This is a genomic window from Pseudomonas sp. GW822-FHT02G04 (genome assembly GCF_058802085.1).
Genome location: NZ_JBXANU010000015.1, coordinates 1 through 56508 on the forward strand (window position 1 = coordinate 1; position 56508 = coordinate 56508).

General features: G+C 59.8%; 51 protein-coding genes (1 of these 51 only partly in view). 24 read left to right on the forward strand and 27 right to left on the reverse strand.

The features are described 5' to 3' along the window. Positions 1-77 precede the first annotated feature (77 nt). The 3 genes from AC1RO5_RS18645 to AC1RO5_RS18655 all read right to left on the reverse strand — a co-directional run bounded on the left by AC1RO5_RS18645 (position 78) and on the right by AC1RO5_RS18655 (position 3145). Positions 78-1691 (reverse strand): NAD(P)/FAD-dependent oxidoreductase, encoded by a 1614-nt coding sequence (locus AC1RO5_RS18645; RefSeq protein ID WP_493176835.1) that lies wholly within the window; start codon positions 1689-1691, stop codon positions 78-80. A gap of 95 nt (positions 1692-1786) precedes the next feature. Continuing rightward, positions 1787-2452, reverse strand: coding sequence for a COG3650 family protein (locus tag AC1RO5_RS18650; protein WP_493176836.1), 666 nt, complete (start codon positions 2450-2452; stop codon positions 1787-1789). 93 nt (positions 2453-2545) lie between these two features. Continuing rightward, a complete protein-coding gene (locus AC1RO5_RS18655) occupies positions 2546-3145 on the reverse strand; it encodes a short chain dehydrogenase (RefSeq protein ID WP_493176838.1) in 600 nt (199 codons plus the stop codon). Between the two features lie 105 nt (positions 3146-3250). Here AC1RO5_RS18655 and AC1RO5_RS18660 point away from each other — a divergent pair, with 105 nt between their 5' ends. Then, positions 3251-4165 (forward strand): LysR family transcriptional regulator, encoded by a 915-nt coding sequence (locus tag AC1RO5_RS18660; RefSeq protein ID WP_019580939.1) that lies wholly within the window; start codon positions 3251-3253, stop codon positions 4163-4165. 41 nt (positions 4166-4206) lie between these two features. Here the strand turns inward: AC1RO5_RS18660 and AC1RO5_RS18665 are convergent, their stop codons facing one another. The 9 genes from AC1RO5_RS18665 to AC1RO5_RS18705 form a co-directional block, all read right to left on the reverse strand. Further along, positions 4207-4689 (reverse strand): DoxX family protein, encoded by a 483-nt coding sequence (locus tag AC1RO5_RS18665; RefSeq protein WP_493176840.1) that lies wholly within the window; start codon positions 4687-4689, stop codon positions 4207-4209. Further along, positions 4686-5447 (reverse strand): HvfC/BufC N-terminal domain-containing protein, encoded by a 762-nt coding sequence (locus tag AC1RO5_RS18670; protein ID WP_493176842.1) that lies wholly within the window; start codon positions 5445-5447, stop codon positions 4686-4688. The genes AC1RO5_RS18665 and AC1RO5_RS18670 overlap by 4 nt, the downstream gene beginning before the upstream one ends. After that, a complete protein-coding gene (gene bufB / locus AC1RO5_RS18675) occupies positions 5444-6298 on the reverse strand; it encodes an MNIO family bufferin maturase (RefSeq protein ID WP_493176843.1) in 855 nt (284 codons plus the stop codon). Before bufB ends, AC1RO5_RS18670 begins: the two co-directional genes overlap by 4 nt. 26 nt (positions 6299-6324) lie before the next feature. After that, complete coding sequence (locus AC1RO5_RS18680; RefSeq protein ID WP_493176845.1) at positions 6325-6630, reverse strand: BufA1 family periplasmic bufferin-type metallophore; 306 nt, start codon at positions 6628-6630, stop codon at positions 6325-6327. A 201-nt stretch (positions 6631-6831) separates the two neighbouring features. Further along, entirely contained in the window at positions 6832-7533 is a 702-nt protein-coding gene (locus tag AC1RO5_RS18685; RefSeq protein WP_018926896.1) for an ABC transporter ATP-binding protein, read from the reverse strand. Continuing rightward, positions 7534-8301, reverse strand: a complete 768-nt coding sequence (gene livG / locus AC1RO5_RS18690; protein WP_018926895.1) for a high-affinity branched-chain amino acid ABC transporter ATP-binding protein LivG — start codon at positions 8299-8301, stop codon at positions 7534-7536. It lies immediately after the preceding gene. After that, a complete protein-coding gene (locus tag AC1RO5_RS18695; protein WP_493176847.1) occupies positions 8298-9554 on the reverse strand; it encodes a high-affinity branched-chain amino acid ABC transporter permease LivM in 1257 nt (418 codons plus the stop codon). Before AC1RO5_RS18695 ends, livG begins: the two co-directional genes overlap by 4 nt. Beyond that, a complete protein-coding gene (gene livH, locus AC1RO5_RS18700; RefSeq protein WP_007935857.1) occupies positions 9551-10474 on the reverse strand; it encodes a high-affinity branched-chain amino acid ABC transporter permease LivH in 924 nt (307 codons plus the stop codon). The genes AC1RO5_RS18695 and livH overlap by 4 nt, the downstream gene beginning before the upstream one ends. Before the next feature lie 227 nt (positions 10475-10701). Continuing rightward, on the reverse strand, positions 10702-11829 hold the full coding sequence (locus AC1RO5_RS18705; protein ID WP_019580926.1) for a branched-chain amino acid ABC transporter substrate-binding protein: 1128 nt from the start codon (positions 11827-11829) through the stop codon (positions 10702-10704). Positions 11830-12179: 350 nt separating this feature from the next. On the opposite strand from AC1RO5_RS18705, the gene AC1RO5_RS18710 reads away from it, so the two are divergent. Further along, a complete protein-coding gene (locus AC1RO5_RS18710) occupies positions 12180-12485 on the forward strand; it encodes a DUF2288 domain-containing protein (RefSeq protein ID WP_026345679.1) in 306 nt (101 codons plus the stop codon). Positions 12486-12796: 311 nt separating this feature from the next. On the opposite strand, the gene AC1RO5_RS18715 is transcribed toward AC1RO5_RS18710, so the two are convergent. Beyond that, positions 12797-14992 carry a hypothetical protein gene (locus tag AC1RO5_RS18715; RefSeq protein ID WP_493176849.1) on the reverse strand — a complete coding sequence of 732 codons (2196 nt, stop codon included), beginning with the start codon at positions 14990-14992 and terminating at the stop codon, positions 12797-12799. A gap of 197 nt (positions 14993-15189) precedes the next feature. Here AC1RO5_RS18715 and AC1RO5_RS18720 point away from each other — a divergent pair, with 197 nt between their 5' ends. Then, positions 15190-16086 carry an NAD(P)-dependent oxidoreductase gene (locus AC1RO5_RS18720; protein ID WP_493176851.1) on the forward strand — a complete coding sequence of 299 codons (897 nt, stop codon included), beginning with the start codon at positions 15190-15192 and terminating at the stop codon, positions 16084-16086. Here AC1RO5_RS18720 and AC1RO5_RS18725 read toward each other — a convergent pair. Together AC1RO5_RS18725 and AC1RO5_RS18730 are read right to left on the reverse strand one after the other, a co-directional pair. Next, positions 15977-18259 (reverse strand): putative bifunctional diguanylate cyclase/phosphodiesterase, encoded by a 2283-nt coding sequence (locus AC1RO5_RS18725; protein WP_493176853.1) that lies wholly within the window; start codon positions 18257-18259, stop codon positions 15977-15979. The two genes, AC1RO5_RS18720 and AC1RO5_RS18725, sit on opposite strands and share 110 nt — an antisense overlap. Before the next feature lie 106 nt (positions 18260-18365). Continuing rightward, a complete protein-coding gene (locus tag AC1RO5_RS18730) occupies positions 18366-18773 on the reverse strand; it encodes a YkgJ family cysteine cluster protein (RefSeq protein ID WP_493176855.1) in 408 nt (135 codons plus the stop codon). Positions 18774-19035: 262 nt separating this feature from the next. Between AC1RO5_RS18730 and AC1RO5_RS18735 the strand changes: the two genes are divergently transcribed. After that, positions 19036-20403 carry a spinster family MFS transporter gene (locus tag AC1RO5_RS18735; protein WP_256580779.1) on the forward strand — a complete coding sequence of 456 codons (1368 nt, stop codon included), beginning with the start codon at positions 19036-19038 and terminating at the stop codon, positions 20401-20403. A gap of 194 nt (positions 20404-20597) precedes the next feature. Here the strand turns inward: AC1RO5_RS18735 and rapA are convergent, their stop codons facing one another. Beyond that, positions 20598-23444, reverse strand: coding sequence for an RNA polymerase-associated protein RapA (gene rapA, locus AC1RO5_RS18740; protein WP_493176857.1), 2847 nt, complete (start codon positions 23442-23444; stop codon positions 20598-20600). Positions 23445-23673: 229 nt separating this feature from the next. Between rapA and AC1RO5_RS18745 the strand changes: the two genes are divergently transcribed. The 3 genes from AC1RO5_RS18745 to ccoM all read left to right on the forward strand — a co-directional run bounded on the left by AC1RO5_RS18745 (position 23674) and on the right by ccoM (position 24542). Then, positions 23674-24015 (forward strand): aspartate-semialdehyde dehydrogenase, encoded by a 342-nt coding sequence (locus AC1RO5_RS18745; RefSeq protein ID WP_305411402.1) that lies wholly within the window; start codon positions 23674-23676, stop codon positions 24013-24015. A gap of 104 nt (positions 24016-24119) precedes the next feature. Beyond that, entirely contained in the window at positions 24120-24281 is a 162-nt protein-coding gene (locus AC1RO5_RS18750) for a hypothetical protein (RefSeq protein WP_007935839.1), read from the forward strand. A gap of 144 nt (positions 24282-24425) precedes the next feature. Beyond that, positions 24426-24542 carry a cytochrome c oxidase subunit CcoM gene (gene ccoM / locus AC1RO5_RS18755; protein WP_018926882.1) on the forward strand — a complete coding sequence of 39 codons (117 nt, stop codon included), beginning with the start codon at positions 24426-24428 and terminating at the stop codon, positions 24540-24542. Between the two features lie 246 nt (positions 24543-24788). Here ccoM and AC1RO5_RS18760 read toward each other — a convergent pair whose 3' ends face one another. Beyond that, complete coding sequence (locus AC1RO5_RS18760) at positions 24789-26264, reverse strand: inorganic phosphate transporter (protein WP_493176859.1); 1476 nt, start codon at positions 26262-26264, stop codon at positions 24789-24791. A 377-nt stretch (positions 26265-26641) separates the two neighbouring features. Continuing rightward, positions 26642-26842 carry a hypothetical protein gene (locus tag AC1RO5_RS18765; protein ID WP_007935837.1) on the reverse strand — a complete coding sequence of 67 codons (201 nt, stop codon included), beginning with the start codon at positions 26840-26842 and terminating at the stop codon, positions 26642-26644. Positions 26843-27503: 661 nt separating this feature from the next. Between AC1RO5_RS18765 and pcaR the strand changes: the two genes are divergently transcribed. The 11 genes from pcaR to pcaC all read left to right on the forward strand — a co-directional run bounded on the left by pcaR (position 27504) and on the right by pcaC (position 38596). Then, entirely contained in the window at positions 27504-28346 is an 843-nt protein-coding gene (pcaR, locus tag AC1RO5_RS18770) for a pca regulon transcriptional regulator PcaR (protein ID WP_007935836.1), read from the forward strand. A gap of 287 nt (positions 28347-28633) precedes the next feature. Next, positions 28634-29980, forward strand: coding sequence for a 4-hydroxybenzoate transporter PcaK (gene pcaK / locus AC1RO5_RS18775; protein ID WP_493176861.1), 1347 nt, complete (start codon positions 28634-28636; stop codon positions 29978-29980). A gap of 285 nt (positions 29981-30265) precedes the next feature. Then, positions 30266-31123, forward strand: a complete 858-nt coding sequence (locus tag AC1RO5_RS18780) for a CoA transferase subunit A (protein ID WP_018926877.1) — start codon at positions 30266-30268, stop codon at positions 31121-31123. Continuing rightward, positions 31123-31902 carry a CoA-transferase subunit beta gene (locus AC1RO5_RS18785; protein WP_111455065.1) on the forward strand — a complete coding sequence of 260 codons (780 nt, stop codon included), beginning with the start codon at positions 31123-31125 and terminating at the stop codon, positions 31900-31902. The genes AC1RO5_RS18780 and AC1RO5_RS18785 overlap by 1 nt, the downstream gene beginning before the upstream one ends. Beyond that, the gene (gene pcaF, locus AC1RO5_RS18790) at positions 31899-33104 is read left to right on the forward strand and encodes a 3-oxoadipyl-CoA thiolase (protein ID WP_493177013.1); all 1206 of its coding nucleotides are present in this window, start codon (positions 31899-31901) and stop codon (positions 33102-33104) included. The genes AC1RO5_RS18785 and pcaF overlap by 4 nt, the downstream gene beginning before the upstream one ends. A gap of 53 nt (positions 33105-33157) precedes the next feature. Further along, positions 33158-33862, forward strand: a complete 705-nt coding sequence (gene pcaH / locus AC1RO5_RS18795) for a protocatechuate 3,4-dioxygenase subunit beta (RefSeq protein ID WP_493176863.1) — start codon at positions 33158-33160, stop codon at positions 33860-33862. Between the two features lies 1 nt (position 33863). Then, on the forward strand, positions 33864-34430 hold the full coding sequence (gene pcaG, locus AC1RO5_RS18800; RefSeq protein ID WP_493176865.1) for a protocatechuate 3,4-dioxygenase subunit alpha: 567 nt from the start codon (positions 33864-33866) through the stop codon (positions 34428-34430). A gap of 239 nt (positions 34431-34669) precedes the next feature. Next, positions 34670-35965: an MFS family transporter gene (locus AC1RO5_RS18805; RefSeq protein ID WP_493176866.1), complete on the forward strand. Its 1296-nt coding sequence runs from the start codon at positions 34670-34672 to the stop codon at positions 35963-35965. A 45-nt stretch (positions 35966-36010) separates the two neighbouring features. Then, complete coding sequence (locus tag AC1RO5_RS18810) at positions 36011-37375, forward strand: 3-carboxy-cis,cis-muconate cycloisomerase (protein WP_493176868.1); 1365 nt, start codon at positions 36011-36013, stop codon at positions 37373-37375. An 11-nt stretch (positions 37376-37386) separates the two neighbouring features. After that, complete coding sequence (gene pcaD, locus AC1RO5_RS18815) at positions 37387-38193, forward strand: 3-oxoadipate enol-lactonase (RefSeq protein WP_493176869.1); 807 nt, start codon at positions 37387-37389, stop codon at positions 38191-38193. A gap of 10 nt (positions 38194-38203) precedes the next feature. Beyond that, positions 38204-38596, forward strand: a complete 393-nt coding sequence (pcaC, locus tag AC1RO5_RS18820) for a 4-carboxymuconolactone decarboxylase (RefSeq protein ID WP_007935810.1) — start codon at positions 38204-38206, stop codon at positions 38594-38596. Between the two features lie 113 nt (positions 38597-38709). Here pcaC and AC1RO5_RS18825 read toward each other — a convergent pair whose 3' ends face one another. Then, entirely contained in the window at positions 38710-39969 is a 1260-nt protein-coding gene (locus AC1RO5_RS18825; protein ID WP_493176871.1) for an OprD family porin, read from the reverse strand. A gap of 619 nt (positions 39970-40588) precedes the next feature. Here AC1RO5_RS18825 and AC1RO5_RS18830 point away from each other — a divergent pair. The 4 genes from AC1RO5_RS18830 to AC1RO5_RS18845 all read left to right on the forward strand — a co-directional run bounded on the left by AC1RO5_RS18830 (position 40589) and on the right by AC1RO5_RS18845 (position 44602). Continuing rightward, the gene (locus AC1RO5_RS18830; RefSeq protein ID WP_019647907.1) at positions 40589-40852 is read left to right on the forward strand and encodes an Os1348 family RiPP precursor; all 264 of its coding nucleotides are present in this window, start codon (positions 40589-40591) and stop codon (positions 40850-40852) included. Between the two features lie 111 nt (positions 40853-40963). Continuing rightward, entirely contained in the window at positions 40964-41440 is a 477-nt protein-coding gene (locus AC1RO5_RS18835; RefSeq protein WP_493176873.1) for a GNAT family N-acetyltransferase, read from the forward strand. A gap of 14 nt (positions 41441-41454) precedes the next feature. Next, entirely contained in the window at positions 41455-42615 is a 1161-nt protein-coding gene (locus AC1RO5_RS18840; RefSeq protein WP_493176874.1) for an aKG-HExxH-type peptide beta-hydroxylase, read from the forward strand. A gap of 16 nt (positions 42616-42631) precedes the next feature. Beyond that, complete coding sequence (locus AC1RO5_RS18845; protein ID WP_493176878.1) at positions 42632-44602, forward strand: multinuclear nonheme iron-dependent oxidase; 1971 nt, start codon at positions 42632-42634, stop codon at positions 44600-44602. 71 nt (positions 44603-44673) lie between these two features. Here AC1RO5_RS18845 and emhC read toward each other — a convergent pair whose 3' ends face one another. The 3 genes from emhC to AC1RO5_RS18860 are packed head-to-tail and all read right to left on the reverse strand — an operon-like array spanning position 44674 to position 50459. Further along, a complete protein-coding gene (gene emhC, locus AC1RO5_RS18850; RefSeq protein ID WP_493176881.1) occupies positions 44674-46134 on the reverse strand; it encodes an efflux RND transporter outer membrane subunit EmhC in 1461 nt (486 codons plus the stop codon). Next, positions 46134-49295: an efflux RND transporter permease subunit EmhB gene (emhB, locus tag AC1RO5_RS18855; RefSeq protein WP_493176885.1), complete on the reverse strand. Its 3162-nt coding sequence runs from the start codon at positions 49293-49295 to the stop codon at positions 46134-46136. Before emhB ends, emhC begins: the two co-directional genes overlap by 1 nt. Before the next feature lie 3 nt (positions 49296-49298). Next, positions 49299-50459, reverse strand: a complete 1161-nt coding sequence (locus AC1RO5_RS18860) for an efflux RND transporter periplasmic adaptor subunit (RefSeq protein ID WP_493176887.1) — start codon at positions 50457-50459, stop codon at positions 49299-49301. A 264-nt stretch (positions 50460-50723) separates the two neighbouring features. Between AC1RO5_RS18860 and emhR the strand changes: the two genes are divergently transcribed. After that, positions 50724-51356: an efflux system transcriptional repressor EmhR gene (gene emhR, locus AC1RO5_RS18865; protein WP_493176890.1), complete on the forward strand. Its 633-nt coding sequence runs from the start codon at positions 50724-50726 to the stop codon at positions 51354-51356. A gap of 274 nt (positions 51357-51630) precedes the next feature. Here the strand turns inward: emhR and AC1RO5_RS18870 are convergent, their stop codons facing one another. Genes AC1RO5_RS18870 through AC1RO5_RS18880 form a run of 3 tightly spaced genes read right to left on the reverse strand, consistent with a single transcriptional unit; the run spans position 51631 to position 54199 of the window. After that, the gene (locus AC1RO5_RS18870; protein WP_493176893.1) at positions 51631-52680 is read right to left on the reverse strand and encodes an alkene reductase; all 1050 of its coding nucleotides are present in this window, start codon (positions 52678-52680) and stop codon (positions 51631-51633) included. 29 nt (positions 52681-52709) lie between these two features. Continuing rightward, entirely contained in the window at positions 52710-53876 is a 1167-nt protein-coding gene (locus tag AC1RO5_RS18875) for an MFS transporter (RefSeq protein ID WP_493176895.1), read from the reverse strand. 2 nt (positions 53877-53878) lie between these two features. Then, positions 53879-54199 carry an ArsR/SmtB family transcription factor gene (locus AC1RO5_RS18880; RefSeq protein ID WP_007935792.1) on the reverse strand — a complete coding sequence of 107 codons (321 nt, stop codon included), beginning with the start codon at positions 54197-54199 and terminating at the stop codon, positions 53879-53881. Positions 54200-54370: 171 nt separating this feature from the next. Between AC1RO5_RS18880 and AC1RO5_RS18885 the strand changes: the two genes are divergently transcribed. Next, complete coding sequence (locus AC1RO5_RS18885; RefSeq protein WP_493176896.1) at positions 54371-54940, forward strand: acyl carrier protein phosphodiesterase; 570 nt, start codon at positions 54371-54373, stop codon at positions 54938-54940. Positions 54941-55052: 112 nt separating this feature from the next. Here AC1RO5_RS18885 and AC1RO5_RS18890 read toward each other — a convergent pair whose 3' ends face one another. Both AC1RO5_RS18890 and olsB read right to left on the reverse strand, forming a co-directional pair. Beyond that, positions 55053-55847, reverse strand: coding sequence for a lysophospholipid acyltransferase family protein (locus tag AC1RO5_RS18890; protein ID WP_413697532.1), 795 nt, complete (start codon positions 55845-55847; stop codon positions 55053-55055). After that, a protein-coding gene (gene olsB / locus AC1RO5_RS18895) for an L-ornithine N(alpha)-acyltransferase (RefSeq protein WP_007935781.1) crosses the window boundary here: on the reverse strand, positions 55847-56508 show its 3' portion. The gene runs 94 nt beyond the window's last position; the window shows 662 of its 756 coding nt (coding positions 95-756); the start codon falls outside the window, past its right edge; its stop codon occupies positions 55847-55849. The genes AC1RO5_RS18890 and olsB overlap by 1 nt, the downstream gene beginning before the upstream one ends.

The following is a 56508-nucleotide window of genomic DNA, read 5'->3' on the forward strand; positions in this document are numbered from 1 at the left end:
AAGGCTGCCCAAGGCAGCCTTCAGCTCTGAAAAGGTTTTACCGGACACTAGTGACGCGGAGCGTGGGAACGATCATGTCAGGCCTCCAGGCCTAGAATGTCTCGGGCCACTGCTTCGGCAATCCGAATACCATCGACGCCCGCCGACAGAATCCCGCCCGCATAACCCGCGCCTTCACCCGCCGGGAACAAACCCTTCACGTTCAGGCTCTGCATCGACTCGTTACGGGTAATCCGCAGCGGCGAGGAGGTGCGCGTCTCGATTCCGGTCAACACGGCGTCGTGCAACGAGTAGCCACGAATCTGCTTCTCGAACGCCGGCAAGGCTTCGCGAATCGCTTCGATGGCGAACGCCGGCAGGGCCAGGGCCAAATCACCCAAGGCAACGCCCGGTTTGTAAGACGGCTCGACGCTGCCCAATTCGGTAGAGGGCTTGCCGGCAATGAAGTCGCCGACCAGTTGCGCCGGTGCTTCGTAGTTGCTGCCGCCCAGCACAAAGGCGTGGGATTCCAAGCGTTCCTGCAATTCGATGCCGGCCAGCGGGCCGCCCGGATAATCGACTTCCGGGGTGATGCCGACGACGATCCCGGAGTTGGCGTTACGTTCGTTACGCGAGTATTGGCTCATGCCGTTGGTGACCACGCGGTTCGGCTCGGAGGTCGCCGCCACTACGGTGCCGCCCGGGCACATGCAGAAGCTGTAGACCGAACGACCGTTTTTGGCGTGGTGCACCAGTTTGTAGTCGGCAGCGCCGAGTTTCGGGTGGCCAGCGTATTTGCCCAGGCGTGCGCGGTCGATCAGCGACTGTGGGTGCTCGATGCGGAAACCCACCGAGAACGGCTTGGCTTCCATGTACACGCCACGGCCGTGAAGCATGCGGAAGGTGTCCCGGGCGCTGTGGCCGAGGGCCAGAATCACGTGCTTCGAATGGATCTGTTCGCCGCCATGGAGTTCGACGCCCACCAGTTGGCCGTCGTCGATCAGCACATCGGTAACCCGCTGCTGGAAGCGCACTTCGCCGCCCAGGGCGCGAATCTGCTCACGCATGTTTTCCACCACACCGGTCAGGCGGAACGTCCCGATGTGCGGCTTGCTGACATAGAGGATTTCTTCCGGAGCGCCGGCCTTGACGAACTCGTGCAGCACCTTGCGACCGAGGAATTTCGGGTCCTTGATCTGGCTGTAGAGCTTGCCGTCGGAGAACGTCCCCGCGCCGCCTTCACCGAATTGCACGTTGGATTCGGGGTTGAGCACACTTTTACGCCACAGGCCCCAAGTGTCCTTGGTGCGCTGGCGCACTTCGGTGCCGCGTTCGAGGATGATCGGCTTGAAGCCCATCTGCGCCAGCACCAGGCCGGCGAAGATCCCGCACGGGCCGAAGCCGACCACGATCGGACGCTGACTCAGGTCGGCCGGCGCCTGGCCGACCACTTTGTAGCCGACATCCGGCGCCACGTTGACGTTACGGTCATCGGCGAACGTGCGCAGCACCGCCGCCTCATCGCGAACGTTGAGGTCGATGGTGTAGATGAAGCACAGTTCGGAGGACTTTTTGCGCGCATCGTAGCTGCGCTTGAACAAGGTGAAATCGAGCAGGTCATCACTGGCGATGCCCAGGCGCTGCACGATGGCAGGGCGCAGGTCTTCTTCGGGATGGTCGATCGGCAACTTGAGTTCGGTGATTCGTAACATGACGGGATCCGGTTCGCGGGGCGCACAACTGCGCCAGGGCGTTTGAAACCCGCGATTATAAGCCTCAAAGGATGATTCCAGTGAGGCTAAAACGATCAGTCGTCACGCGATCCGCCGAAATACCCACAGCCGCGTTGCACCTGGCCGTCGATACGCAACTCGGCGCTCATGTGCTGCACGCTGCCGGTGCTGCTGTCGACGCAACGTTGCGGCGCGACCCAGAGCTCGATGCGCTGATTATTGGCTTCGGTGCTGAGGTTGAAGCGGCCATCGCCCAGTTGTTCTTCAACGTACGGCAGGGCCAGGGGCGGCTGACCGGCGCGGTCGATGATCATGCCCTTGCCGCTGACCTTGACGTTCCACTCCGGGCCATGGCCGGCGGCTCGCAGGATCAGCTGTTTGAAGTTGGGATCGTCGCACGCCGTGCCTGAGCGCTCGACGCGGTACAGCTGAGTAAGGTCGAGTTGGCTATCAGCACCACTGGCAACGATCCGGCCGCGCACATCGGCGAACAGCTTGCCCTGATCATCGGCCAGGGTCGCGGCCTCTTGCAGGATGCTGGTGCCACCGATGTCATTGACCACGAAACTGCGCTGCTCATTACACGGCTGGAACAGCAGCTTGCCGTCGGCCGCCGTCAATTGGCCCTGCATACGGGTCTGGCCCACATGGGAAGCGCTTTGCCGTGGGCCATCGAGCAATTGGCAAGCGGCGAACAACGGAAGCAGGGCAACAAGTACCAGGGAACGGGCAACACGCATCTTTGAGTCTCCAGACAAGTGTCGCCACGTTACTCAGCCTGACCGTTCATCACAACCCTGCAATGTTCTCGCTTTTCTGTGGGCGAGTCTGGTTTAGCCGACGCGATAGGTCTGGCCGGTCTGCAGGCCTTCCACGCTTTTGGCGTAGGCCAGCGCTACTTCGGCGGCGGGAACCGGTTTGAAACCACGGAAGTACGGCGCATAGCTGCCCATGGCTTCGACCAGCACGTTCGGGCTGACCGAGTTGATGCGCAGACCGCGTGGCAGTTCGATCGCCGCCGCACGAACAAAGGCGTCGAGGGCACCGTTGACCAGCGACGCGGAGCTGCCGGTACGAATCGGATCGTGACTGAGGATGCCGGTGGTGAAGGTGAATGACGCACCGTCATTGGCGAATTCCCGGCCGATCAGCAGCAGGTTGACCTGGCCCATCAGCTTGTCGCGCAAGCCGAGTTCGAAGTCTTGTTCGGTCATGGTGGCCAGCGGCACGAAGTTGACACTGCCGGCAGCGCAGATCAGCGCATCGAAGTTGCCGGTCTGTTCGAACAGTTTGCGGATCGAGGCGCTGTCACTGATGTCGACCTGGAAATCACCGCTTTTACGGCCGATACGAATGATTTTGTGGCGCTGAGACAGTTCATGGTCAATGGCTGAACCGACGGTGCCAGAGGCGCCAATCAAAAGAATTTTCATCGTGCTGTTCCTTAAATGGGTTGGATTTAAATTTAAGTCTAGTGTGGTTTTTTTATTAATAAGCGTGCTAATGGGCAACCTTTGGTTTTCAAAAGGAAACAATCCATGAGCGAAATGGATGACCTGGCGGCGTTCGCGGTATTGATTGAGGCGGGCAGTTTCACCCTGGCCGCCCAGCAACTGGGTTGCAGCAAAGGGCAACTTTCCAAGCGCATCAGCCTGCTGGAAACACGCTTTGGCGTGGTGTTGCTGCAACGCACCACTCGCCGCTTGAGCCTGACGGCGGCGGGGGCGGCGCTATTGCCGCAAGCCCAGGCGCTGGTGGTGCAAGTGGAGCGTGCGCGTCAGGCGTTGGCGCGGCTGAAAGACGACATGGCCGGCCCTGTGCGGATGACGGTGCCGGTTTCATTGGGGGAAACGTTCTTTGACGGCGCACTACTGGAATTTTCCCGGCAGTACCCCGAGGTGCAGATCGAGCTGGAGCTCAACAACCACTACCGCGACTTGTCCCGGGACGGGTTTGACTTGGCGATCCGCTCGGAAGTGGCCAACGACGAACGCCTGGTCGCCCGACCGCTGCTGGCCTGGCACGAAATGACCTGCGCCAGCCCCGCGTATCTTGAGCGATTCGGTGAGCCGCTGACGCCTCAGGCACTGGCCGAACACCGCTGCCTGCTCAATAGCCATTACAGCGGTCGCGAAGAATGGCTCTATCACCAACAGCACGAATTAACGCGGGTGCGAGTGTCGGGTCCGTTCGCCAGCAACCATTACAACCTCTTGAAGAAAGCTGCACTGACCGGTGCGGGCATTGCGCGTTTGCCGTCCTATCTGTTGCAAGAGGAATTGGCTGATGGACGTTTACGCTGGCTCCTGCGTGATTATCAAACCCGCAGCATGCCGATGTATCTGGTGCATCCGTATCAGGGCGGGCTGCCGAAGCGTACCCAAGTGCTGGCGGACTATTTGATCGGTTGGTTCAAACGCAGTGGTGAGGCGTTGGATCGGCTTCAACGATAACGTCTCACCACACAACCTTTATGGGAGTTCTGAGGTTGGTATCAGCGGGCGTGACGCCGGGCAATCAGGTGATCGATCGACAACTTGCCGGGCCCGGTCGCCATCAAGTACAGCAACACCGCCGCCCAGGTGCCGTGGGTCGGATACGCATCGGGGTACACGAACAGTTGAATGGTCAGGGTCATACCCAGCAGCGCCAGGGCCGAAAAGCGCGTGGCGAAGCCGATCAGGATCAGCACCGGAAAGAAATGCTCGGCGAAGGCCGCCAGGTGCGCCGCCAGTTCCGGGGAGAGCAACGGCAGGTGATATTCGCTCTGGAATAACGGAATGGTCGAGTCCGCCAGCCTTGGTACGCCGAGTTCAAAGGTGCCGTCGATCAAGTCGATGGCCAGGCCCTCCACCTTGGTTTGTCCGGACTTCCAGAACACCGCGGCAATGGAAAAACGCGCGATAAAGGCGATCAGGCTGTGGGGGATCTTTTCCAGCAGCGCGATGGCGCGGGCGATGGGGTTGTGGGTGTTCATGGCGATACCTGATTGTGGTGTAAATGGGTGATGGCGTTGTGGCTGATCAGCAGGGCCAGGGTTTGGCTGAGATCGAAGGCTGGCGCGCTTTCCAACGCTTGGCTCAAGGGCTGGCCGAGTCGCAGGTTCTGAATGAAGGTGCTGGCGCCATCGTCGATAGCGAAGACCTCAACCTCCAGTCCATTGCGCAACACCAGCGCGTTTTGCCCGTGGTCGAGGTCGATTCCGGTCAGCGTCGCGTCCTGTTGATGCGCCGCCCAGATTGCGACCACGGCGAAGGCTGAAGTCAGCAGATTGAGGGAGGGGTGAAGCCCAATCGTCAGCTCGCTCAGTGCCTGTGGGTCCGACAGCACGGCGGCGATCTGCTCATGGCTCACGGGCTGCGCGTCAGCGGCGTGATAGGCCTGAACGCGCAAGCGCTCCAGCCGCGCCACGTCGGCCAGATAAGGCACGCTGGCTGTCGGTTCAAAACTGCCGATGAACTCGGCGAAGTCCTTGCCATAGTCGTTGATGAGAGGGCTTTGCGGCGGGCAACTCTGCACATACAGCAGCGCCATCGCCCGGAAAAACTCGTCACCGACCAACTGCACAACCACCGGATAACTGTCGGCCAAGGCGTCGATCAACGAGCTCTGCACATTGTTGCGATACACCGCGAAACGGCTGGCCGGATCGGCGCCGTTGGCACTGAACACACCCTCGGGGCAGGGCCGTTGCGGATCGAGCAGGGCGGCGGCAAAAGCGGCTTGAATGCTCATTGCCGGCTCCCGGCGCGGTGCAACAACTCATCGGCATGCCGGGCTTCGGCGTGCAGCACGTTGAAGGCCGGTAACCGGTTGTCGCGTTCGATCAACGTGGCGATCGGGCCGACCCGCTCCAGCACCCGCGAGTACAGCGCCCACACCGCGTTATCGACGGGCGCACCGTGATCGTCGATCAACAGACGGTCACCGAGGCTGTCGGTGTCTTCGGCAAACCCAGCCAGATGAATCTCTCCCACCGCGTGCAGCGGCAGGGCGTCGATGTAGGCCAGCGGATCTTTTTGGTGATTGATGCAGGAAACGTAAACGTTGTTGACGTCCAGCAGCAGGCCGCAGCCGGTGCGGTGAATGACTTCAGTGATGAAGTCGGCCTCATCGATTGTCGAGTGCTGGAACGCCAGGTATGTCGCCGGGTTTTCCAGCAGCATCGGGCGTTTGAGTGTGTTCTGCACCTGATCGACGTGCTCGCAGACGCGGTTCAGCGTCGGCGCATCGTAGGCCAGGGGCAGCAGGTCGTTGAGAAACACCGGGCCATGGCTGGACCAGGCCAGATGTTCGGAAAAGGAGTGGGGTTGATAGCGCTCGATCAGCGTGGCCAGCCTTTGCAGGTGCAGAGCATCCAGCGGACCTTCGGCACCGATGGACAAACCAACGCCGTGCAGCGACAGCGGATACTGCTCGCGGATCAACCCCAGAAAATGATGAAACGGGCCGCCGGCCACCATGTAGTTTTCGGCGTGGACTTCGAAGAAACCGATGTCCGGTTGTGCACCGAGCACTTCACGAAAGTGCTCGGTCTTGAGCCCCAGCCCGGAGCGGGGCGGGAGCCCGGAGAATAAATGGTTCATGGTCGACACTCAGGCTGGGGGGCTGATTACGACTTGGCTTTGTAGGCTTCCATCTGGCCGAAACCGGTGGGTGATGTTTTGCTCATCGTGGTGGCGCAGGTGCCCTGAGGGACGAGTTTCCAGGCGTTGGCCTGGTAGTCGGTTTTGGCGGTGCCAGCGCAAGTGGTGCCAGCACCAGCGGCGCAATCGTTATGACCTTTCATGGCCACGCCGAAGCATTTTTCCATGTTGGCGTCAGCGGCATGGGCAGTGGAGACCGCGGCGATGCTCAGGGCAGAACCGAGGGCCAGAACCAGGGCGGTGGCGGACAGGGTGCGGGTGGTAGCAGTCATGATGTTTCTCCGAAATTGAGCTTGGTATGGCAAGCGTTTGTGCTTGCTTACCGCTCTAGAGAAACGACAGGGCGAGGCGTTACAGCCCCAACAAAAAAAACTCAAAAAAATACGTGAACCCCTGTAGGAGCTTCATTGTTGTGGGGATGGTGGCAGGCACAAAAAACGGCCCGAAGGCCGTTTTTTGATTACCGCAAAGGATTATCCGCCGAGGTACGCTTCGCGCACTTTCGGGTCGGTCAGCAGCGCTTCGCCTGTTCCGCTCATCACCACCCGGCCGTTTTCCAGCACGTAGGCACGGTCAGCAATTTTCAGGGCCTGGTTGGCGTTCTGCTCCACCAGGAACACCGTCACACCGTCCTTGCGCAGTTGTTCGATGATGTCGAAGATCTGCTGGATGATGATCGGTGCCAGGCCCAGCGATGGCTCGTCGAGCAGCAACAGCTTGGGCTTGCTCATCAGCGCGCGACCGATGGCGAGCATTTGCTGTTCGCCGCCGGACATGGTGCCGCCGCGTTGGGCAAAGCGTTCTTTCAGGCGTGGGAAAAGTCCCAGAACCTTGTCCATCTGTTCCTGATAGTCGCCCTTGTCGGTGAAGAACCCGCCCATGGCGAGGTTTTCTTCAACGGTCAGACGGGCAAACACCCGACGGCCTTCCGGAACCACGGCGATGCTTTTACGCATGATCTGCGACGAGTCCTGGCCGACGAGCTCTTCGCCCATGTAGCGGATGCTGCCGCTGTGGGCTTGCGGCGAACCGCAGAGGGTCATCAGCAGGGTCGACTTGCCGGCACCGTTGGCACCGATCAGGGTCACGATCTCGCCCTGGCGGACTTCGACGTTGACGCTGTGCAGCGCCTGGATCTTGCCGTAGAAGGTGGAAACGTTTTCGAACTGCAGCATTTACGCTTCCCCCAGGTAGGCTTTGATCACTTCAGGATTGTCGCGGATCTGCTCCGGCGTGCCGTTGGCCAGCGGTGTGCCCTGGTTGATCACGAAGATATGGTCGGAAATGCTCATGACCAGTTTCATGTCGTGTTCGATCAACAGCACAGTCACATTATGCTCTTCACGCAGAGTGCCGATCAGCGCCTTGAGGTCGTCGGTTTCCCGCGGATTGAGGCCGGCGGCCGGTTCGTCGAGCATGAGGATGCTTGGACGGGTCATCATGCAGCGGGCGATTTCCAGGCGGCGCTGCTGACCATAAGCCAAGGTGCCGGCCGGACGGTTGGCGAACTCCTTGAGGTTGACCTTTTCCAGCCAGAACTCGGCGTATTCCATGGCCTCGCGTTCGCTGCGGCGAAACGCCGGGGTCTTGAACAGGCCGGCCAGGAAGTTGGTGTTCAGGTGCCGGTGCTGGGCGATCAGCAGGTTTTCCACGGCGGTCATGTCTTTGAACAGCCGCACGTTCTGGAAAGTCCGCACCACGCCTTTGCCGGCGATCTTGTGGCCGGGCAGGCCTTCGATCGCTTCACCGTTGAGCTGGATAGTGCCAGCGGTGGGTTTGTAGAACCCGGTCAGGCAGTTGAACACGGTGGTTTTGCCGGCGCCGTTGGGGCCGATCATCGATACCACTTGTTTCTCTTTGACGCTCAAGGCTACGCCATTAACCGCCAACAGGCCGCCGAAGCGCATGCTCAGGCCATCTACTTTCAGGATCTCTCTGCTCATTTACGCAGCTCCATGTGAGGGCGTTGCATGGGCAGCAGACCTTGAGGACGCCAGATCATCATCAGCACCATCAAGGCGCCGAACATCAACATGCGGTATTCGCTGAAGTCACGCATCAACTCGGGCAACAGGATCATCACGACAGCCGCGAGAACCACGCCCAACTGCGAGCCCATGCCGCCCAACACCACGATGGCGAGAATGGTGGCCGACTCGATGAAGGTGAACGACTCCGGCGTGACCAGCCCTTGGCGCGCGGCGAAGAAGCTACCGGCGAAACCGGCGAAGCAGGCACCCAGGGTGAAGGCCGACAGCTTGATCACGGTCGGATTCAGGCCCAGGGCACGGCAGGCGATTTCGTCTTCGCGCAAGGCTTCCCAGGCACGGCCGATCGGCATGCGCAGCAGACGGTTGATCACGAACAACGCGAACAGCGCCAGCAACAGCGCCACCAGGTAGAGGAAAACTACCTTGCTGACCGGGTTGTACGTCAGGCCGAAGAACTCGTGGAAGGTCTGCATGCCTTCGGCGGCCGTTCTTTCGAAGGTCAGGCCGAACAGCGACGGTTTGGGAATGTTGCTGATGCCGTTCGGTCCACCGGTGAGGCCCGTCAGGTTGCGCAGGAACAGACGGATGATCTCACCGAAGCCCAGGGTCACGATCGCCAGATAGTCACCGCGCAAGCGCAGCACCGGGAAACCGAGCAGGAAGCCGAAAGTGGCCGCCATCAGCCCGGCAATCGGCAGGCAGATCCAGAAGCTCAGGCCGTAGTAGTGCGACAACAGCGCATAGCTGTAGGCGCCCACGGCGTAGAAGCCGACGTAACCGAGGTCGAGCAGACCGGCCAGACCGACCACGATGTTCAGGCCCAGGCCGAGCAGCACGTAGATCAGGATCAGCGTGGCGATGTCCACCGCACCGCGTGAACCGAAGAACGGCCACACCAGTGCCGCGACGATCAACGCCATGATGATCCAGCGCTGGGTGGTCGGCAGGGTCAGGAAGTGGCTCGCGCTGGCCGGGATCAGTTTGCCCTTGGGCACGGAGCTCATGGCCGCCGAGTATTCGCGGTCGAACAGCACACGCAGGAACATCAGCACCGAGCAGGTGGCGATGATGATCAGCGTGGAGGTGCTGGCGCCTTCCACTGCGAGGTTGATCCCGGCGATGGACAGTTTCAGGCCGAGTACCGGATAGGCCACGGCCCATACCAGCAGGGCGCTGAACAGCGCCTGTTTAAGATTCCTAGTCATACTTTCTCAACCTCCGGACGGCCCAGCAGGCCGGTTGGCCGGAATAACAGCACCAGAACCAGAAGGCCGAAAGCCACCACGTCCTTGTACTGGTCACCGAATATATCGGCGCCGAATGCTTCGGCTACCCCCAGCACCAGACCACCGAGCATGGCGCCCGGAATGCTGCCGATGCCGCCCAGAACCGCCGCGGTAAAGGCTTTGAGGCCTACCAGGAATCCGGCGTTAGGGTTGATCACGCCGTACTGCATGCTCAGCAGTACGGCCGCCACGGCCGCCAGGGCGGCACCGATGACGAAGGTCAGGGCGATGATGTTGTTGGTGTTGATGCCCAGCAGGTTGGCCATCTTGATGTCTTCGGCACAGGCCCGACAGGCGCGTCCCAGACGTGAACGCGAGATGAACTGGGTGAGACAGAGCATCACCACCAGGGTCACCACGAACACCAGGATCTGCATGTAGGAGATCAGCACTTCCTCTGCGCCGCCTGGACCGAAGCTGAAGCTGCCCGGAATCAGGTTGGGGATCGATTTGTCCTTGGAGTCCTGCGAGAGCAGTACGCTGTTTTGCAGGAATATCGACATGCCGATGGCGGAGATCAGCGGGATCAGACGGTTACTGCCGCGCAGAGGGCGGTAGGCGATCCGTTCGATACTGTAGCCGTAGGCACTGGTAACAACGATGGTCGCCAGGAATGCGGCGGTCATCAACAGCGGCAGAGAATGGATACCCAGCATGGCCAGTCCGGCAAGGACGATGAAGGCCACGTAGGAACCGATCATGTAGACCTCGCCATGGGCGAAGTTAATCATTCCAATAATGCCGTAAACCATTGTGTAGCCAATGGCTATAAGGGCATAGGTGCTGCCAATGGTCATCCCATTAACCAGCTGTTGGAAGAAGTGATAGATCTCAGGCATTACAGCGCTCCTAAAAACCTGATACGCATTTCACTGGTGGAGTCATGTTCCGGCCCGGGCTGTGTGGTCTGTGGCCACCTTCGCACGAGCGTTTGCCAGCGAACCGCTGGTGACGGTTTTAAGATTTTCAGGTAAGCCAACTCCCGGATCGCGGGACTCTGACTCATTAATCTCGTAAAACAAAGCCCACTGCTTGCGCAGTGGGCTCTATTAATCATGGAGCTAGCTTACTGAGGGGAAACTTCGGTTTTTGGTTTACCGAAATGCCACTCATAGACCACGAATTTGAAGTCTTTCAGGTCGCCCTTGCTGTCGAACGACAGATCACCGGTCGGGGTCTTGAAGGTGCCTTTGTGAATGGCTTCAGCCACCTTGGCGGTGTCTTCGCTCTTGGCAGCCTTGATACCTTCGGCAATCACTTCGACAGCCGAGTAGGCCGGGAACACGAACGGACCGCTTGGGTCCTGCTTCTTGTCGGCAAAGGCTTGTACCAGCGCTTTGTTGGCTGGGTCCTGGTCGAAGGATTTCGGCAGGGTGACCAACAGGCCTTCGGAAGCATTCTGGGCAATTTGCGAGATGGAGTCGTTGCCGACGCCTTCAGGCCCCATGAACTTGGCTTTCAGACCTTTTTCCTGGGACTGGCGCAGGATCAGGCCCAGCTCCGGGTGGTAGCCGCCGTAGTAGACGAAGTCGACGTTGGCTTGCTTGAGCTTCTGGATGATCGAGGAGAAGTCCTTGTCACCGGCGTTCAGGCCTTCGAACACGGCAACCTTGACGCCTTTCTTCTCAAGGGTCTGTTTCACGGCGGTGGCGATGCCTTCACCGTATTGCTGTTTGTCGTGCAGCACAGCAACGATCTTCGGTTTCACGTGATCGGCGATGTAGTTGCCGGCGGCAGGGCCTTGGGCGCTGTCCAGGCCGATGGTGCGGAACACCAGCTTGTAACCACGGGTGGTGATGTCCGGGTTGGTGGCGGCCGGGGTGATCATGATCACGCCTTCGTCTTCGTAGATGTCCGAAGCTGGCTGGGTGGAGCTGGAGCACAGGTGGCCGACAACGAATTTCACACCATCGTTGACCACTTTGTTGGCGACGGCCACGGCTTGTTTAGGGTCGCACGCGTCGTCGTATTCCTTGGCTTCGAGCATCTTGCCGTCGACGCCGCCTTTGGCGTTGATCTGCTCGATGGCCATCTTGGCGCCGATGAACTGCATGTCGCCGTACTGAGTGACCGGGCCGGTTTTAGGGCCGGCGATGCCGATCTTGATGGTGTCGGCGGCGAACGAATGGCTGGCAACCCCGGCCAGAACCATAGCGGCAAACAGTTTGGAAATCTGCTTAGTAGCCTTAGTCATAGTGCTCCACTCTTGCTGTTGTAGTTTTTATAGTCCTGGCGCCGTAGCAGCAGAACCGGGTCAGATATCGTCGATATCCTCCGGAAAATGCCCCCGGCAACTGTACCGGTACAGTGTAGAGCGCCGATTGTTAGCCTGGGAAGCTGGCGCCAGGGGGCAAAACCTGAGGGTGTCGCTTTGTTGAAAGAAAAAGACAGAATCGCGGCAGGATGTTAGCTGGCTAATACTTGAAGCGACAGCATTCCCTGGCTTTCCCGGGTTTTTCAATCGGTGACGCAATTGCATCCGGGTTTTTCTGGCGCAATACCGACGTTATCATTCACATCGATTTCTTTTGCGGACAGCAACCCATGACTCAAGAACCTAGCACCCTCTATGCCAAGCTGCTTGGTGAAACCGCATCTATTACCTGGAAAGAGTTGGAGCCGTTCTTTGCCAAGGGTGCCCTATTGTGGGTCGATCCTGGTCTGGATTTGATCGCGGCGGCGGAGGCCGTAGCGACCGATGAAGGCGAGAAAGTCGCTGCCTGGCTGGCCGCCGACAAGGTCGCCAAGCTGTCTGAAACGCGGGCGCTGGATATTTTCGAGCGTGATCCGGAGCTGTGGGCCGTGGTTGTTTCGCCGTGGATTATGATCCAGGAAAGGGCGAAGGCTTGAAGGCTTGCACCGATTTGGTGCTTGGTTTTGTCGGGCAAAAGTGTGTAGCCGAGTAGCGTGATGGCACGTTGCCGTGGAGAAAGGCCACAGAAAGGCCGGTATAACGGTGACGTAAACGTAACGGGAACAGTTTATTGAGCAGCCGATGGGCTGCTTAATTGTGATCGTTCCCACGCTCTGCGTGGGAATGCAGCCCGGGACGCTCTGCGTCCCAAAAGCGGACGCGGAGCGTCCATTGAGGCATTCCCACGCGGAGCGTGGGAACGATCATCAGCCTGCTCGCGATTGGCCGCGACACGGTCTCGCCGGGCTTAGAAGGTCTTGCCCGTATGGTTATTCAGCGAAATAACCTTGGTCTTGCCAATCCGGTGACGGTAGATCTCGCGTAGGTACTTGATCGCCTTCTTCACGCAATCGCGCGACAAACGAATGTCATTGATCGAGACGAACTTGTCCTTGTCGTTGATCAGCTCGCGGTACTTCTTCTCGTACATCGGTTTGATCGCGTACCAGTTGGTGTCGAGGATCTTCGCCGGGTTTTCGAATTCGTTGAGCAGGTCGTCGATCCGGTCTTCGTCGAAGTCTTCATGGATGATGAAGTCCAGGATCGAGTTATCCAGCGTTTCGTCGAAGCGATACGGATTTTTTGCGAAGCAACGCTTGATGAACGCCACGATCAGCGTCAGGAAGTCGTCCGACAGGCACGGGCTCTTGGCGATCAGGGTGGTCAGCGACAGGTTGGCCGAGGCGCCGATCACCAGTGCATAACGCTTGAGCGTGGTGTTGGGGAACAGGCTGTTGAGATGAGTCTTCAACCGGTTCAGGTCCATGTAGGACAGTTTGTAGTCTTTGGGCAAGGACACGATCGACACCACCGACGAGCAATTCTTGAAGAAGTGCAGGTCGTGCAGCGCGGCCGCGTCATAGCCCGAATTCTTGTACTGCTCGAGCGAGGCGCGGTAGCGCTTGGACTCGATTGGCAACAGGCTGATGCCTTCAATCGCCTGGGTGACTTTGTTGAAGTGCGGCAGGTCGATGGAGCGGAAGAACAGATCGTCGATGTTCAGGCGCTGCGGTTCTTTGTCGAACACCTTGAATTTGTCGCTGCTCGGCGGCGGGGTTTCCGGCACCACGGATTCGGCGTAGGCAATGGCCACCGGGCCGGCCAGGCTCATGAACAGGTCGTTGGCGTCCAGGCGAATGGTTTCGCCGATGTCGATGCCAGCGCGACGGAAATAGTTCTGGTCGTAGTCGGTGGTCACCGCCTGCGCCGTCAGAATGTTGAAGATCTGCTGTGAGATGTACTGGTTGGCGTGCTTTTCCATCGCGTTGACGTCGATGTTCTGGATGTTGCCGTCATCGCTTTCTTCGGCATAACGCATGATGTCGTTGGAGATCAGCATCATCGCGTTCCATGGGCGGATACGGCCCATGACGCTGGCTTCGCTGCTGTCTTCGTTGGCGAAGTTGTAGGAGAAGTCCCACTCTTCCGACAGGTATTTGCACAGCAGGCGACCGGCGTTGATGTGCAGCGCTTCGGACATTTCACTGCGGTGATCGGAAATGTTCGGCAGTACGCAGATGCCGCTGGTGAAGATCGGCTCGAAGACGAAGGAATGGCCGCTCTTGCCGTCGTGCTCATCCATTGGCTTGGTGTCGAACGTCTTGTTCATGTACGAGTGCTGCTGGGCCAGGCCGAATTCCGAGGCCATGCCCGAACCGGTACCGCCGCCGGCACTGAAGATCGAGAAATACAGGCGCGACTGGTTGGCCTTGATCCCGCAGCTGTCGATCAGGTACGAGTGAATCATCTTCCAGTCGGGGCTGGAGAAGCGCTGGGTGTCCTTGTTCAGGATGATCTTGGCCAGATACTGGCCGAGGATCGGCGCGTTACCGGCGCCACCGGCGTGGACTTCCGACAAGTCCATGATTTTCATTTTGCTGTAGTCGCGCAAAAAGCCGCTTTTTTCGCCCTTGCGCGAGAAACGGATGCGACCGGCGATGTCCTTGTCCAGGTCGCCGAGCATCACCAGCGGTTCCACCAGGAACACCGGTTTGGTGGCCTTGTTCGGCCCCAGGCGCAGATTGTTGCGAATCCACTGCGCCGGACTGTAGCCCTTTTCGGCGTAGCGCTTGTCCGGCGACAGACGGTCTTCGTTGTTGAATTCGTTGAGGTAGAACTTGCGGGCGTTGTACACCAGTTCCGCCACGTCCAGCGCGATGTTCGAACCGCAGCGGCCCAGGCCGATCAGGCACACCGAGGGGAATTCCTGGTCGTTGTGCTGTTCGTTATCGCCTTCCAGATGGGGCGGGCGCGGGAACACCAGGTCGCGCAGGCCGTCGAGGTTGTCGAGGATGCGGTCGGTATTGGTTTCGGTGAAGTACAAGTATTGCTGAGTCGACAGCGGACGCGACGGGGGCAATGGCTTCGACGATGAGGGGCTGTTCGCCGCGGGGCTCAGGGTCAGGTCGGATACCGCGGTGGCCGGATTGTTTTTAGAAGTCATTGTGCGCCATATACCTGGACTGGTCGGCTCGTCGACAAGTGTCATCGAGTCATCACGGAATGGGATCTCGCGTCTTTTTTTAGCGCGAATGTGGCCCAAGCGTCAGGGCCTTGGCCTGAACATCGCTCGGGGGAATCCTTTCCTTAACCATGATGAATCGGCCAATATTCGATGATCTTTAATCAAAGAGAGGCTAAATGATGGCAACGTTGCCTGCGCTGGGGTTCGCCGGAATCGGCCTGATGGGTCTGCCGATGTGCCGACGCTTGTTGGCGGCCGGTTATCCGCTGACGGTATGGAACCGTAACCCGGCCAAGTGTGCAGCGCTGGTCGAGGCCGGCGCACGGCAAGTGGCGACACCGGCCGAGCTGTGTCAGCACGCCGACGTGGTGATGTTGTGCCTGGCCGATACCGCGGTGGTACGTGAGGTGGTGTTTGGCGCGGCTGGCGTTGCCGAGGGAGCGAAAAGCGGCCAGTTGCTGGTGGATTTTTCCAGCCTGGAGCCCACCGCAACACGGGAAATGGCCACAGCACTGGCCAATAAAACCAGGATGGGTTGGCTCGATGCGCCGGTGTCCGGCGGGGTGGTCGGCGCCGAGGCCGGCAGCCTGGCGATCATGGTCGGTGGCGAGGCGGCAGACCTGGCGCGCGTGCGGCCGGTGTTGCTGACCCTTGGCCAGCGCGTGACCCACATGGGCGCGGTCGGCGCGGGGCAGGTGACCAAGGCCTGCAATCAGATGATCGTCGCCTGCAATGCCTTGGTCATTGCTGAAGTGGTGGCCCTGGCCGAACGTTCCGGGGTCGATGCCAGCCTGATTGCCGAGGCGCTGGCCGGTGGTTTCGCTGATTCAAAACCGTTGCAGATTCTCGCGCCGCAAATGGCCGAAAGCCGTTTCGAGCCCGTGAAATGGCACGTACGCACGCTGCTCAAGGATCTCGACACCGCCGTGAAGTTTTCCCGCGAACAGGGTTCGGCCACGCCGATCAGCGGATTGGCCGCACAACTGATGCGACTCCATGGGGGGCAGGGGTTCCTGGAAAAGGATCCGTCGACGTTAGTGCAGTTGTACCGTGAGCCAGACTCACCGGATTGACGGCATGCGTGTGCTTGCGCTGGTTGATTTCGGCCAGCACCGGCCGTAACTCAGTCAGCGGCACCGGACGGCTGAGCAGGTAGCCCTGGACGAAATCGCAGCCGTGGCGTTGGAGAAAGTCGTATTGCTCGATGGTCTCGACGCCTTCGGTGACGACCTGCAAATGCAGGGTGTGGGCCATGACGATAATGGCCTGGACGATTTCCATGTCCTGGGTGGCCTTGGGGATGTCCTGAATGAAGGAGCGGTCGATCTTCAGCGTGTTTAACGGCAGGCGCCTGAGGTAGGCCAGGGATGAATAGCCGGTGCCGAAGTCGTCGATCGACAACGAAACGCCAAGGGCGCGAATCTGCCGCAGCAACACCAGGGTATTGGAAATATTGCCCATCAATGCATTCTCGGTCACCTCCAGCTCCAGTCGCTGGGGCGTCACCCCGTAGACGCGCAGGGCGTGTTCGATTTCATCGGCCAGTTCTTCTCGCGCCAGGTTCAGGGGCGAGCAATTCACTGCGATCTTGAGGTCTTCGCAATCGTGGCGGGACAGTTCGCCCAGGTCTGCGCAGGCTTTGCGCAATACCCAATTGTCCAGTTCGGCGATCAGACCGTTGGCCTCGGCGATGGCGATGAACCGGTCCGGCGTCAGCAATCCGTGAACCGGGTGTTGCCAGCGGACCAGCGCTTCAAGTTTGGTGACTCTGCCGATTCTCAGGTCATAGATCGGTTGGTAATACAGCATCAACCCGGAGTCTTCGCGCAGGGCGTGACGCAGTTCTTCTTCGAGTTGCAGCTCCAGGGTGGCGCGGGCTTTCAGGTTTGAACTGAAAAAGTGCAAGCCGTTACGACCGCTGCCCTTGGATTGATACAGCGCCAGGTCGGCGTGCTTCAGCAGTTCTTCGCAGGTCTTGCCGTCTTCCGGAAACAGGCTGATGCCGATGCTGGTGGTCATGACCATGCGCCGTCCGGACAACTCGATGGGGTCCTTCATTTTCAGCATGATGCGCTGGGCCATATGCCGGGCTTCTTCGCGGTCGTACAGGTTGATGAGGAGGCAGAATTCGTCGCCTCCGAAGCGCGCCACCACATCTTCGTGGCTGCGTACCGAGGCCTTGATGTGGTTGGCGAGGACTTTGAGTAGTTCGTCGCCGGCGTCATGGCCAAGGCTGTCGTTAATCCGCTTGAAGTGGTCGATGTCGAGGAATATCACCGCGAGCATGCCGCCTTCGTTGGTTTTTTCGATGAGTTTTTCGGCGAAGAGCTGGTTGAAGCCCCGGCGGTTGAGCAGGTTGGTCAAGGGGTCGTAATGCGCCACCTGTTGCAGTGACATGCGTGCCTGATCCAGTTGACCGAGCAGGGCATTGACCCGCTGCAGGTCGGAATCCTTGTGTTGCAGCTTCTTGTCCGCCAGTGCGGCGCTGATGCTGCTGCCGATGATCAACAGCGCCATCACCGCCACCGTCAGCCCCAGTTGCAGGTGATTGTTGTCGCCGGGCAGCGGTTGAAGGCTGTCATCGGGCAGCACCAGGTTGAGCGATGCCATGCCGGTGAAATGCATGCTGACAATGCCAGCCCCGAGCACCAGGCTGGCGGTGTATTTGAGCAGTAGATGATACGCACCGGTGTCATCGCGCAAGTGACTGGAAATCAACAGGGCAGCCAGGCTGGCACCGATGGCGATCACGACGGAGAGCACGAACAGGGCGGGTTGGTAATAGACCAGTGCATTCGATCGCAGAGCGGCCATGCCCACGTAGTGCATGGTCGCGATGCCCAGGCCGATCCACACCGCGGCCCGCAGGTATTGCCAGAAATTCAGTTGGGGATGGCTTAGGGTGTACATGGCCAGCCACGAGGCGGTCAGGGCGAACAACAGCGAGATCAGGGTGGTGGGCAGGTGGTAATGGATTTCGATCGGCACCTGGAACGCCAGCATGCTGATGAAGTGCATGGACCAGATACCGCCCGCCAGACACCCGGCACCGACCCAGCGCCAGAGTCGTTGAGAGGCGGATTTTTCCACATGACCCACCCGCTCGGTCATGTCCAGCGTGGCGAAACCGGCCGTGCAGGCGACCAGATAGGCCAGCAACACCAGAAACGGGTTATGGGTGCAATTGAGTATGACCTGCCCGCTTTCCGGCAGCCCGGTCATGAAATGCAAACCAAGCCACTCCATAGCATGTCCCGTCTGTGAGTCATCTTGGCCTGCGTCATGCGCGCTGGCGAATGCTGGCAGTATAGAGGGCTTATACAGAGCGCAAGGGGTGATGGCACATTGATGTCTAAATTTTTTTTAATTGGCTCAATGGCGGTCGATGCGGCGCCTTAGGCGATCTGCTCAAAGGCGTTTCGAATTCAGGTTGCAGGGCGGGCAGCCCGAACGCGGCCCGTGCCGCATCGCAATCCACGTTCGCTTCGCCATTGGCCCAAGAGGCGTCGAACTCCCGACAAGTGCTGGAACGCTGATCGTAAATCGAGCACTGCACGGTGCTGCCCACTTCGCCCACCAGACCGACACAGCGAACGGGTTTGCAGTCTGTGCCCAGCATGGCCACCCGGCTGGGGCTGATGGATGCGACCAGTTCGTCAGGCACCGTGCCCCCGGCCGAGGTGCATTCACCCCAGAAAAAAGACACGCGAAAATGAGAACAGCAGGCACCGCAATTCAGACACGGACTGACTTCGGACATGGGCAATGATCAAAGGAGGAATGGGAACGGGGTGGGCAGACAAGGCCGCTATTCTAGGCTTCGCCATGACGTTGGGAAGGGGGGCGCAGAGGTATTTTTCTATCCTCCGATTGATGGTGAAAAACCTGGCTTCCTGACAGCACTGATCCCACAGGTTATGCGTGGCGCCATGAGCTGATATCAACCTTGCGAATAATGACAGACAGCCCTGACGGGCCTGACTAGATTGGAGGTTCCGGGGACAGTGACGGCCCCAACAACAATAAAAAGAGACGGACCCATGCAGAACTCGACCCAAGCGGCGAATGCCTGGCGCATTCTGTTCCTGTTGTTCCTGGCCAACCTGTTCAATTTCTTCGACCGCACCATCCCGGCCATCATCATCGAGCCGATCCGCATGGAATGGCACCTCAGCGACTTTCAGCTGGGGATCATCGGGACCGCATTCACCATCGTTTACGCCATTGCCGGCCTGCCTCTGGGGCGATTGGCCGATACCGGCTCGCGCAGCAAACTGATGGGTTGGGGCCTGGCGGCATGGAGCGGGCTGACCGCGGTCAACGGGTTGGTGGGCAGTTTCTGGAGTTTCCTGATCGTGCGCATGGGCATCGGCATCGGTGAAGCCAGTTACGCGCCGGCCGCCAACTCGCTGATCGGCGATTTGTTCCCGGCGCATCGTCGGGCGCGGGCCATGGGCATTTTCATGCTCGGCTTGCCGCTGGGCCTGCTGCTGGCGTTTTTCACCATTGGTGCGATGGTCAAGGCGTTCGACAGCTGGCGTGCGCCGTTCTTTATCGCGGCGGTGCCGGGGCTGATCCTGGCGGTCTTCATGTTCTTCATCAAAGAGCCGAAACGTGGCGCGGCGGAAAGCGTGCAAGTGTCTCAGGAACGCGTGGACCGGCCGATCCGCCGAGTGCTGGCGGTGCCGACTTTCCTGTGGCTGGTGATGGCGGGGCTGTGCTTCAACTTCGCCACGTATGCCTGCAACTCGTTTCTGGTGCCGATGCTGCAGCGTTATTTCCTGATGCCGTTGCAGGACGCGGCGGTGGCGACCGGGGTGATCGTCGGGGTGACCGGGTTGTTCGGCCTGACACTCGGCGGCTGGATTGCCGACAAGATTCACCAGCGGGTGGCCAATGGGCGACTGCTGTTCGCCGCATTCAGCCTGATCATTTCGACCTTGTGCACGGCTTGGGCGCTGCACGCCGGACGAATCGAAATCGGGGTGTTTGTCGCGGTGTTCAGCCTGGGGTGGTTGTTCGCCTACAACTTCTACACCTGCGTCTACACGGCGATTCAGGACGTGGTCGAACCACGCCTGCGGGCGACGGCGATGGCGTTGTTCTTTGCCGGGTTGTATCTGTTGGGCGGTGGTTTGGGGCCGGTAGTGGTGGGCGGTCTGTCCGATCACTTCGCCCATACCGCGATGCTCTCGGCGGGTGCCGAGCAGATGACCGAGGCGTTCAAGGCAGTCGGCCTGCATGACGCGATGTACCTGATCCCGGTGGCGCTGTTTTTCACCATGGTGTTTCTGTTTTTGGCGTCGCGGTGTTTTGTACGGGATGCCAAGCGGATGAAGGAAGGGTTGGTGGCGGTGGTTGAGCCAAAGGGCGCTGCGGTCACGGCCTGAGGATTGATCGTTCCCACGCTCTGCGTGGGAATGCCTCAAGGGACGCTCCGCGTTCCTGCTCCGGAAAGGGACGCGGAGCGTCCCGGGCTGCATTCCCACGCGGAGCGTGGGAACGATCGGCGGGCGGGACAAGGCAAACAAAAAGGCCCGCATCGCTGCGGGCCTTTTCATTTTTGGCGATGGAGCAGGGCGGTTTAGCCCGCTACCAGCACCCGGATCGCTTCCAGCCGCAGCGCGGCTTTGTCGAGCATGGCCAGGCCTTGCTCACGTTGCTTGCGCAGGGCAACCAGTTCGCTGTCGCGCACGGTCGGGTTGACCGCTTGCAAGGCGGTCAGGCGCGCCAGTTCTTCGTCGGTATCGGCCGCCAGGCGACGTTGCGCCTCGGCCACGCGCTCGGCGTGACGCGGGGTGATCTTCTCTTCACCGGCGTTGATCCGTGGCGTCAGCTGGTCGCGCTGGGCCTGGATGAACTTGTTGGCGCTGGCGCGGGGCACGCTTTCCAGTTGATCGTTCAGGGTTTCGAACGACACCCGGGCCGACAGGTCATTGCCATTGGCGTCGAGCAGGCAGCGCAGGGCGGCCGGCGGCAGGTAGCGGCCCAGTTGCAGCGAACGCGGGGCAACCACTTCGCTGACGTAGAGCAGTTCCAGCAACACGGTGCCCGGTTTCAGCGCCTTGTTCTTGATCAGCGCCACGGCGGTGTTGCCCATCGAGCCGGACAGGACCAGGTCCATGCCACCCTGAACCATCGGGTGTTCCCAGGTGATGAACTGCATGTCTTCACGAGACAGCGCCTGGTTGCGGTCGTAGGTGATGGTCACGCCTTCGTCGTCGCCCAGGGGGAAGCTGGCGTCGAGCATTTTTTCGCTGGGCTTGAGGATCAGCGCGTTTTCCGAATGGTCTTCGCTGTCGATGCCGAAGGCGTCGAACAGGGTTTCCATGTAGATCGGCAGGGCGAACTGATCGTCCTGTTCAAGGATGTCTTCGACCAGCGCATCGCCTTCACCCGCGCCGCCGGAGTTGAGTTCCAGCAAGCGGTCGCGACCGGTGTTCAGTTCGTCTTCCAGGCGCTCACGCTCGGCGCGGGCCTCGTCGATCAGCGCTTTCCACTCGCCATCGTCGGTCTCTTCCAGCAGCGGCAGCAGGCGCGGGCCGAACTGATGCTGCAAGGCGTTGCCGGTCGGGCAGGTGTTGAGGAATGCGTTCAGCGCTTCGTGGTACCACTGGAACAGCCGCTCTTGCGGGCTGGTTTCCAGGTACGGCACGTGCAGTTCGATGATGTGCTTCTGGCCGATCCGGTCGAGACGACCGATACGCTGCTCCAGCAGGTCCGGGTGCGACGGCAGGTCGAACAGCACCAGATGGTGCGAGAACTGGAAGTTGCGACCTTCACTGCCGATTTCCGAGCAGATCAGCACCTGGGCGCCGAATTCTTCGTCGGCGAAGTAGGCGGCGGCGCGGTCACGCTCAAGGATGTTCATGCCTTCGTGGAACACCGTGGCCGGAATGCCGGAACGCACGCGCAGGGCGTCTTCCAGGTCCATGGCGGTTTCGGCGTGGGCGCAGATCACCAGCACTTTGGTGCGCTTGAGCATTTTCAGGGTGTCGATCAGCCACTCGACGCGCGGGTCGAATTTCCACCAGCGTTCTTCTTCGTTGGCGTCCGGCTGGGACTGGAAGCTGACTTCCGGGTACAGCTCGATGTGATCGCCCAACGGCAGTTCGAGGTATTCGGTCGGGCACGGCAGCGGGTACGGGTGCAGTTTGCGCTCCGGGAAACCTTGCACGGCGGCACGGGTATTACGGAACAGCACGCGGCCAGTGCCGTGACGGTCGAGCAGTTCGCGGACCAGACGGGCGCTGGCTTCGGTATCGCCATCGTTGACTGCGCTCAGCAGGGCTTCGCCTTCGTTGCCGAGGAAGCCATGAATGGTCTTGTGCGCTTCAGGCGACAGGCGCCCTTTGTCCAGCAACTCCTGAACGGCTTCGGCCACCGGGCGATAGTTTTCGCTCTCGGCGCGGAAGGCATGCAGGTCATGGAAACGGTTCGGGTCGAGCAGGCGCAGACGGGCGAAGTGGCTGTCCTGGCCCAGTTGTTCCGGGGTTGCGGTCAGCAGCAATACGCCGGGAATGACTTCAGCGAGTTGCTCCACCAGGGAGTACTCAGGGCTGACCTGGTCTTCGTGCCACACCAGGTGGTGCGCTTCGTCGACCACCAGCAAATCCCAGCCGGCGGCGAACAACGCGTCCTGGGCCTTCTCGTCTTCCACCAGCCATTCGAGCGCCACCAGAGCGAGCTGGGTGTCTTCGAACGGGTTGGCGGCATCGCTTTCGATGAAGCGTTCTTCGTCGAACAGCGCAACTTGCAGGTTGAAGCGGCGACGCATCTCCACCAGCCACTGGTGCTGGAGGTTTTCCGGCACCAGGATCAGCACGCGGTTGGCGCGGCCCGAGAGCAGTTGGCGATGGATCACCAGACCGGCTTCAATGGTCTTGCCCAGGCCCACTTCGTCGGCCAGCAGAACCCGCGGCGCGATACGGTCGGCGACTTCACGGGCGATGTGCAACTGGTGCGCAATCGGTTGCGCGCGCACGCCGCCCAGGCCCCAAAGAGAGGACTGCAACTGGCGGCTGGTGTGTTCCAGGGTGTGATAACGCAGGGAGAACCAGGCCAGCGGGTCGATCTGGCCGGCGAACAGACGGTCGCTCGCCAGTCGGAACTGAATGAAGTTCGACAGCTGGGTTTCCGGCAGGGTGACCACTTCGTTCTGCCCATTGAGGCCGTGGTAGACCAGCAGGCCGTCGATGTCGTCGACTTCCTGTACGGTCAGTTTCCAGCCTTCGAAGTGAGTAATCGAGTCACCCGGCGAAAACCGCACGCGGGTGAGGGGCGCATTCCGTAGCGCGTACTGGCGAGTGTCGCCAGTGGCCGGGTAGAGCACGGTCAACAAGCGGCCGTCCTGTGCCAGAACGGTGCCTAAACCCAGCTCGGCTTCGCTGTCACTGATCCAGCGTTGCCCCGGTTGATACTGCTGCGCCATGCTGCCTGACTCCCACCTTGAAAAAGCGGGCTATCTTAACGGAATGAGCCTTCAGGGCCAAAGGATTACTCAGTAGGAGCTGCCGAAGGCTGCGATCTTTTGATCTTCAAGTCCTGAAAAGATCGCAGCCTTCGGCAGCTCCTGTCTGTGCGTTGGGTCACAAGTTTTCGACCGATGGCTCAAGTCGCCATCCCCGCAGCCGACAGCCTGCTGACAGGAGACTATTAATATGCTGCCACCGATGCTCCCCTTGAGCGCCGTGCCGATCACTTCACAGCAGGATCCGATCCGCCAGCGTCCGGATATTCCCCCCGTGGTGCCGGTGCAGGAAAGCTCCAATGAAAGCACCATCGACCTGCAAAAGCGCGACCCGGAAGAGGCGGGCCTGCAGCTGCGCGAGGAGCAGCGTCGGCAACAGGAACGGGAGCGGCGCCGTCGCGAGGCTGATGAAGATCCGGAAGAACACCTGGCGATCCCCGGCAATGAGCTCAATGCCGACAATACCGTGCCGGTGGTGCCGTTGATGGAGAGTCAGCCACGTCAGGGGTTGTGGGTCGATATCGAGATCTGAAGTGTCGGAGGCTGGTCAGCGCCCGCGCCAGACCGCATTATTGGCGCAATCCTGTCGCCTTTAGCCGGCAGCTGAATTCATTTCCAAGCGATGCACTGAACGCCATGAGCCAAGATGACAAGCTGATCGACCTCAATTCTGAACGTGCCAAACGGGTTCATGACCTTAATGAAAAGCGCCTGAACGAAGTGCGCCAGGCATTTGAGCAGGCCATGCCATTGGGTAAAGCGAAGAAAAAGCCGAAGAACAAACCGAAAAAGCGTTGAAACACCCTGCATCTGTTGATGCAGGTCAGTTATTTCCCTTCCTTTACGCCCAGTCTCGGGCGGCATTGATCCCGGTCAATTTTCTCTCCTGCCCGATTGGTTAACTTAGCCCCATCGCAACAGGGCATGTGCAGGAGGCCAGTCATGTTTTTCGATAACGTGGTGATCGCCGGAGTGCTGACAGTCGGCCTCATGGTTCTGTTTTTTGCAGGGTTTGGTTTTTTTATCTGGAAGGATTCGCATAAGCGGAGAAAACCGTAGTTCTTTCTGGAGCAATGAGCACGCAAGGCATTTTGGGCGACTTCGGTCGCCCTTTTTTTTGTGCGATCGTTCCCACGCTCTGCGTGGGAACTCCTCAAGGGACGCTCCGCGTCCCAGCTCTCGAAAGGGACGCGGAGCGTCCCGGGCTGCATTCCTTTGCTGCGCGTGGGAACAATCCGATACCGAAATGCGGGCAATAAAAAAGGCGCGAACCTCACGGAACGCGCCTTTTTCAGTAGCGGTGTATCAGCTACCCAATGCCTTGGAGGCCAGCCAGAACAGGCCGGCCGACAGGGCCACGGTGGCTGGCAGGGTCAGGACCCAGGCCAGCAGGATGGTTCTGACAGTACCGCCTTGCAGGCCGCTTTTGTTCGCGACCATGGTGCCGGCCACGCCTGAGGACAGGACGTGGGTGGTGGAGACGGGCAGGCTGAAGATGTTGGCCATGCCGATCATGCTCGCGGTGGTGATCTGCGCCGACATGCCTTGGGCATAGGTCATGCCTTGCTTGCCGATTTTCTCGCCGATGGTCAATACCACGCGTTTCCAGCCGACCATGGTACCCAGGCCGAGGGCCAGTGCGACTGCCAGAATCACCCAGAACGGGGCGTATTCAGTGGTGGTGGTCAGGTCCTTGCGCAGTTTGTCCAGGTCAGCCTTTTCACGGGCAGCGAGGCCAGGCAGCTTGCTGACTTTCTTCGCCGTGTCGTCCAGGCAGAGCAGGTAACGACGCACTTCGATGCGGCTTTCCGCCGGCAGCGAGTGGTAGTCGGCTACACCCTTGAGGGTGTCGAGCAGGGCGGCGATGGTCGGTTCGGTCTGTTGCGGGTTGCAACGGAATTTCTCCGGCAGATCACCTTCCACGCTTTTGCCCAGAGCCAGGAAATCACCCAGCGTATCGGCATTGCGTTTGTAGAACTGGCTCAGGTGCAGAGTTGCATCGCGCGTCCGTTCGATCTGGTAGGTAGTGCTGCCCAGGTCGAGTACGAACTGCGCCGGCACAATACCGATCAGCACCAGCATGATCAGGCCGATACCTTTCTGGCCATCGTTCGAGCCGTGCACGAAGCTGACCGCCATCGCCGAAATCACCAGGACCAGACGGTTCCAGAACGGCGGGTGTTTCTTGTCGTCGATCTTGCGGCGCTGTTCCGGTGTCTTGTGCATCTTGGACAGCGGACGCCACCATTTAAGGCCGATCAGCACCAGGGCCGCGATCAGGAAACCGGCCATTGGCGAGAACACCAGGGACGCGCCGATGTCGATCGCTTTCTGCCAGTTCACGCCGTCGGCCAACGGAATGTCGTTGATCAGGGCGTTGGCCAGGCCGACACCGAGGATCGAACCGATCAGCGTATGGGAGCTGGAAGCCGGGATACCGAAGTACCAGGTGCCCAGGTTCCAGGTGATGGCGGCGGCGAGCAACGAGAACACCATGGCCAGTCCGTGACCGGTATTCACATTGATCAGCAGTTCTACCGGCAGCAGATGGACGATGGCATACGCCACGCCCACACCGCCCAGCAGCACGCCGAGGAAGTTGAACACACCGGAAAAGAACACCGCCAGATGAGGCGGCATGGCTTTGGTATAGATAACAGTGGCCACCGCGTTTGCGGTGTCATGAAAGCCGTTGATGAACTCGAAGGCGAGGACAAAGGCCAGGGCGAGCAAGAGGCTCACAAGCACCCAAGCATCCAGTCCGCTGAATAAATCGATCATGAAGGTTTTCTGACCCGTTCGTAAGGGGGCGCGATTATGCCAGAAAAGACTGCTAATCGATGCACTTGCTGCTCATCGGTTACATTCTTCAATGAATTAGTGGGTGGCAACCCGCTGAACCCCAGGGTTTTTCAGGGGTTTACAAGTCATTGAATTCGCTTGGAAAGGCTGCAGTCACAAGGGTTTCTCTCGTTGGGACGAGAGGCTTGAACGCTTGTGTGAAATATCTGAGAAGAAGGTCAGGCAAGAGCCGTTTGCCTCATCGAATGAATGAGGGAGCCGCTGCCCGCTTGTAGCGGGCGCGAAAAGCATCATCGATACAACCCGCTTTTAACGGGTGCAGACGCAGGCTCTTGAAAGGATTCAAACCGAGGCGGTCATGGCTCTTCGGCTTTGAGTTCCTTTTCCATCTTCTGCAATTCCTGGGTGAAGGCCTGATCCTGAACGGTGGCGCGTTTACGCCAGGGTTTGCGTTCGGGTTCGGGCTGAGCGGCGTAGGTGGTGACTTCCCCGCCGTAAACTTCCTTGTAACGTTGTTCCTGGCGCTCAAGTTCCGCGCGCAGTTCGTCTTTCGTCACAGTGCTACCTGATTGAGTTGAGATTAATTCTGGTGAAACGCGCTGCATCGATCTATTGACCATGCTCATCGAAAGGACAATGCCTGATACGACATCGTTCCCACGGCGCAATCAATACTTCAATGTTGCAGGCGGCCACGGCACCAGAGAAAAACAGCTGACGCAGCATCAGTCTCCTGTTTCAGCGAGCGCGTTGGCGGAACATATTAAATGAGCGTCAAGCGCTTGCTGCGGACAGCGGCGATGGATATCGCGCTGCCGGCGGGCGGAATCGGTACAAAAAAACCGGTCGCCTCTGAGATGCATTATAGCGGTCGATCCGAAGAACACTATCTCTTGGCAGTTAAAAGTAGTTCCTCATGTGTGATTGTTTTGTTACTCGCAACTTGCCGGTAACTACGGTGGGCTGATGCCAGTTGCAGTGGTGACTTTCTGGCGCCATTAGGCCGGACAAATTATTACATCGTTCTCCTTTAAGCCAGTGACCGAAAATAACAACCGTATTGTGGGGTGAGTGAAAGCAGGATGGCTGAATGTACTCACCACGATTGCGATTATCGGCCTGCGGTTCGATAATCGCCCAATCCTGGCAGCCGCTGGCTTGTGTGTCAGACCGGGGCCGCTTGTAATAGTCGCTGATCCGTGTGGGGAACAACCTGATATGAACGATCAAATGCGCAATTCCTTCGCTTCAGTGGCGCCGCCGATCGTCGCCTCGCCCGCCAAGCGAATCCAGGCCCTGACCGGTGACCCGGATTTCATGACCTCCCTGGCCCGTGGCCTGGCCGTGGTGCAAGCGTTCCAGGAGCGCAAGCGGCACCTGACCATTGCACAGATCAGCCACCGTACGGAAATTCCCCGCGCCGCTGTGCGACGTTGCCTGCATACCCTGATCAAGCTCGGCTACGCCACCACCGACGGGCGCACCTATTCGCTGCTGCCCAAAGTCTTGACCCTGGGCCATGCCTATCTGTCGTCAACCCCGCTGGCGGTGTCTGCCCAGCCGTACCTGGACCGCATGAGCGAGCAATTGCACGAGGCCTGCAACATGGCCACGCTGGAGGGCGATGACATTTTGTACATCGCGCGCTCCGCGACTACCCAGCGGCTGATTTCTGTCGACCTCTCGGTGGGTGGGCGCTTGCCGGCCTATTGCACCTCCATGGGCCGGATTCTGCTCGCCGCGCTGGACGACACGTCGCTGCGCGAATACCTCGACCATGCAGACCTGCAAGCCAAGACCAGTCGCACCCTGCATACCCCCGAGGCATTGCTCGAATGCCTGCAAGAGGTACGGCGACAAGGCTGGTGCATCGTCGATCAGGAACTGGAGCAGGGCCTGCGCTCGATTGCCGTTCCGGTGTACGACGCTTCCGGTCAAGTGGTAGCGGCGCTGAACGTCAGCACCCACGCCGGCCGGGTCAGCCGCAGCGAGCTGGAGCAACGTTTCTTGCCTGGCCTGCTAAGCGCCAGTCGAGATCTTAGCGCGCAGCTGTTTGCCTAAGCTGTTCGATAAACGCACAGAGTCGCGTTTATCGAATTGACGCTCTTTCCCTCGGATCATTAATGTCGCGGCAGCGTCATCCGGCGCTGCTGGCCCTCAGCCGGTTGCTGGACGACGACCCAATAATAATGAGAAGAGGCATCGTCATGTGCACGTTTCCCCACTGTCGCTGTTCCCGCCGGCTTAGCTGCCGAAACCGGATCGCCTGATCCCGACCTCCTTTTTTGTGACAGCGTCAGCCCCGGCTGGCACCTGTTCGACTGCGTTCTTTGCGTGGAATAAAAATAATGAACCAGCCTCAGTCTGCTGTAGGAAACTGCCTCGACGTGCAGTCCTTCATCAACGCTCAACCCATTTCGCGCTACCAATGGCGGGTGGTGATCCTGTGTTTCCTGATCGTCTTCCTCGATGGCCTCGACACCGCGGCCATGGGTTTTATCGCGCCGGCATTGTCCCAGGACTGGGGCATCGATCGCGCCAGCCTCGGCCCGGTGATGAGTGCGGCGTTGATCGGCATGGTCTTCGGCGCCTTGGGTTCCGGGCCGTTGGCTGACCGCTTCGGGCGAAAAGTCGTACTGGTAGGCGCGGTGTTGTTGTTCGGTGCGTTCAGCCTGGCATCGGCTTACAGCACCAACGTCGATCAACTGCTGGTGCTGCGTTTCCTCACCGGTCTGGGCCTGGGCGCCGGCATGCCGAACGCGACCACGCTGCTGTCCGAATACACCCCGGAACGCAAGAAATCCCTGCTGGTGACCAGCATGTTCTGCGGCTTCAACCTCGGCATGGCCGGAGGCGGATTCATCTCGGCCAAACTGATCCCGGCCTTCGGCTGGCACAGCCTGTTGATGATCGGCGGGATTCTGCCGCTGATGCTCACCGTCGTTTTGCTGTTGTGGTTGCCCGAGTCGGCGCGCTATCTGGTGGTGCGTAATCGTGGCACCGACAAAGTGCGCAAGGCCCTGGCACCCATCGACCCGACAGTAGTTGCCCAGGCTTCGAGCTTCAGCGTACCGGAACAGAAAACCGTGAAGGCACGCAATGTGTTCGCGGTGATCTTCTCCGGCACTTACAGCTCCGGCACGTTGTTGCTGTGGCTGACGTACTTCATGGGGCTGGTGATTGTTTATCTGCTGACCAGTTGGTTGCCGACGCTGATGCGTGATAGCGGCGCGAGCATGGAGCAGGCCGCATTCATTGGTGCGCTGTTCCAGCTTGGTGGGGTGTTGAGCGCAGTGGGCGTGGGTTGGGCGATGGACCGGTTCAATCCGCACAAGGTAATCGGCACTTTCTACCTATTGGCCGGGGTGTTTGCCTACGCGGTAGGGCAGAGCCTGGGCAACATCGCCGTACTGGCGACCCTGGTGCTGGTGGCCGGGATGTGTGTCAACGGCGCGCAATCGGCAATGCCGTCGCTGGCGGCGCGGTTTTACCCGACTCAAGGGCGGGCAACCGGTGTGTCGTGGATGCTCGGAATTGGCCGCTTCGGCGCGATTCTTGGGGCGTGGATGGGCGCAACGTTGCTGGGCCTGGGCTGGAACTTCGAGCAGGTGCTGACGGCGCTGGTGATTCCGGCCGCGTTGGCGACCACGGCGGTGGTGATCAAGGGCATGGTCAGCCATGCGGATGCGACCTGATCCGGCTTGAAATGATCGTTCCCACGCTCTGCGTGGGAACGCCTCAATGGACGCTCTGCGTCCGCTTTTGGGACGCGGAGCGTCCCTGGCTGCGTTCCCACGCAGAGCGTGGGAACGATCTGAGAGAGAACGATAGTGAGGTAACAATCTGTTCGATAAACGAACACTCAGTCGATTATCGGATTGTTTGGGTTTTTCCAGAGGCTTAATCTTCAGTCATTCCGGCGCTGCGCATCGGCGCCTTTTTCCCACACTGTCGGTTAATAATAAACGGGAGCCTGCCCCATGGCTGAAATCCTTTCGCTGCATGACGCGGTGAAGCAGTTCGTCAACGACGGCGATACCGTCGCGCTCGAAGGCTTCACTCACCTGATTCCTACGGCGGCTGGTCACGAAATCATTCGTCAGGGCAAGAAAGACCTGACCCTGGTGCGGATGACGCCTGACTTGATCTACGACCAGTTGATCGGTGCCGGTTGTGCTCGCAAACTGATTTTCTCCTGGGGCGGCAACCCCGGCGTCGGTTCGCTGCACCGTCTGCGTGACGCAGTCGAGCGGCAGTGGCCGCATGCGCTGGAAATCGAAGAGCACAGCCACGCCGACCTGGCCAATGCCTACGTCGCGGGCGCTTCGGGCCTACCGTTCGCGGTGCTGCGTGCCTACGCCGGTTCCGACCTGCCGAAGGTCAACCCGCTGATCAAAACCGTCACGTGCCCGTTCACCGGCGAAGTGCTGGCGGCGGTGCCGTCAGTGCGCCCGGACATCACCGTGATTCACGCGCAGAAAGCCGACCGTCAAGGCAACGTGCTGCTCTGGGGCATTCTCGGTGTGCAGAAAGAAGCGGCGCTGGCGGCCAAACGCTGCATCGTCACCGTCGAAGAAATCGTCGACGATCTCAATGCACCGATGAACGCTTGCGTGCTGCCGACCTGGGCCTTGAGCGCGGTCTGCCACGTACCGGGTGGCGCGCATCCGTCCTACGCCCACGGTTACACCGAGCGTGACAACCGCTTCTACCAGGCCTGGGACCCGATTGCCCGCGACCGTGAAACCTTCACCGCGTGGATCAACGAGTACATCCACGGCTGCGCTGACTTCAGCGAGTTCCAGGCCAAGCTGGCCGCTGCTTCGGAGGCCAAGTAATGACTTACACCACCAATGAAATGATGACCGTCGCCGCCGCCCGCCGCCTGAAAAACGGTTCGGTGTGCTTCGTTGGTATCGGCCTGCCGTCGAAAGCCGCCAACCTGGCGCGACTGACGTCCTCGCCCGATGTAGTCCTGATCTACGAATCGGGTCCGATCGGTGCCAAGCCGAGCGTGCTGCCGTTGTCGATCGGTGACGGCGAGCTGGCGGAAACTGCCGACACCGTCGTCCCGACCGGTGAGATTTTTCGCTACTGGCTGCAGGGCGGGCGCATCGACGTCGGCTTCCTCGGCGCCGCGCAAGTCGACCGCTTCGGCAACATCAACACCACGGTCGTCGGTGACTACCATCAGCCAAAAGTTCGCCTGCCGGGTGCCGGTGGCGCGCCGGAGATCGCCGGTTCCGCCAAGAGCGTGCTGATCATCCTCAAGCAGTCGGCGCGTTCGTTCGTCGACAAGCTCGACTTCATTACCTCGGTCGGCCATGGCGAGGGCGGTGATTCGCGCAAACGTCTCGGCCTGCCGGGCGCCGGTCCTGTCGGCATTATTACCGACCTGTGCATCATGGAACCGGAAGCCGGCACTCATGAATTCGTGGTCACCGCGCTGCACCCAGGCGTGACCCGCGAGCAAGTGATTGCGGCCACCGGTTGGGCGATTCGTTTTGCCGACACGGTTGAAAACACTGCCGAGCCAACCGAGGTCGAGCTGACCGCGCTGCGTGATCTGGAAGCCCGTACCGCGGCGGCCCACGGCCAAGCACCCGGAGAAGCCTGATGCGTGACGTTTATATCTGCGATGCGATTCGTACCCCCATCGGCCGTTTCGGCGGTGGCCTGTCGGCGGTCCGCGCCGATGACCTGGCCGCCGTGCCGATCAAGGCGTTGATGGCGCGCAACCCATCGGTGGACTGGAACGCGGTGGATGAGGTGTTCCTCGGCTGCGCCAACCAGGCCGGCGAAGACAATCGCAACGTGGCTCGCATGGCGTTGCTGCTGGCGGGGCTGCCGGAAACCATTCCGGGCGTCACCCTCAATCGCCTCTGCGCTTCGGGCATGGACGCCATCGGCACTGCGTTTCGGGCTATCGCCAGCGGCGAGATGGAGCTGGCGATTGCCGGTGGCGTCGAATCGATGTCCCGCGCGCCATTCGTGATGGGCAAGGCCGATGCGGCGTTTTCGCGCAACATGAAGCTGGAAGACACCACCATCGGCTGGCGTTTCATCAACCCGTTGATGAAAGCCCAATACGGCGTCGATGCAATGCCGCAAACCGCCGATAACGTGGCGGACGATTACCAGGTTTCTCGCGAGGATCAGGACGCTTTCGCACTGCGCAGTCAGCAACGGACAGCCGCCGCGCAAGCCGCAGGATTTTTCGCCGAAGAAATCGTTGAAGTGCGCATTGCCCACAAGAAGGGTGAAACAGTGGTCAGCCAGGACGAACATCCTCGCGCCGACACCACGCTGGAAACCCTGGCCAAACTCAAACCGGTCAACGGCCCCGACAAAACCGTCACCGCCGGCAATGCCTCCGGTGTGAACGACGGTGCTGCAGCGCTGATTCTGGCCTCGGCCGAAGCCGTGAAGAAACATGGCCTGACCGCCCGCGCCAAAGTGCTCGGCATGGCCAGCGCCGGTGTCGCACCACGGGTGATGGGCATCGGCCCGGTGCCGGCGGTGCGCAAATTGGCTGAGCGCCTGGGCTTGGCGGTTAATGATTTCGACGTGATCGAACTCAACGAAGCTTTCGCCAGCCAGGGCCTGGCGGTGCTGCGTGAACTGGGACTGGCGGATGACGCGGCCCAGGTCAACCCGAACGGTGGCGCCATTGCCTTGGGCCATCCGCTGGGCATGAGCGGTGCACGTTTGGTACTGACCGCACTGCATCAACTGGAAAAGACGGGCGGCAAGAAAGGCTTGGCGACCATGTGCGTCGGTGTCGGTCAGGGCCTGGCCTTGGCGATCGAACGGGTCTGACACACTTGGCTGTGAATAAGCAGTGTCGACTAATAAGAATTGAGGAAAGCGCAATGACTGACAAACCAGGTTACCGTCGCCCGCAGGCGGGCACTCAGCCGGAATACCTGCACCCTCCTTATCAATCCACCAACCTTCGTTCGCCGTCCAAGCCGTTGGTGTTTTTGCCTCATTCGCTGTCGGAAATCACCGGCCCGACCATCGGTGCCGAGCGTATTCAGGAGCGGGACAACGACCTGACCGCCCAGCACTCGGGGGAGCCATTGGGTGAGCGGATCATCATCCACGGCCGTGTGCTGGATGAAGACGGTCTGCCGGTGCCGGGCATTTTGGTGGAGATCTGGCAGGCTAACGCCGCCGGTCGTTACAACCATGCCCGTGACCTGCACGACGCGCCGCTGGACCCGAACTTCACCGGCACCGGCCGCACCGTGACCGATGCCGATGGCTGGTACCTGTTCCAGACCATCAAGCCTGGCGCCTATCCGTGGGGTAATCACCACAATGCCTGGCGCCCGGCGCACATCCATTTCTCCCTGTTCGGGCCGAGCATTCTGACGCGCCTGGTGACCCAGATGTATTTCCCGGGCGACCCGTTGCTGGCTTACGATCCGATCTACAACTGCGTGCCCGATACCAGCGCCAAAGAGCGTTTGATCGCCAGTTTCGATCTGGAAAAAACCATCCCTTCCTATGCCCTCGCTTATCGTTGGGACATCGTCTTGCGCGGCCGCGACGCCACGCCGATGGAGAAATAAGATGACGCTGAACGCGACCACGTCCCACACCGTCGGACCGTACTACCACATTGGCCTGACCTGGCTGAATCGTGAAGACCTGACCGTTGAACAGACCCTCGGCGAGCGTGTGGCGATCACCGGGCAAGTCGTCGATGGCAATGGCGACTTCGTCAACGACGCCATGCTCGAAGTCTGGCAAGCCAACGCCGCTGGCAAGTACGACCACCCCGAAGACGATCAGGACAAACCCCTGGACCCGAACTTCGAAGGGTTTGGCCGGGTGCCGGTGGATGCGCAAGGGCGCTTTCGCTTTACCACGATCAAGCCGGGCACCGTGGAAGGTCTGAAGGGCACGACCCAGGCGCCGCACCTGGTGGTGCTGGTGTTTGCTCGCGGGTTGGTGAAGCACTTGCTGACGCGGATTTATTTCGATGGCGAACCGGCCAACGTGGCGGACCCGCTGCTCGAATGCGTGCCCGCCGAACGTCGTAGCACCTTGTTGGCGAAGCAGGATGCTTCGGGTGTTTATCAGTGGAATGTGATTCTGCAGGGGACGGATGCGGAGACGGTGTTCTTCGATTATTGAGTGATCGTTGCTCTTGTGGCGAGGGAGCTTGCTCCCGCTGGCTTACGAAGCAAGCCCAAACCCGGCTGACATGATGTATCAGGCAAACCGCGCCAACCGGTTTTACGACTGCTTCGCAGCCGAGCGGGAGCAAGCTCCCTCGCCACAGAGATTGCATTGCTCTCAGGTTATGCATCTGCGGAACGGGATTGTTGCAAAGTATGTCTAGACTCTCACGGTCCCCACAGAGTGAAAAAACAATGACAACTCTCACAACGCTCTACACCGGTGAAGAACGCAGCAAAAGAATCTTTGCGATTGTCGGCGCCTCGTCCGGCAACCTGGTCGAGTGGTTCGACTTCTACGTCTACGCCTTCTGTGCGATCTACTTTGCCCCCGCCTTTTTCCCGTCCGACAACCCCACGGTACAACTGGTGAACACCGCGGGCGTGTTCGCTGCCGGGTTCCTGATGCGCCCCATCGGCGGCTGGATCTTCGGCCGGTTGGCGGATAAACACGGGCGCAAGAATTCGATGCTGATCTCGATTCTGATGATGTGCTTCGGCTCGTTGCTGATCGCCTGCCTGCCGACCTACAACAGTATTGGTGTCTGGGCGCCGATCCTGCTGCTGTTCGCGCGCCTGCTACAAGGCTTGTCGGTGGGCGGTGAATACGGCACCACCGCGACCTACATGAGTGAAGTCGCCCTCAAGGGCCAGCGCGGGTTCTTCGCGTCGTTCCAGTACGTGACGCTGATTGGCGGCCAGTTGCTGGCGGTGTCGCTGGTGGTGATCCTGCAGCAGTTCCTCAACGAGGATGAATTGCGTGCCTACGGCTGGCGGATTCCGTTCGTGGTCGGTGCGGTCGCTGCGTTGGTCTCGTTGTTCCTGCGTCGTGCGCTCAAGGAAACCAGCAGCAAGGAAATGCGCGAAAACAAGGACGCCGGCAGCATCGGTGCGCTGTTCCGCGATCACAAGGCCGCCTTCATCACCGTGCTGGGTTACACCGCCGGCGGTTCGCTGATTTTCTACACCTTCACCACGTACATGCAGAAGTACCTGGTGAACACCGCCGGCATGCACGCCAAGACCGCCAGCTACATCATGACCGGCGCATTGTTCCTTTATATGTGCATGCAGCCGTTCTTCGGCATGCTTGCTGACAAGATCGGTCGGCGTAATTCGATGCTCTGGTTCGGCGCCCTCGGGACGTTGTGCACCGTACCGATCCTGTTGAGCCTGAAAAGTGTCAGCAGTCCGTTCCTGGCTTTTGTGTTGATTACCGTGGCGCTGGCGATCGTCAGTTTCTACACCTCGATCAGCGGTCTGGTGAAAGCCGAAATGTTCCCGCCAGAGGTGCGCGCCTTGGGCGTCGGCCTGGCGTATGCGGTGGCCAATGCGATTTTCGGCGGTTCGGCGGAGTATGTGGCGCTGAGCCTTAAAAACGTGGGCATGGAAAACTCGTTCTACTGGTATGTCACGGTGATGATGGCGGTGGCGTTCCTGTTCAGCCTGCGTCTGCCGAGACAGGCGAAGTATTTGGAAAACGACCTTTGATCTTTCCGCGGGGGCCTCACTGGCCCTCGCCTGCAAGGACTGTTTATGAATCAGCGACCGGGCAATCAATTGTTCGATGCCTACTTCACGGCACGCGACATGCGTGAGGTGTTCTGCGATCAGGGCCGGGTTCAGGCCATGCTGGATTTCGAAGCCGCACTGGCCCGGGCCGAGGCGCGGGTGGGCTTGATTCCGCAAGCGGCTGTCGCGTCTATCGAAGCGGCCTGTAAGGCCGAGCATTACGACTTCGCCGCTCTCGGCGAGGCAATTGCCACGGCGGGCAATTCGGCGATTCCGTTGGTCAAGGCGCTGGGTAAGCAGATCGCCAAAAGCGATGCTGAAGCCGAGCGCTACGTGCATCTGGGCGCGACCAGCCAGGACGTGATGGACACCGGCCTGGTGTTGCAATTGCGCCGCGCGCTGCACCTGATCGAAGCTGATCTGGCGCAGCTGGGGGAAACCCTTGCGACCCAGGCCAAGCGGTACGTCGCCACGCCACTGGCCGGGCGCACCTGGTTGCAACACGCGACACCGGTCACCCTCGGTATGAAGATCGCCGGTTGGCTGGGCGCGGTGACTCGTAGCCGCCAGCGTTTGCTGGAACTCAAACCGCGCCTGCTGGTGCTGCAATTCGGCGGCGCTTCCGGCACGCTCGCGGCCCTCGGTGAGCAGGCGATGCCGATTGCCGAAGCCTTGGCCGCGGAACTGCAACTGACTTTGCCGGAACAACCCTGGCACACCCAGCGTGATCGTCTGGTGGAGTTCGGCGCGGTGCTGGGCTTGATCGCCGGCAGCCTCGGCAAACTCGGCCGCGACATCAGCCTGTTGATGCAGACCGAAGCCGGCGAAGTGTTCGAACCGTCGGCGCCGGGCAAGGGTGGTTCCTCGACCATGCCACACAAACGCAACCCGGTGGGCGCGGCGGTGCTGATTGGTACAGCGACGCGGGTGCCGGGTTTGCTTTCGACTTTGTTCAGCGCGATGCCCCAGGAACACGAGCGCAGCCTGGGCCTGTGGCATGCCGAATGGGAAACCCTGCCGGAGGTCTGCTGTTTGGTGTCGGGCAGCCTGCAACAAGCACTGTTGGTGGCTGACGGACTGGAAGTGGACGCGATGCGCATGACCCGTAACCTCGACCTGACCCAGGGCCTGGTGCTTGCCGAAGCGGTGAGCATCGTCCTGGCGCAGCGGGTCGGTCGTGACACCGCGCACCATCTGCTGGAGCAATGCTGCAAGCGTGCCGTGGCCGAGCAACGTCATCTGCGCGCGGTACTCGGCGACGAGCCGCAAGTGACCGCCGAGTTGTCGGACGCTGAACTCGATCATCTGCTGGACCCTGCCCATTACCTCGGTCAGGCCCATACCTGGGTCGAGCGAGCGGTGGCTGAACATTTTGCGTTGACTGCCTGAAGGAGACTGCTGTGGCATTCGTACAACTCGCCGAAGGCGAACTGCACTACCAAATTCAAGGGCCGCAACTCGATGGACCGGCGGATGCGCCGGTACTGGTGCTGTCCAACTCACTGGGCACCAACCTGCACATGTGGGACGCGCAGATCCCGGCGTTCGCCGAGCATTTCCGGGTGCTGCGTTTTGACACCCGTGGTCACGGCAAGTCATTGGTGACGCCGGGGCCGTACAGCATCGAGCAACTGGGCCGCGACGTGCTGGCGCTGCTGGATGCCTTGCACATCGAGCGCGCGCATTTCTGTGGTCTGTCCATGGGCGGGTTGATCGGTCAATGGCTGGGGATCAACGCCGGTCAGCGTTTGAACAAACTGATCGTGTGCAACACCGCGGCGAAAATCGGCGATCCATCGGTGTGGAACCCACGAATCGAAACCGTGCTGCGCGACGGCGCGGCGGCGATGGTTGCCCTGCGCGATGCGTCGATTGCACGCTGGTTTACCCCGGATTTTTCCGCCGCCAATCCGGCAGCGGCGAAGCAGATTACCGACATGCTCGCGGCCACTTCGCCTGAAGGTTATGCGGCCAATTGCGCGGCGGTGCGCGATGCCGATTTCCGCGATCAGTTGTCCTCGATCAAGGCGCCGCTACTGGTTATCGCTGGCACCGAAGATGCGGTCACACCGCCATCTGGCGGGCATTTCATCCAGGAACATGTGCAGGGCGCCGAGTACGCCGAGTTCTACGCCGCGCACCTGTCCAACGTCCAGGCCGGCGCTGCGTTCAGCGACCGGGTGCTGGCGTTTCTTTCAGGTCATTGAGGGATTTTTTGTGGACGAGAAACAACGTTACGACGAGGGCATGAAAGTCCGCCGCGCAGTGCTCGGCGACGCCCACGTCGACCGCAGCCTGAACGCGCTGACCGAGTTCAACTCGGAGTTCCAGGAGATGATCACCCGCCACGCCTGGGGTGACATCTGGACCCGCCCGGGCCTGCCGCGCCACACCCGCAGCCTGATCACCATCGCCATGCTGATCGGCATGAACCGCAACGAAGAACTCAAACTGCACCTGCGCGCCGCCGCCAACAACGGCGTGACCCGCAGCGAGATCAAGGAAGTGATCATGCAGAGCGCGATCTATTGCGGTATTCCGGCCGCCAACGCGACGTTCCACCTGGCCGAGTCGGTGTGGGATGAGTTGGGGGTTGAGTCGCGGGAGTGATCCGCGAAAGTTGTGTTGCCTGAGCTGAAGCCTTCGCGGGCAAGCCTCGCTCCTACGGGGAGATGCATGATCCCTGTAGGAGCGAGGCTTGCCCGCGAAGGCGTTTTAGAGTCTTACAGAAGGCTGATCGGATAGCTGACGATCAACCGATTCTCATCGAACTCGTTGTTGCTGAAGTCGCGGCGGATGGTGGAGTTGCGCCATTTGACGTTGAGGTTTTTCAGCGTACCGCTCTGTACCGTGTAGCCCAGTTCGCTTTCGCGGCCCCATTCCTTGCCGTCGCTGGTGGTGGCGGTGTGTACGTTGTCACCGCTGATGTAGCGGTTCATCAGGGTCAGGCCCGGCACGCCCAGAGCTGCGAAGTTGTAGTCGTGGCGCACTTGCCAGGATCTTTCCTGGGCGTTGTCATAGCTGGCGTTGTAACTGTCGTTGGCCAGGGTGCCGCCGCTGGTGCCGTTGACCCGCATCCAGGCGCTGTCGCCGGTGAGTTTTTGCAGGCCGACGTAGAAAGTGTTGCCACCGTATTTGGCCGAGAACAGGCCCGACCAGGTCTTGTTGTCCAGCTCGCCCGCCCGCGCGCTGCCGTCATCCTTGCCGTAGAAGAACCCGAGGTTGGCGCCCAGCGTCCAGTCGCCCAGTGGTTGGGTGTGGATCAGGTTGACGTATTGCTGGCTGTAGATGTCTTTGAGTTCAGCATTCCACAGGCCGATCTGAGTGCGCTTGTCGTTGAAGACGTATTCGCCGCCCTGGAAGTTGAAGCGGTCTGACTTGAAGGCCGCTTTGCCGGTCATCGACATGTCGCTCATGCTGCTGTCGTCGCGCGGGCTGTTGGCGCGGAACTGGCCGCCGTAGAGCGTCAGGCCATCGATTTCCTTCGAAGTGATCTGGCCGCCACGGAAGGTTTGCGGCAGCGAGCGACCGTCGTCCGAACGCAGGATCGGCAGCACCGGCATCCATTCGCCGACCTTCACTTCGGTCTGGGACAGCTTCGCCTTGAACGCCACGTTGGTGCGACCGAAGTTGTCCGCCGGGCGACCATCGTGATCCAGCGGCAGCAACTGCGTCCCACCGGTGCCTTTACCGCCGTCGAGCTTGACCGAATACAACCCCAGCACGTCCATGCCGAACCCGACGGTGCCCTGGGTGAACCCGGATTTGGCATCGAGGATAAAGCTTTGCGTCCACTCTTCAGCCTTACCCTGGCTCTTGGTCGGATTGGTGAAGTTACGGTTGATGTAGAAGTTGCGCAGGTTGAGGTTGACCTTGGCACCTTCGACAAAGCCCGCTTCCTCGGCCAAGACGGGCAGGGCCGCGCCGGCCAGTGCGATGGCGATAAGGCTAGGGAACAAATACTGCGTGGTGGAGGAAGTCATGGACTCGGGTCTCTCTAATTGTCAGGGATAAGGCAGTACACAGCCGCAACCAAGGGGTCGCAGACAAAAAATCGAATCGGATAAGGGGGCGGGCGGGATCAGCCGGAGCGCAGAGGGCGCGTAGTCATGGTGTCGGACCTTATTGTTATTGATTTTTGCGGGTGCGGACAATGGTGCGAGGGATGGGCGGGGGGATTCAATTGGGGGGGATGGGGTTTTGGGCGATTAACGAACACTAATCGACGCCAGCCTGGGCGCGGACGGTATGAGGCATTCTTAATAAAATCCCATAGTTATTCGGGTTGATAAGGAGGGTAGGGAGATGTGTACTATTAATGGCACCTTGTTGTTTTGTTAATGTTAGATGGAAGTGTTTATTGCTTTAGTTGTAAGACGTTTCCTACAGCGCTGGCTGTCATTAAAGGTAGATCGATAATCGCCAGTTAAACTTAAGAATTGGTGTTGTCGGTTATCGTAAAAAGATTTAAAGAGAGCCATGGGCTTGGCTGGAAAAGAAAAGAGGCCTTGCTATATTCAAATTCCTCAGGCGGGCAAAAGAAACTCTCATGGTTCGTCAGGGGATGTTTTTCGTCATGCCGAAATAACAAGGAGAAGTACCATGGGTAATAAAGTCAACCAGGAACGTTTGGCCTCGGTTCTGGGACGGGCCGTGCTGGACGAAAAATTTGCCAGCGCCTTACACAGTGATCCGGCAGGGGCGGCTAAAAATATTGGCGTGCATTTAAGTACTGACGAGATCGCTGCGGTTAAAGGTATTGATGCTGCAAAACTGACGGCAGCTTCCTCCAGTATCCGGAACAACCTGGGGATACGCGCGGTATTTGATACACAGAACCAGCAGCAACAAGCGCGCATGGATTAACGGTGGGTGATGCCATTTGGCGTGCCATGAAAGGTGGGCTTTTACGGTGGTACGCCGAATGGCCTTGTCAGACTCATGACCTGAAGCGCTCGGGCACGGAGTGAATGACTCATGTCTGTCACCTTGGCTCCAATGAATGACGCGGACTTTGTGACGTTCGCCGAAAGAGCCCTTGCTGAATATGGCGACGGGATGGTCGCCGCCGGCGAGTGGGGCCAGGAGGAGGCGTCGCAAAGGGCACGAAGCGTCTTCGAGCAATTGTTGCCGCAAGGGCGACTGACTGAAAAGAATCAACTCTGGGTGATCCAGGATCAAGCGCGGCGCATCGGTGAATTATGGGTTGCCGAACGACACGCGGGCGCCGGTCGGATCGCCTTCATTCTGGATATTTACATTGACCTCGGCGAGCGTCGCCAGGGTTATGCAAAACAATCGCTGCTGGCCCTGGAGTCATGGGCGAGCCAGGCGGGATGCAGGGAAGTGCGGTTGCATGTCTTTGGTCGCAACGATGCGGCGCGTCGTCTTTATGAACAACTGGGTTATGGCATTGCCAGTCTGACAATGGCAAAGCCGTTGCCGCCAACCTAAGGGAAGGTTGAGAAATGGACATCGGTAACAGTGGTCAACGTGAGCTCTCGGTCGAGGATTTATTTCAGGGCACGACTTTCTTTGCGGATTCGGAGCCTTCGCGATTTGACGTCTTGCTGGAGCGTGTCAGTCGAAATCGATACACCAGCTTTGTTGCGCTGTACACCGAACTTTTTCAATTGTTTCCCAATGCCCCGCATCTGGCAGAATTTTTTGAGCAGGCATTTAATCTTATCGTCCCTCCGACCCGTGAACAGCGCTTGATTATTAATGATCCGGTGTTTCAAGTGTGGAATGTGCTGACGGCTCATTATGCCAATCTGGTCATTACGAAAAAGACAGAGGACAGGAGTGAGCTGGAAAAAATGCTGTTCGAATTTCCACAGATGTTAGTGCGCGTGAAAGCATCTGACAGTTCCCGCGTGAATCATTATTGCCCCCCCGTGCATCGGTTCGATGTCGATCCGCTGGTAGCGATAGTGATGCCGCCCAGTTATGAATTTCCGGAAGATGAAGCCGTTCGCAAACAGTTGGAGCGTAGCGGTTACTCCGTACGGTTTTTTTGCGACGTGGTGAATATTGCCCTGTTGCGCATAGAGCACACTTGGCCCGCCTGCCGCGAGCAAATCAAAAAACTGGTCAAGTCGATTTTTTATTTACCCGACGGTTCATTTCGAAGCTGTTCGGCTTCCCGCTTCACCGGAATCATCCTGTTGTCGAGCCGGGATGATTCGATACTCGATCTGGAAGAGTCCCTGGTGCATGAGGCCACTCATCAGTTGCTCTATCACATTGTCGAGGCGTGCCCGGTCGTTAAGGAAGAGACCTCGCGGGAGCCGTTGTACACCTTGCCGTGGTCGGGACAGAAACGTGACTTTTATGGCTACTTCCATGCGTTTTACGTGTACATCGCGTTGGTCAAATACCTGGGGCGGGTTCGTTCGCGTTCGACCGAAGAGCTGCAACGGGCGCAAAACCGTCTTTTGTACATTCTGCGAGGCTTGATCAAGGCATTGCCGGATTTCGAGGCCAGCAATGAATTCACCCCACAAGGACGTCAACTTCTGGAAAACCTCGCCAAAGAGGTCAGGGCACTGGAAAACCAATATGCCGGGCTGTTGGCGATATCGGGGACTGATACTGAGCAACAACGCTTGCTGGGTCTGACCGCCTGAAACCGGGGAGGCTCATATGGGGATGTTTGATGCCTCGTCCTATCCCGAGGCCGGAGTAGGGCTGGAATACCATTTGCCACGGCACAGGGCACAGGATGACCGGTCGGAGGAAGGACTCGACCCGACTGTCGAGCGAATTCTCGCTGAAGGCCTGCCGCATTTCGATTACGTCGAGTTTCAGCCGACCCATTGCATTTTGCAGCCTCGTTTACTTGACGTCAGCGCTCGAGTACCGAGCCTGCTGCATTCGTCCAGTTTGTCCCTGGGCAGCGTGGGCATCGCGATGGATCGCGAGTTTCTGCACATGACGCGGCGACTGTGCGACAAAACCCGCTCGCCGTGGCTGGCCGAGCATATTTCCTGGTCGCGTTTCCACGGTGGCGACACGCAGCACTTCATTTTGCCGACCCTGGCCCAGGAGGTGGCGGACACGGTGGTGGCCAATGCCATCGAATTGCGTGAGCTCACGGCAACGCTGCTGGTACTGGAAAACGCACCGCGGTTGTTTTCATTGCCGGGCGCACAAGAACAGTCTGAAGGCGAGTTCATCTCCAGTGTGGTGGAGCGCAGCGGTACGGGCTTTCTGCTGGACCTCGACAGCGCGATCACGACCGTCAGAACCCAGGGTTACGACCTGAACGACTATTTGCGTTCGTTGCCGCTGGACCGGCTGATTGAGATTCATACCGGCCATCCGCGGCGGGATTGGGACATTTTGCGTGAATTGTTTAGGTCATCCCCGGTGAAAGCGATCACCCTGGAGTGGGATATTTCGCGCAAAACCGATGACGAGGAACTGTTGACCTTGATCAAGGCCATCAAATCCTTGAGGCCCAAGGCCCTGTTCTGGCAGGGGCTTGATCAACAGGGCGATAAACAGACAGCGTCGGAGGGGGCGCAGACCCTACTGAAACTCAGGGAAAGCACCTGGCTTAGCGTTGGCTCGGCGTCGTTTTTTATCCGGGACCGGCAGCAGGACCTGAGCCTGGAGTTTGACGTGACGTTGCTGCCGTTACTGCGCCACTTCCTGAGCCCGCAGACGCTGGAGAGCGCTTTGTTGCTGCCGGGGGTTTTGCAGAGTCCGGCACAGGAAGACAACCTGGCATTCCTGAGGGCGCTGGTCAGCCACGGTGTTTTGCTGCCCGTCGCCAATCAATCGGACAGCGCCTCGTCCGAGGAAGATAAACATCCGCTCAACCTTTGGACCCGCTGGGATGCAGCGCTGGAGTTTTACCTGAGTACCCGGACCGGCTCGCACACGCCCTACATCAGCGTCGCCGAGCTGGAAACGGAGCTGGAGCAAAAGGCCTCGGCGCAACCTCAGCCGTCGGCGTTCAAGGACTATTGGTCCCATCCGTTCATTGCCCTGGAAAACCCGCTGTTGCCTGCCTGCGCGATCGCTCAGCCGACGCTGCTGGACTCGCTGTGCAATCGCCGCACGTCGCGAACCTTCAGTGATCAGCCGTTGAGTTCGGAACAACTGTCTCTGTTGCTCTACTACACCTGGGGCGCGACCGTCGTGCAGCGCAACCGCATGGGCGACTACTTCCTGAAGAAGACCTCGCCAGCCGGCGGTTCGCTGCAGGGCACCGAGGTGTATGCGGTGCTGATGAATGTGCAAGGTTTCGAACGGGGTCTTTACCACTATTCGGTACGTCGCCACGGGCTGGAGCTGCTTTCCCTGGAAGATCCACGGGCCTGGATCAGCGAGGCCTGTGGCGGTCAGACTTGGATCGAGGATGCGGCAGCGGTGTTCGTTTCCACGGCGCGGGTCGAGCGGATGGCCTGGAAATACGAATTCAGCCGCGCACTGCGGGTGGCGCTGATGGATGCCGGGCATCTGAGTCAGACCTTTTCCCTGCTGGCCACCGCCCTGGACCTGGGCAGTTTCACTACCGCAGCGTTACGCGACGAAATGTTCGAAAACCGCTTGGGGCTCGATTATCTGGAAGAACCGGTGTTTCTGGTCAATGGCGTTGGGGTGTGAAGTGAACAGGCTGGTTTATTCACGGCCAACAAAAAGCCCACCAAGTGGTGGGCTTCGTGTTTACGGCGCTATCAGAACAACTTCATCTTCGGCGCTTCTTCTTTCAACGGCTCGTTCTTCGCCGTCTGTTCATTCCAGCCACCGCCCAACGCCTTGTACAGGTTGACCGCGCTGGTTAGCTGCGCCAGGCGGTCGGTGATCAGCGCCTGTTGGGCACTGAACAGCTGGCGCTGGGCGTCGAGGAAGGTCAGGTTGCTGTCGACCCCGATGCGATAACGACGCTCGGCCAGACGGTAGTAGTCCTGGTTGGCGCTGACGAAATCACGCTGAGCCTGCAACTGCTCGGTGTAGGTCTGGCGTGCGGCCAGGCCATCGGCGACTTCCTGGAAGGCCGTTTGAATGGACTTCTCGTAGTTCGCCACGCTGATGTCTTTCTGGATTTTGGAGTAATCCAGGCTGGCACGCAGGCTGCCGGCGTTGAAGATCGGCAGGTTGATTTGCGGCTGGAACAACCAGGTGCCCGAACCACCCTTGAACAGACCGGACAGGTCCGGGCTCAGGGAGCCGGCATTGGCGGTCAGGCTGATGCTCGGGAAGAACGCCGCCCGTGCCGCGCCGATGTTGGCGTTGGCAGCCTTGAGGTTGTATTCGGCCTGGAGGATGTCCGGACGACGTTGCAGCAAGTCCGACGGCAGGCCGGCCGGCACGTCGCTCAGCAGGTCGTCCGACAGTGGCTTGGCTGCTTGCAGATTGCCCGGGATACCGGTGCCGAGCAGCAGCACCAGGCTGTTTTCATCCTGGGCGACCTGACGGGTGTATTTGGCCTGTTGCGCACGGGCGTTTTCCACCGAGGTACGTGACTGGGCCAGATCCAGCGCCGAGGCTACGCCCACTTCGTTGCTGCGCGAGGTGAGCTTGTAGCTCTCCTCGAAGGCACCGAGGGTTTCCTGGGTCAGTTTCAGCAGTTCCTTGTCGGCCTGCCAGGTCAGATAGGCATTGGCCACGCTGGCCACCAGACTGATCTGCGTGCTGCGCCGTGCTTCTTCAGTGGCGAAGTACTTCTGCAGGGCCTCTTCGCTCAGGCTGCGCACCCGACCGAACAGGTCGAGTTCATAGGCGCTGATGCCGACGGTGGCCGAGTAGGAGCTGCTGATGGCCGCATTACCGGACTGCGAGGACCGTGCCGGAATCCGCTGACGACTGCCGCTGCCGGTGGCCGAAACCGCCGGGAACAGGTCGGCGCGCTGGATGCGGTATTGAGCCGCATAAGCGTCGATGTTCAGCGCCGCGACGCGCAGGTCACGGTTGTTCTCCAGCGCGGTCTGAATCACCTGTTGCAGCGCTGGGTCGTGGAAAAACTGCTTCCAGCCCTGTTCAGCGGCGGTCTGGTTGGGCGCCTGGGCCGGCGAATACGCCGGGCCTTGCGGGTATTGGCCCGCCACCGGTGCTTCAGGCCGCTGATAATCGGGTATCAGCGAGCAGCCACTCAGCACGAAAGCGGTGACTGCCAGGGAGAGTAGCGACTTGCTCATTAGCCAGCCTCTTGAGAAGTTTCAATGGCGTCATCCTGGTCGGCGACTTTGCGCTGGCCCATGGACGACACGGTGACGAAGAATAATGGAACCCAGAAGATCGCCAGGATCGTTGCCGTGAGCATACCGCCAATCACCCCGGTACCGATCGCATGTTGGCTACCCGAACCTGCGCCCGTGGAAATGGCCAGCGGTACCACGCCGAGCACGAATGCGAGCGAGGTCATGATGATCGGTCGCAGACGCATCCGGCAGGCTTCGATCGCTGCATCGCGCAGGCTACGCCCTTGCTCATGTAGTTCCTTGGCGAACTCGACGATAAGAATGGCGTTTTTCGCCGCCAGACCGATGGTGGTCAACAGCCCCACCTGGAAATACACGTCGTTGGACAGGCCGCGCAGGCTGGTCGCCATCAGCGCACCGATGATCCCCAGCGGCACGACCAACATGACCGCGATCGGGATCGACCAGCTTTCATACAACGCCGCCAGACACAGGAACACCATCAGCAGCGACAAGGCGTACAGCGCTGGCGCTTGCGAGCCGGACAGACGTTCCTCGTACGACAGACCGGTCCAGGAAATACCGACACCTGCCGGCAGTTTCTTGGCCAGGGCTTCGACTTCGGCCATGGCTTCACCGGTGGAATAGCCGGGCGCCGGGGCACCGAGGATTTCCATCGCTTCCACGCCGTTGTAACGGGCCAGTTTCGGCGAACCGTAGATCCACTGACCCTTGGCGAACGCCGAGAACGGAACCATGGTGCCGGCGCTGTTGCGCACGTACCACTTCTTCAGGTCTTCAGGGCTCATGCGAGCGCCGGGCAGGCCTTGCACGTAAACCTTCTTCACACGACCGCGGTCGATGAAGTCATTCACATAGCTACTGCCCAGGGCAATCGACAGGGTGTTGTTGATGTCGGTGAGGGTCACGCCCAGGGCGCTGGCCTTCTCATCGTCGATTTCCAGCTGGTATTGCGGCTCGTCGTTCAGACCGTTCGGACGGACTTGCGACAGGACCTTGCTTTGCGCCGCCATGCCGAGGAACTGGTTACGGGCTTCCATCAGCTTGTTGTGACCGATACCGGCGCGGTCCTGAAGGAACACGTCGAAACCGGTGGCGTTACCCAGTTCCAGTACCGCTGGTGGCGCAAAGGCAAACACCATGGCGTCGCGGAAGGTAAAGAAGTGCTGTTGGGCACGGGCCGCCAGTTTGAACACGCTGTTGTCGGCGTTACGTTCGTCCCACGGTTTGAGCATGATGAACGCCATGCCCGAACTCTGGCCACGGCCGGCGAAGTTGAAGCCGGTCACGGTAAACACCGAGGCCACCGCATCGCCTTCGCCGCCATCCTTGCTCGGACGCAGCAGGAACTCGCGCATTTCATCCACGACCACTTGCGTGCGCTGGGAGCTGGAACCGGCCGGGGTTTGCACCTGGGCAAACAGTACGCCCTGGTCCTCTTCCGGCAGGAACGCCGTTGGAATGCGGGTGAACAGCCAGATCATGCCGACCAGGATGATCAGGTACGCCAGCAGGTACGGAGCCTTGTACGCGAGCATGTTGCCGACGCCGCGCTCGTAGCTTTTGACGCCACGGTCGAAGTTGCGGTTGAACCAGCCGAAGAAGCCGCGTTTCGGCGTGCCGTGCTCGCCTTTCGGAATCGCCTTGAGCATGGTGGCGCAGAGCGCCGGGGTGAAGATCAATGCAACCATCACCGACAAGGCCATGGCCGAAACGATGGTGATCGAGAACTGCTTGTAGATCACACCGGTGGAGCCACTGAAGAACGCCATCGGCAGCAGTACCGCCGACAGCACCAGGGCAATACCGACCAGGGCACCCTGGATCTGCCCCATGGATTTCTTGGTGGCCTCCTTGGGTGACAGGCCTTCTTCGCTCATGACCCGTTCGACGTTTTCCACCACGACGATGGCATCGTCCACCAGCAAGCCGATGGCCAGCACCATACCGAACATGGTCAGGGTGTTGATGCTGAAACCGAATGCCGCGAGGATCCCGAATGTACCCAGCAATACCACCGGCACGGTCATCGTGGTGATGACGGTGGCGCGGAAGTTTTGCAGGAACAGGAACATCACCAGGAACACCAGCACGATCGCTTCGACCAGGGTTTCAACCACACCCTTGATCGACTCGGTCACCACCGGGGTGGTGTCGTACGGGAACACCACTTCCATCCCTTCGGGGAAGAACGGTTTCAGGTCGTTGATGGTTTTGCGCAGGGCCTTGGCGGTATCGAGGGCGTTGGCGCCGTTGGCCAGTTTCACCGCCAGACCGGAAGCCGGGCTGCCGTTGAACTGAGCGCTGACGCTGTAGTTCTCGCCACCCAGGCCTACTTCGGCGACGTCTTTGAGGCGAACCTGCGAGCCGTCCTTGTTGACCTTGAGCAGGATTTCCTTGAACTGCTCGGCGGTCTGCAGGCGGGTCTTGCCGATGATCGTAGCGTTCAGTTGCTGGCCGGGCAGGGCAGGCAAGCCACCGAGTTGACCGGACGAGACCTGGACGTTCTGCGCCGCGATGGCGGTTTTCACGTCCACCGGGGTCAGGTTGAAGTTGTTCAACTTGGCCGGGTCGAGCCAGATCCGCATCGCGTACTGGGCACCGAAGACCTGGAAGTCACCGACACCGGCGGTCCGCGAGATCGGGTCCTGCATGTTCGACACGATGTAGTTGGACAGATCGTCCTTGGTCATGCTGCCGTCACGCGACACCACGCCGATGACCATCAGGAAGTTTTTCACCGACTTGGTCACGCGGATGCCCTGCTGCTGCACTTCTTGCGGCAGCAGCGGGGTGGCCAGGTTCAGTTTGTTCTGGACCTGAACCTGCGCGGTATCGGAGCTGGTGCCCTGCTCGAAGGTCGCGGTAATGGTCATGCTGCCGTCAGAGTTACTTTCCGATGAGACATAACGCAGGTTGTCGATACCGTTGAGCTGTTGCTCGATCACCTGCACCACGGTGTCTTGCACGGTTTGTGCAGACGCGCCCGGGTAAGTCACAGAGATCGCAATGGCCGGAGGCGCAATGCTCGGGTATTGGTTGATCGGCAGTTTGAGGATCGATAAAGCCCCGACCAGCATGATCACCAGGGCAATTACCCAAGCGAAAATCGGACGGTCGATAAAAAATTTCGACATGGTTTACTCCCCTTTGCCGCCGACAGCGGTATTAGCTGCCTGTGCGGGGATCGGGCTCTTTTTTGCGCCAACGTTGGTTGCTTCAGTGGCCTTGACTTCAACCCCAGGTCTGACGAATTGCAGCCCTTCGGTGATCAGGCGATCGCCAGCCTTCAGGCCGTCTTCAATCAGCCATTGGTTACCGACAGTGCGGCTGGCCTTGAGCTGACGCAGCTCGACCTTGTTGTCGGGACCCACGACCAGCGCGGTCGGGGTGCCTTTGAGGTCGCGGGTCACGCCTTGTTGCGGAGCCAGAATCGCCGCGCTGTTCACGCCGGATTGCAACTGAGCGTGAACGAACATGCCTGGCAGCAGGGTGTGATCAGGGTTCGGGAACACCGCGCGCAGGGTCACGGAACCAGTGGTCTGGTCTACCGAGACTTCAGAGAACTCGAGCTTGCCCTCCACGGCGTACTGGCTGCCGTCTTCCAGGGTCAGCTTGACCGCGGCGGCATTGTCGCCGGCTTTTTGCAGGCGACCGCTTTCCAGTTCGCGGCGCAGCTCAAGCAGCTCCACCGAGGACTGGGTCACGTCGACGTAGATCGGGTCCAGTTGCTGGATGACAGCCATGGCGTCGGTCTGGCCGCTGCTGACCAGTGCGCCTTCCGTCACCGACGAACGGCCGATGCGACCGGAGATCGGGGCGTAGACCTTGGTGTAGCGCACGTTGATCTGGGCGGTCTGCAGGGACGCTTCCGATTGCAGGCGGTTGGCCAGTGCCGTGTCGTATTCCTGACGGCTGACGGCCTGTTCGTCGACCAGTTGCTTGTAGCGGTCGGAGATCGACTTGGTCGAACGCAGGTTGGCTTCGGCGCTTTTCAGGGTCGCGTCATAGACTGACGGGTCGATCTGATACAGCTGCTGACCAGCCTTGACGTCGCCGCCTTCCTTGAACAGTCGTTTGAGAATGATGCCGTTGACCTGTGGGCGAACTTCGGCAATGCGGAACGCACTGGTGCGCCCCGGAAGTTCAGACGTCAGGGTAAAGGCTTGTGGTTGCAGGGTTACGACGCCGACCTGAGGGGTGGGTGCGGCAGGTGCCGCCTCTTCCTTTTTACATCCACTGAGCAGCGATGCCAGGGCGAGGGCAGTAACCAGAGCGGTAACAGCTGGCTTGAATTGCATGAAGATCCTCGGGTCAGGCGCGCAAGTTGCGCACAAGAAAGGTGGAAGGTTAAAAAATTTTACCGGGTGGATAAGTAGCTTGCTAATGAATATACTTACATTCATGCTTGTTTGTAAATACCTTGGCGGCGTACCCACACCGTTACAAAAGCCGTCCAAAGATTTGAATTGTAGGCCTGGGACGAAGCCCGAAAGCACTCGCCCCACTTCTATTCAGTGGATGTTCAGACATCGCTGAGGCACCCTGATTGAGGTTTTACTGCCATGGTCCGTCGCACCAAAGAGGAAGCTCAAGAAACCCGAAGCCAGATACTCGAAGCGGCAGGAAAAGCCTTTTTCGAGCGGGGCGTGGCACGCACGACGCTGGCGGATATCGCTACCCTGGCCGGGGTGACTCGCGGGGCTATCTACTGGCATTTCAGTAACAAGGCGGATCTGCTGCAGGCGATGCTCGATACCCTGCATGAGCCGCTGGATGAAATGGCCAAGGCCAGTGAAAGCGAAGACGAACTCGACCCGCTGGGCTGCATGCGCAAGTTGCTGATTCATTTGTTTCATCAAGTTGCACTGGACCCGAAAACCCGACGCATCAACGAGATTCTGTTTCATAAGTGCGAATTCACCGATGAAATGTGCGACCTGCGCCAGCAGCGCCGAACGGTCAGCCTCGATTGCAATGTGCGAATCGCGCTGGCCCTGAGTAATGCGATGAATCGCGGGCAATTGCCGGAAGACCTCGACACAGCCCGCGCAGCCATCAGCCTGCATGCGTACATCGATGGCATCCTGTATCAGTGGCTGTTGGCTCCCGACAGTTTTCAACTGCACACCGAAGCCGAGCGTTGGGTCGACACAGGTTTGGATATGCTGCGCTTGAGTCCCAGCTTGCGCAAATGAAACAAAATGCGTAATTGGATCCACTTATGTCAAGGCATGACGCGGGAAATATCCCTGCTTCGCTCGCCTTTATGTAATCGGGTGCTTTTATATACGTACGTTCGCCAGGTTGATAGGTAGCGAGCTACGTATTTTGTAGGGATTTTGTGTCGAGTGTGTGAGTGAATGTGAACACCCCGGGCTACAAGGGGTAGCGCAACCACTGAAAAGATCTTCCATACGCAAAAGCCCCGGCTCTTTCGAGTCGGGGCTTTTGCATTTCAACGGTCGAGGCTTACAGCGCCGGGTAGTCGATATAACCAACCGGGCCCTTGCCGTAGAACAGTTCCGGACGCGGCTCGTTCAACGGCGCATCGGCCTTCAAGCGCGCCGGCAGGTCCGGGTTGGCGATAAACGGTACGCCGAAAGCCACCGCGTCGGCCTTGCCGCTGGCCAACCACTCGTTGGCGCTGTCCTTGGTGAAGCGTTCGTTGGCGATGTACGGGCCGCCGAAGGCTTCTTTCAGTTGTGGGCCGAGGCTGTCGGCGCCTTCTTTTTCGCGCGAGCAGATGAACGCGATGCCGCGTTTGCCCAGTTCGCGAGCGACGTAGGTGAAGGTCTCGGACAGGTTGTCGTCGCCCATGTCATGGGAATCGGCGCGCGGTGCCAGGTGCACGCCAACGCGGCCGGCGCCCCAGACTTCGATCGCAGCGTCAGTCACTTCCAGCAACAGGCGCGCGCGGTTTTCCAGGGAGCCGCCATAGTTGTCGGTGCGCTGGTTGGTGCTGCTTTGCAGGAACTGGTCGAGCAAGTAACCGTTGGCGCCGTGGATTTCCACGCCGTCGAAACCGGCGGCCTTGGCATTCTCGGCACCCACGCGATAAGCGTCGACGATGTCGGCGATTTCAGCGGTTTCCAGGGCGCGCGGGGTTGGGTAGTCGGCCAATGGACGAACCAGGCTGACATGGCCTTTAGGCTGGATGGCACTCGGTGCGACCGGCGCTTCGCCGTTCAGGTACGAAGGGTGGGAAACCCGACCCACGTGCCACAGTTGCAGGAAGATTTTGCCGCCCGCGCCGTGGATCGCTTTGGTCACGTTGCTCCAGCCGCGTACCTGGTCGTTGGACCAGATACCGGGCGTGTCCGGGTAACCGACGCCCATCGGCGTGACCGACGTGGCCTCGCTGAGGATCAGGCCGGCAGAGGCGCGCTGCACGTAATACTCGGCCATCAACGCGTTCGGCACACGGCCTTCGTCGGCGCGGCAGCGGGTCAGCGGTGCCATGATGATGCGGTTGGCCAACTCGAGGTCGCCCAGTTTGATCGGATCGAAAATAGTCGTCATGAATACAACCCTCGTGAGTGATTAGTTAATCAGTTGGTAGCAGGAGCCAGCTCGGCATCGCCGCTCTGACGGAAAGTAATCAGGGTCACCAGCAGGGCGAGCACTGCCAGCGCGGCTGCCGCGAGTGGCACGCGGGTCAGGCCGAAGCCATGCGCGATGACGCTGCCGCCGACCCAGGCACCGAGTGCGTTGCCGACGTTGAAGGCGCCGATGTTCAGGGTCGACACCAGGTTTGGTGCAGCCTTGCCGAAGGTCACCACGTTGACTTGCAGTGCCGGCACGGCGGCAAAGCACGCGGTGGCCCAGAGGAACAGGGTGATTTCGGTCGGGATCAGGGCCACGCTGGTCCAGGTCAGCACGGTGGAGACCACCGCCATGGTGATGAACACGCCGATCAGCGTCGCCGCCATGCCTTTGTCAGCCAGCTTGCCGCCGATGATGTTGCCGACTGTCAGGCCCAGGCCGATGAGCACCAGGGTCCAGGTCACGCCACGCGGGGAAACACCGGTGACTTCGCCCAGCAGGGGGGCGACATAAGTGAACAAGGTGAAGACCGACGCGGCGAACAGGGCGGTCATGCTCAACGACAACCAGATACCGGCACCCTTGAGGGCGCGCAGTTCGGCGCGCATGTCGAGTTTTTCTTCATCGCGCTTGGCTGGCAGGAAGCGGATCAGGCCGATCATCGCAATCACACCAATCACGGTCACCGCCCAGAAGGTCGAACGCCAGCCGGCTTCCTGACCGAGCGCGGTGCCCAGTGGTACGCCGAGTACGTTGGCCAGGGTCAGGCCGGTGAACATCAGGGCTACGGCCGACGCACGTTTGTTGGCCGGTACCAGACCTGCCGCCACTACCGAACCGATGCCGAAGAAAGCGCCGTGGCACAGGGCCGTGACCACTCGGGCAAACATCAGGACGTTGTAGTCGCTGGCCAGGGCGCAGAGCAGGTTGCCGATGATGAAAATCCCCATCAACGCTACCAATGCGGCCTTGCGCGGCAGCCTGGCGGTGGCCAGTGCCATGAACGGCGCACCGATGGCCACGCCCAGGGCGTAACCGGTCACCAGCCAGCCGGCGCCGGGGATCGACACGCCGAGGTCCGCCGCCACATCGGGCAGCAAGCCCATGATGACGAACTCGGTGGTGCCGATGGCGAAGGCGCTCAAGGCCAGAATGAGTAGCGAGAGGGGCATTATCAGTTCCTTGTCGGAGCGCTGAGCTCTTTGACGATGGCGTCGAGGAACGCCTGAATCACGTCCTCGTTGCGTTTGAAGAAGTGCCATTGACCGGCTTTCTGGCTGCTGATCAGTCCCGCCCGTTGCAATGTCGCCAGGTGGGCGGAGACGGTCGACTGCGACAGGCCGCAGCGTTGATCGATCTGTCCGGCGCAAATGCCGTACTCATGGTTGTGGATCTGTTCCGGGAACTGGACCTTGGGGTCTTTCAGCCAGATGAGGATGTCTCGGCGTACTGGGTGTGCCAGCGCTTTTATTATTTCGTCGAGGTCGATGGTCATGTGTTTGGGCTCGTGATGAATAAAACGCTATATCGCGATGAGGCGAACTTTAAATCGGTATTTCGCGATATACCAATATGATTTTGCTCTGATAACTGCGTAAATCGGTATATCGGGTTATAACGATATGATGTTTGTAACGACAAGTATGGGCAGTGCTAAGCTGCGCCCATGAACTATCTCGCACATCTGCACCTCGGTGGCCAGCGCCCCGGTCAAATGCTCGGCAGTCTGTATGGCGATTTCGTCAAGGGACGTCTGCAAGGGCAGTTCGATCCGGAGATCGAAGCGGCCATCCAGTTGCATCGCAGCATTGATGTCTTCACCGACCGTCATCCGTTGGTGGATGTCTCGTTGTCACGGTTTTCCATGACGCGCCGGCGTTATGCCGGGATCGTGCTCGATGTGTTTTTCGACCACTGCCTGGCGCGGGACTGGGCGCTGTACGCCGACCGTCCGCTGGGGCAATTCACCTCGGATGTTTACCGGGTGCTGCTGGCCGAGCCGCAGTTGCCGGAGCGCCTGGCGAAGATTGCGCCGCACATGGTGGCCAATGACTGGTTGGGGGCTTATCAGGAATTCGAAGTGCTTGAGCAGGTGCTGCGGGGGATTTCACGGAGACTGACGCGGCCCGAGGAACTGGCCGCAGCGATGCAGGAATTGCGGCGGTTGTATGAACCGTTGAGCGAGGATTTCCGGTTGTTCTATCCGCAGCTTCAAGACTTCGCACAAAACCGCTGACACCAATCCTTCTTTGTAGGAGCGAGCGGTGCGGCGATCCGACTTGCCCGCGAAGAGGCCCTCGAGGGCGCCAAAAGCTTCGCGGGCAAGCCTCGCTCCTACAAACGCAAAATCAGGCAGCGATCAGCTCGCCGGTACGCCGCGGCTCGGCAGGTTTCGCGACTTCACCAAACAACGCCTTCTGCACCGCCTGCTGTGCCTCGAACGCCAGCGCCGCGCGTTCCCGGTCCTGGCACTCGATCGGCTTGAGCAGATGAATCTCCACCTCACCCCGATCATTGGCGAACAAGCGCATCAGGTGCGACAGCAAATCATCATCGCCAATGAACGGTGCCAGGGTATCCAGCTCGCCGTTGCGCAGATAACGAATCGCCACCGGTTGCAGCGCCACTTCGGAATCGATCGCCGCGGACAGCAAACGACCATGAAACGTGCGCAGCGAACGCCCATCGGTGGTGGTGCCTTCCGGGAACATCAGCAGCGGGTGTTCCTGTTCCAGATGGCGAGTCATCTGTTTGCGGATCAATTGACTGTCGCCTGAACCACGGCGAATGAACAGGCTGCCTGCCTTGGCCGCCAGCCAGCCAGCCACCGGCCAGGTGCGCACCTCGGCCTTGGACAGGAACGACAGCGGCGTGAGCATGCCCAGCAGAGGAATGTCGGTCCAGGACACGTGATTGCTGACCCAGAGCATCGGCGCCTTCGGCAATTGACCATGGACGGTGACATGAAAGGGCAGGGCATTGCTCAGCCGCGCCATGAAAAACCGCGACCAGCGCTGGCGACGGACCATCGAATGGGCAATCCCCAGTCGTTCGAACGCGCCGAACACACTGGCCATGCTCAAACCCAGCGCCACCACCATCAGCACTCGCGCAATTCGCGCGTACACCCGCAAGCGGCTCATTACACCGCCGCCTTGAAGTGCTTGGCGTAACGCGGGCAGAGCTCGTCGCGCTTGAGCAGGATGAACACGTCGGCCACCTGGAAGTCCTCGTCCCAGCACGGCTCGCCGCAGATCTTTGCGCCCAGGCGCATGTAGGCCTTGAGCAGCGGCGGCATTTCGGCGATGACGTTCGATGGAATGTCCAGCGTCGGCAATGGCTTCTTCGGCTCGGCCCGCAGGTGTTCGGTGCACAGGTAACGTTCGCGCAGGCGTTGCATGATTGCGTGGGCCTGGATGCCGCCGTCCTGCATCGGAATGCTCGCGCAACCCATCAGATAGCTGTAGCCGCCCTGGTTCAGCACTTCGGCCAGTTCACCCCAAAGCACGGCGATGGTGCCGCCGTTGCGGTAGGCCGGGTCGACGCAGGTGCGACCGATTTCCAGGATCGGGCCTTTCAGATGGATCAGGCCATGCAGGCTGAATTCTTCTTCGCTGTAGAACTTGCCCAGGCTGCTGGCGGCCGTGTGGTCGAGCAAACGAGTGGTCGCCACCAAGCGCCCGGTGTTCAAGTCACGCACGCCGATGTGGGCGCAGTGAACATCATAGTCATCCATGTCCAGACCCAGCTCCGCGCCTTTCAGCCTGGCGTTGAATTCGCCGCTGAACACGTTGAAGCGCAAGG

Bases quoted from the DNA above. Each gene is read 5' to 3' on its own strand.
- ccoM (WP_018926882.1), top strand. From the start codon at position 24,426: ATGTTTTTCGATAACGTGGTGATCGCCGGAGTGCTGACAGTCGGCCTC.
- AC1RO5_RS18750 (WP_007935839.1), top strand. From the start codon at position 24,120: ATGAGCCAAGATGACAAGCTGATCGACCTCAATTCTGAACGTGCCAAA.
- pcaG (WP_493176865.1), top strand. From the start codon at position 33,864: ATGACGCTGAACGCGACCACGTCCCACACCGTCGGACCGTACTACCAC.
- AC1RO5_RS18760 (WP_493176859.1), bottom strand. From the start codon at position 26,264: ATGATCGATTTATTCAGCGGACTGGATGCTTGGGTGCTTGTGAGCCTC.
- rapA (WP_493176857.1), bottom strand. From the start codon at position 23,444: ATGGCGCAGCAGTATCAACCGGGGCAACGCTGGATCAGTGACAGCGAA.
- AC1RO5_RS18880 (WP_007935792.1), bottom strand. From the start codon at position 54,199: ATGACCATCGACCTCGACGAAATAATAAAAGCGCTGGCACACCCAGTA.
- livG (WP_018926895.1), bottom strand. From the start codon at position 8,301: ATGAGCAGAGAGATCCTGAAAGTAGATGGCCTGAGCATGCGCTTCGGC.
- AC1RO5_RS18885 (WP_493176896.1), top strand. From the start codon at position 54,371: ATGAACTATCTCGCACATCTGCACCTCGGTGGCCAGCGCCCCGGTCAA.
- AC1RO5_RS18875 (WP_493176895.1), bottom strand. From the start codon at position 53,876: ATGCCCCTCTCGCTACTCATTCTGGCCTTGAGCGCCTTCGCCATCGGC.
- pcaH (WP_493176863.1), top strand. From the start codon at position 33,158: ATGACTGACAAACCAGGTTACCGTCGCCCGCAGGCGGGCACTCAGCCG.
- AC1RO5_RS18730 (WP_493176855.1), bottom strand. From the start codon at position 18,773: ATGTCCGAAGTCAGTCCGTGTCTGAATTGCGGTGCCTGCTGTTCTCAT.
- AC1RO5_RS18785 (WP_111455065.1), top strand. From the start codon at position 31,123: ATGACTTACACCACCAATGAAATGATGACCGTCGCCGCCGCCCGCCGC.
- AC1RO5_RS18665 (WP_493176840.1), bottom strand. From the start codon at position 4,689: ATGAACACCCACAACCCCATCGCCCGCGCCATCGCGCTGCTGGAAAAG.
- AC1RO5_RS18720 (WP_493176851.1), top strand. From the start codon at position 15,190: ATGATGGCAACGTTGCCTGCGCTGGGGTTCGCCGGAATCGGCCTGATG.
- AC1RO5_RS18705 (WP_019580926.1), bottom strand. From the start codon at position 11,829: ATGACTAAGGCTACTAAGCAGATTTCCAAACTGTTTGCCGCTATGGTT.
- AC1RO5_RS18860 (WP_493176887.1), bottom strand. From the start codon at position 50,459: ATGCAATTCAAGCCAGCTGTTACCGCTCTGGTTACTGCCCTCGCCCTG.
- AC1RO5_RS18840 (WP_493176874.1), top strand. From the start codon at position 41,455: ATGGACATCGGTAACAGTGGTCAACGTGAGCTCTCGGTCGAGGATTTA.
- emhR (WP_493176890.1), top strand. From the start codon at position 50,724: ATGGTCCGTCGCACCAAAGAGGAAGCTCAAGAAACCCGAAGCCAGATA.
- AC1RO5_RS18655 (WP_493176838.1), bottom strand. From the start codon at position 3,145: ATGAAAATTCTTTTGATTGGCGCCTCTGGCACCGTCGGTTCAGCCATT.
- AC1RO5_RS18810 (WP_493176868.1), top strand. From the start codon at position 36,011: ATGAATCAGCGACCGGGCAATCAATTGTTCGATGCCTACTTCACGGCA.
- AC1RO5_RS18835 (WP_493176873.1), top strand. From the start codon at position 40,964: ATGTCTGTCACCTTGGCTCCAATGAATGACGCGGACTTTGTGACGTTC.
- AC1RO5_RS18780 (WP_018926877.1), top strand. From the start codon at position 30,266: ATGGCTGAAATCCTTTCGCTGCATGACGCGGTGAAGCAGTTCGTCAAC.
- AC1RO5_RS18830 (WP_019647907.1), top strand. From the start codon at position 40,589: ATGGGTAATAAAGTCAACCAGGAACGTTTGGCCTCGGTTCTGGGACGG.
- AC1RO5_RS18710 (WP_026345679.1), top strand. From the start codon at position 12,180: ATGACTCAAGAACCTAGCACCCTCTATGCCAAGCTGCTTGGTGAAACC.
- emhC (WP_493176881.1), bottom strand. From the start codon at position 46,134: ATGAGCAAGTCGCTACTCTCCCTGGCAGTCACCGCTTTCGTGCTGAGT.
- AC1RO5_RS18890 (WP_413697532.1), bottom strand. From the start codon at position 55,847: ATGAGCCGCTTGCGGGTGTACGCGCGAATTGCGCGAGTGCTGATGGTG.
- emhB (WP_493176885.1), bottom strand. From the start codon at position 49,295: ATGTCGAAATTTTTTATCGACCGTCCGATTTTCGCTTGGGTAATTGCC.
- AC1RO5_RS18715 (WP_493176849.1), bottom strand. From the start codon at position 14,992: ATGACTTCTAAAAACAATCCGGCCACCGCGGTATCCGACCTGACCCTG.
- bufB (WP_493176843.1), bottom strand. From the start codon at position 6,298: ATGAACCATTTATTCTCCGGGCTCCCGCCCCGCTCCGGGCTGGGGCTC.
- AC1RO5_RS18845 (WP_493176878.1), top strand. From the start codon at position 42,632: ATGGGGATGTTTGATGCCTCGTCCTATCCCGAGGCCGGAGTAGGGCTG.
- pcaK (WP_493176861.1), top strand. From the start codon at position 28,634: ATGAACCAGCCTCAGTCTGCTGTAGGAAACTGCCTCGACGTGCAGTCC.
- AC1RO5_RS18805 (WP_493176866.1), top strand. From the start codon at position 34,670: ATGACAACTCTCACAACGCTCTACACCGGTGAAGAACGCAGCAAAAGA.
- AC1RO5_RS18870 (WP_493176893.1), bottom strand. From the start codon at position 52,680: ATGACGACTATTTTCGATCCGATCAAACTGGGCGACCTCGAGTTGGCC.
- AC1RO5_RS18680 (WP_493176845.1), bottom strand. From the start codon at position 6,630: ATGACTGCTACCACCCGCACCCTGTCCGCCACCGCCCTGGTTCTGGCC.
- AC1RO5_RS18695 (WP_493176847.1), bottom strand. From the start codon at position 9,554: ATGACTAGGAATCTTAAACAGGCGCTGTTCAGCGCCCTGCTGGTATGG.
- pcaR (WP_007935836.1), top strand. From the start codon at position 27,504: ATGAACGATCAAATGCGCAATTCCTTCGCTTCAGTGGCGCCGCCGATC.
- AC1RO5_RS18670 (WP_493176842.1), bottom strand. From the start codon at position 5,447: ATGAGCATTCAAGCCGCTTTTGCCGCCGCCCTGCTCGATCCGCAACGG.
- AC1RO5_RS18685 (WP_018926896.1), bottom strand. From the start codon at position 7,533: ATGCTGCAGTTCGAAAACGTTTCCACCTTCTACGGCAAGATCCAGGCG.
- AC1RO5_RS18660 (WP_019580939.1), top strand. From the start codon at position 3,251: ATGAGCGAAATGGATGACCTGGCGGCGTTCGCGGTATTGATTGAGGCG.
- AC1RO5_RS18645 (WP_493176835.1), bottom strand. From the start codon at position 1,691: ATGTTACGAATCACCGAACTCAAGTTGCCGATCGACCATCCCGAAGAA.
- livH (WP_007935857.1), bottom strand. From the start codon at position 10,474: ATGCCTGAGATCTATCACTTCTTCCAACAGCTGGTTAATGGGATGACC.
- AC1RO5_RS18725 (WP_493176853.1), bottom strand. From the start codon at position 18,259: ATGGAGTGGCTTGGTTTGCATTTCATGACCGGGCTGCCGGAAAGCGGG.
- AC1RO5_RS18745 (WP_305411402.1), top strand. From the start codon at position 23,674: ATGCTGCCACCGATGCTCCCCTTGAGCGCCGTGCCGATCACTTCACAG.
- AC1RO5_RS18650 (WP_493176836.1), bottom strand. From the start codon at position 2,452: ATGCGTGTTGCCCGTTCCCTGGTACTTGTTGCCCTGCTTCCGTTGTTC.
- AC1RO5_RS18825 (WP_493176871.1), bottom strand. From the start codon at position 39,969: ATGACTTCCTCCACCACGCAGTATTTGTTCCCTAGCCTTATCGCCATC.